The organism is Serratia nematodiphila DZ0503SBS1 (genome assembly GCF_000738675.1).
GTDB classification, from domain to species: domain Bacteria; phylum Pseudomonadota; class Gammaproteobacteria; order Enterobacterales; family Enterobacteriaceae; genus Serratia; species Serratia nematodiphila.
On sequence record NZ_JPUX01000001.1, the window covers coordinates 2,067,047 to 2,121,214 of the forward strand.

Annotated in this window: 60 protein-coding genes (2 of these 60 only partly in view); 28 read left to right on the plus strand and 32 right to left on the minus strand. The window is 60.4% G+C overall.

All coding sequences use genetic code 11. The annotated features are described in order from the left end of the window. On the plus strand, positions 1-153 hold the final stretch of the coding sequence (locus JL05_RS09425) for an MFS family transporter (RefSeq protein ID WP_033632262.1). The gene continues 1,158 nt to the left of window position 1, outside the view; 153 of the gene's 1,311 nt are visible here — the last part of the coding sequence; its start codon lies beyond the left edge, outside the window; it ends in the stop codon at positions 151-153. A 36-nt stretch (positions 154-189) separates the two neighbouring features. Here the strand turns inward: JL05_RS09425 and pssA are convergent, their stop codons facing one another. The 4 genes from pssA to trxC form a co-directional block, all read right to left on the minus strand. Then, complete coding sequence (gene pssA, locus JL05_RS09430; protein WP_033632263.1) at positions 190-1,545, minus strand: CDP-diacylglycerol--serine O-phosphatidyltransferase; 1,356 nt, start codon at positions 1,543-1,545, stop codon at positions 190-192. A gap of 152 nt (positions 1,546-1,697) precedes the next feature. Then, on the minus strand, positions 1,698-4,346 hold the full coding sequence (locus JL05_RS09435; protein WP_033632264.1) for a bifunctional acetate--CoA ligase family protein/GNAT family N-acetyltransferase: 2,649 nt from the start codon (positions 4,344-4,346) through the stop codon (positions 1,698-1,700). Positions 4,347-4,388: 42 nt separating this feature from the next. Then, positions 4,389-5,084, minus strand: a complete 696-nt coding sequence (locus tag JL05_RS09440; RefSeq protein ID WP_004928866.1) for a tRNA-uridine aminocarboxypropyltransferase — start codon at positions 5,082-5,084, stop codon at positions 4,389-4,391. Positions 5,085-5,197: 113 nt separating this feature from the next. After that, on the minus strand, positions 5,198-5,617 hold the full coding sequence (gene trxC / locus JL05_RS09445) for a thioredoxin TrxC (RefSeq protein ID WP_004928868.1): 420 nt from the start codon (positions 5,615-5,617) through the stop codon (positions 5,198-5,200). A gap of 207 nt (positions 5,618-5,824) precedes the next feature. Here trxC and JL05_RS09450 point away from each other — a divergent pair, with 207 nt between their 5' ends. Continuing rightward, complete coding sequence (locus JL05_RS09450; protein ID WP_033632265.1) at positions 5,825-6,913, plus strand: tRNA/rRNA methyltransferase; 1,089 nt, start codon at positions 5,825-5,827, stop codon at positions 6,911-6,913. A gap of 58 nt (positions 6,914-6,971) precedes the next feature. Here the strand turns inward: JL05_RS09450 and emrB are convergent, their stop codons facing one another. From emrB to JL05_RS09485, 7 genes are all read right to left on the minus strand, one after another. Next, a complete protein-coding gene (emrB, locus tag JL05_RS09455; protein WP_161800767.1) occupies positions 6,972-8,513 on the minus strand; it encodes a multidrug efflux MFS transporter permease subunit EmrB in 1,542 nt (513 codons plus the stop codon). Positions 8,514-8,527: 14 nt separating this feature from the next. Further along, entirely contained in the window at positions 8,528-9,700 is a 1,173-nt protein-coding gene (gene emrA, locus JL05_RS09460) for a multidrug efflux MFS transporter periplasmic adaptor subunit EmrA (RefSeq protein WP_015378875.1), read from the minus strand. A gap of 23 nt (positions 9,701-9,723) precedes the next feature. Next, positions 9,724-11,175: an efflux transporter outer membrane subunit gene (locus JL05_RS09465; protein ID WP_004928878.1), complete on the minus strand. Its 1,452-nt coding sequence runs from the start codon at positions 11,173-11,175 to the stop codon at positions 9,724-9,726. Positions 11,176-11,203: 28 nt separating this feature from the next. After that, positions 11,204-11,722, minus strand: coding sequence for a transcriptional repressor MprA (mprA, locus tag JL05_RS09470; protein ID WP_004928879.1), 519 nt, complete (start codon positions 11,720-11,722; stop codon positions 11,204-11,206). Between the two features lie 162 nt (positions 11,723-11,884). Beyond that, the gene (ygaH, locus tag JL05_RS09475) at positions 11,885-12,232 is read right to left on the minus strand and encodes an L-valine transporter subunit YgaH (RefSeq protein WP_004928882.1); all 348 of its coding nucleotides are present in this window, start codon (positions 12,230-12,232) and stop codon (positions 11,885-11,887) included. Further along, positions 12,222-12,968 (minus strand): AzlC family ABC transporter permease, encoded by a 747-nt coding sequence (locus JL05_RS09480; RefSeq protein ID WP_033632266.1) that lies wholly within the window; start codon positions 12,966-12,968, stop codon positions 12,222-12,224. Before JL05_RS09480 ends, ygaH begins: the two co-directional genes overlap by 11 nt. Positions 12,969-13,089: 121 nt before the next feature. After that, complete coding sequence (locus JL05_RS09485) at positions 13,090-14,289, minus strand: MFS transporter (protein ID WP_033632267.1); 1,200 nt, start codon at positions 14,287-14,289, stop codon at positions 13,090-13,092. A gap of 105 nt (positions 14,290-14,394) precedes the next feature. Here JL05_RS09485 and JL05_RS09490 point away from each other — a divergent pair, with 105 nt between their 5' ends. Continuing rightward, positions 14,395-15,273 (plus strand): LysR family transcriptional regulator, encoded by an 879-nt coding sequence (locus JL05_RS09490; protein WP_033632268.1) that lies wholly within the window; start codon positions 14,395-14,397, stop codon positions 15,271-15,273. Between the two features lie 30 nt (positions 15,274-15,303). Here JL05_RS09490 and proX read toward each other — a convergent pair whose 3' ends face one another. The 3 genes from proX to proV all read right to left on the minus strand — a co-directional run bounded on the left by proX (position 15,304) and on the right by proV (position 18,676). After that, positions 15,304-16,305: a glycine betaine/L-proline ABC transporter substrate-binding protein ProX gene (gene proX / locus JL05_RS09495; RefSeq protein ID WP_004928894.1), complete on the minus strand. Its 1,002-nt coding sequence runs from the start codon at positions 16,303-16,305 to the stop codon at positions 15,304-15,306. Positions 16,306-16,374: 69 nt separating this feature from the next. Continuing rightward, complete coding sequence (proW, locus tag JL05_RS09500) at positions 16,375-17,481, minus strand: glycine betaine/L-proline ABC transporter permease ProW (RefSeq protein WP_004928897.1); 1,107 nt, start codon at positions 17,479-17,481, stop codon at positions 16,375-16,377. Then, the gene (gene proV / locus JL05_RS09505; protein ID WP_033632269.1) at positions 17,474-18,676 is read right to left on the minus strand and encodes a glycine betaine/L-proline ABC transporter ATP-binding protein ProV; all 1,203 of its coding nucleotides are present in this window, start codon (positions 18,674-18,676) and stop codon (positions 17,474-17,476) included. Before proV ends, proW begins: the two co-directional genes overlap by 8 nt. Positions 18,677-18,802: 126 nt before the next feature. On the opposite strand from proV, the gene JL05_RS25325 reads away from it, so the two are divergent. After that, a complete protein-coding gene (locus JL05_RS25325; protein ID WP_135638569.1) occupies positions 18,803-19,060 on the plus strand; it encodes a hypothetical protein in 258 nt (85 codons plus the stop codon). Positions 19,061-19,082: 22 nt separating this feature from the next. On the opposite strand, the gene JL05_RS09510 is transcribed toward JL05_RS25325, so the two are convergent. Further along, positions 19,083-19,769, minus strand: coding sequence for a response regulator (locus JL05_RS09510; protein ID WP_033632270.1), 687 nt, complete (start codon positions 19,767-19,769; stop codon positions 19,083-19,085). 32 nt (positions 19,770-19,801) lie between these two features. Next, positions 19,802-21,394 (minus strand): ATP-binding protein, encoded by a 1,593-nt coding sequence (locus JL05_RS09515; RefSeq protein WP_033632271.1) that lies wholly within the window; start codon positions 21,392-21,394, stop codon positions 19,802-19,804. Positions 21,395-21,720: 326 nt separating this feature from the next. Here JL05_RS09515 and JL05_RS09520 point away from each other — a divergent pair, with 326 nt between their 5' ends. Then, the gene (locus JL05_RS09520) at positions 21,721-23,076 is read left to right on the plus strand and encodes a 2-hydroxycarboxylate transporter family protein (protein WP_033632272.1); all 1,356 of its coding nucleotides are present in this window, start codon (positions 21,721-21,723) and stop codon (positions 23,074-23,076) included. Between the two features lie 98 nt (positions 23,077-23,174). On the opposite strand, the gene JL05_RS09525 is transcribed toward JL05_RS09520, so the two are convergent. Further along, positions 23,175-24,146 carry a patatin-like phospholipase family protein gene (locus JL05_RS09525; RefSeq protein ID WP_033632273.1) on the minus strand — a complete coding sequence of 324 codons (972 nt, stop codon included), beginning with the start codon at positions 24,144-24,146 and terminating at the stop codon, positions 23,175-23,177. 206 nt (positions 24,147-24,352) lie between these two features. Here JL05_RS09525 and JL05_RS09530 point away from each other — a divergent pair, with 206 nt between their 5' ends. The 5 genes from JL05_RS09530 to JL05_RS09545 all read left to right on the plus strand — a co-directional run bounded on the left by JL05_RS09530 (position 24,353) and on the right by JL05_RS09545 (position 27,102). Continuing rightward, the gene (locus JL05_RS09530) at positions 24,353-25,297 is read left to right on the plus strand and encodes an MBL fold metallo-hydrolase (RefSeq protein WP_033632274.1); all 945 of its coding nucleotides are present in this window, start codon (positions 24,353-24,355) and stop codon (positions 25,295-25,297) included. Between the two features lie 153 nt (positions 25,298-25,450). Then, positions 25,451-26,191 carry an SDR family oxidoreductase gene (locus JL05_RS09535; protein ID WP_033632275.1) on the plus strand — a complete coding sequence of 247 codons (741 nt, stop codon included), beginning with the start codon at positions 25,451-25,453 and terminating at the stop codon, positions 26,189-26,191. A gap of 64 nt (positions 26,192-26,255) precedes the next feature. After that, positions 26,256-26,450, plus strand: coding sequence for a DUF1289 domain-containing protein (locus tag JL05_RS24795; RefSeq protein WP_072010089.1), 195 nt, complete (start codon positions 26,256-26,258; stop codon positions 26,448-26,450). Positions 26,451-26,527: 77 nt separating this feature from the next. Continuing rightward, entirely contained in the window at positions 26,528-26,815 is a 288-nt protein-coding gene (locus JL05_RS09540; RefSeq protein WP_033632276.1) for a CopG family ribbon-helix-helix protein, read from the plus strand. Next, entirely contained in the window at positions 26,815-27,102 is a 288-nt protein-coding gene (locus JL05_RS09545) for a type II toxin-antitoxin system RelE/ParE family toxin (RefSeq protein ID WP_033632277.1), read from the plus strand. The genes JL05_RS09540 and JL05_RS09545 overlap by 1 nt, the downstream gene beginning before the upstream one ends. Before the next feature lie 43 nt (positions 27,103-27,145). On the opposite strand, the gene nrdF is transcribed toward JL05_RS09545, so the two are convergent. The 5 genes from nrdF to JL05_RS09570 form a co-directional block, all read right to left on the minus strand. Further along, positions 27,146-28,117 (minus strand): class 1b ribonucleoside-diphosphate reductase subunit beta, encoded by a 972-nt coding sequence (nrdF, locus tag JL05_RS09550; protein ID WP_004928917.1) that lies wholly within the window; start codon positions 28,115-28,117, stop codon positions 27,146-27,148. 8 nt (positions 28,118-28,125) lie between these two features. Next, complete coding sequence (nrdE, locus tag JL05_RS09555) at positions 28,126-30,270, minus strand: class 1b ribonucleoside-diphosphate reductase subunit alpha (protein WP_072010090.1); 2,145 nt, start codon at positions 30,268-30,270, stop codon at positions 28,126-28,128. Beyond that, positions 30,252-30,656, minus strand: coding sequence for a class Ib ribonucleoside-diphosphate reductase assembly flavoprotein NrdI (gene nrdI / locus JL05_RS09560; RefSeq protein WP_015378865.1), 405 nt, complete (start codon positions 30,654-30,656; stop codon positions 30,252-30,254). The genes nrdE and nrdI overlap by 19 nt, the downstream gene beginning before the upstream one ends. Before the next feature lie 9 nt (positions 30,657-30,665). After that, positions 30,666-30,896, minus strand: coding sequence for a glutaredoxin-like protein NrdH (gene nrdH, locus JL05_RS09565; protein WP_004928934.1), 231 nt, complete (start codon positions 30,894-30,896; stop codon positions 30,666-30,668). A 274-nt stretch (positions 30,897-31,170) separates the two neighbouring features. Continuing rightward, positions 31,171-31,602 (minus strand): carboxymuconolactone decarboxylase family protein, encoded by a 432-nt coding sequence (locus JL05_RS09570; RefSeq protein WP_015378864.1) that lies wholly within the window; start codon positions 31,600-31,602, stop codon positions 31,171-31,173. A 95-nt stretch (positions 31,603-31,697) separates the two neighbouring features. Between JL05_RS09570 and pdxR the strand changes: the two genes are divergently transcribed. Continuing rightward, complete coding sequence (pdxR, locus tag JL05_RS09575; RefSeq protein WP_033632279.1) at positions 31,698-33,128, plus strand: MocR-like pyridoxine biosynthesis transcription factor PdxR; 1,431 nt, start codon at positions 31,698-31,700, stop codon at positions 33,126-33,128. 61 nt (positions 33,129-33,189) lie between these two features. On the opposite strand, the gene JL05_RS09580 is transcribed toward pdxR, so the two are convergent. Further along, positions 33,190-33,498, minus strand: a complete 309-nt coding sequence (locus JL05_RS09580; protein ID WP_004928950.1) for an ElaB/YgaM/YqjD family protein — start codon at positions 33,496-33,498, stop codon at positions 33,190-33,192. Positions 33,499-33,727: 229 nt separating this feature from the next. Here JL05_RS09580 and asr point away from each other — a divergent pair, with 229 nt between their 5' ends. Beyond that, complete coding sequence (asr, locus tag JL05_RS09585; protein ID WP_033632280.1) at positions 33,728-34,084, plus strand: acid resistance repetitive basic protein Asr; 357 nt, start codon at positions 33,728-33,730, stop codon at positions 34,082-34,084. 195 nt (positions 34,085-34,279) lie between these two features. Here the strand turns inward: asr and JL05_RS09590 are convergent, their stop codons facing one another. Beyond that, positions 34,280-34,660, minus strand: coding sequence for a DUF4440 domain-containing protein (locus JL05_RS09590; RefSeq protein ID WP_033632281.1), 381 nt, complete (start codon positions 34,658-34,660; stop codon positions 34,280-34,282). Then, positions 34,657-36,039, minus strand: coding sequence for an MFS transporter (locus JL05_RS09595; protein ID WP_033632282.1), 1,383 nt, complete (start codon positions 36,037-36,039; stop codon positions 34,657-34,659). The genes JL05_RS09590 and JL05_RS09595 overlap by 4 nt, the downstream gene beginning before the upstream one ends. Positions 36,040-36,144: 105 nt before the next feature. Between JL05_RS09595 and JL05_RS09600 the strand changes: the two genes are divergently transcribed. The 3 genes from JL05_RS09600 to JL05_RS09610 all read left to right on the plus strand — a co-directional run bounded on the left by JL05_RS09600 (position 36,145) and on the right by JL05_RS09610 (position 38,700). Continuing rightward, complete coding sequence (locus JL05_RS09600) at positions 36,145-36,996, plus strand: LysR family transcriptional regulator (protein WP_033632283.1); 852 nt, start codon at positions 36,145-36,147, stop codon at positions 36,994-36,996. Between the two features lie 90 nt (positions 36,997-37,086). Beyond that, on the plus strand, positions 37,087-38,259 hold the full coding sequence (locus JL05_RS09605; RefSeq protein ID WP_033632284.1) for an MFS transporter: 1,173 nt from the start codon (positions 37,087-37,089) through the stop codon (positions 38,257-38,259). 102 nt (positions 38,260-38,361) lie between these two features. Further along, positions 38,362-38,700: a DUF2002 family protein gene (locus JL05_RS09610; RefSeq protein WP_004928971.1), complete on the plus strand. Its 339-nt coding sequence runs from the start codon at positions 38,362-38,364 to the stop codon at positions 38,698-38,700. Positions 38,701-38,725: 25 nt separating this feature from the next. On the opposite strand, the gene JL05_RS09615 is transcribed toward JL05_RS09610, so the two are convergent. Both JL05_RS09615 and JL05_RS09620 read right to left on the minus strand, forming a co-directional pair. Next, positions 38,726-39,172 carry a DUF1198 family protein gene (locus tag JL05_RS09615; protein WP_025303978.1) on the minus strand — a complete coding sequence of 149 codons (447 nt, stop codon included), beginning with the start codon at positions 39,170-39,172 and terminating at the stop codon, positions 38,726-38,728. A gap of 64 nt (positions 39,173-39,236) precedes the next feature. After that, entirely contained in the window at positions 39,237-39,572 is a 336-nt protein-coding gene (locus JL05_RS09620; RefSeq protein WP_004928976.1) for an MbeD/MobD family mobilization/exclusion family protein, read from the minus strand. 184 nt (positions 39,573-39,756) lie between these two features. Between JL05_RS09620 and smrA the strand changes: the two genes are divergently transcribed. Then, positions 39,757-40,329 (plus strand): DNA endonuclease SmrA, encoded by a 573-nt coding sequence (smrA, locus tag JL05_RS09625; protein ID WP_033632285.1) that lies wholly within the window; start codon positions 39,757-39,759, stop codon positions 40,327-40,329. Positions 40,330-40,379: 50 nt separating this feature from the next. Here the strand turns inward: smrA and JL05_RS09630 are convergent, their stop codons facing one another. Next, the gene (locus JL05_RS09630; protein WP_033632286.1) at positions 40,380-40,793 is read right to left on the minus strand and encodes a DoxX family protein; all 414 of its coding nucleotides are present in this window, start codon (positions 40,791-40,793) and stop codon (positions 40,380-40,382) included. Positions 40,794-40,985: 192 nt separating this feature from the next. Here JL05_RS09630 and JL05_RS09635 point away from each other — a divergent pair, with 192 nt between their 5' ends. Then, positions 40,986-41,216 (plus strand): (4Fe-4S)-binding protein, encoded by a 231-nt coding sequence (locus JL05_RS09635; RefSeq protein WP_033633592.1) that lies wholly within the window; start codon positions 40,986-40,988, stop codon positions 41,214-41,216. Between the two features lies 1 nt (position 41,217). Then, complete coding sequence (locus JL05_RS09640) at positions 41,218-41,496, plus strand: GNAT family N-acetyltransferase (RefSeq protein ID WP_033632287.1); 279 nt, start codon at positions 41,218-41,220, stop codon at positions 41,494-41,496. Positions 41,497-41,530: 34 nt separating this feature from the next. Here JL05_RS09640 and JL05_RS09645 read toward each other — a convergent pair whose 3' ends face one another. Then, positions 41,531-41,713: a YodC family protein gene (locus JL05_RS09645; protein WP_015378856.1), complete on the minus strand. Its 183-nt coding sequence runs from the start codon at positions 41,711-41,713 to the stop codon at positions 41,531-41,533. 120 nt (positions 41,714-41,833) lie between these two features. Here JL05_RS09645 and JL05_RS09650 point away from each other — a divergent pair, with 120 nt between their 5' ends. Next, a complete protein-coding gene (locus tag JL05_RS09650) occupies positions 41,834-42,349 on the plus strand; it encodes a DUF1543 domain-containing protein (protein WP_033632288.1) in 516 nt (171 codons plus the stop codon). Here the strand turns inward: JL05_RS09650 and JL05_RS09655 are convergent. After that, positions 42,344-43,270, minus strand: coding sequence for a LysR substrate-binding domain-containing protein (locus JL05_RS09655; RefSeq protein WP_033632290.1), 927 nt, complete (start codon positions 43,268-43,270; stop codon positions 42,344-42,346). The genes JL05_RS09650 and JL05_RS09655 overlap by 6 nt on opposite strands. An 85-nt stretch (positions 43,271-43,355) precedes the next feature. Here JL05_RS09655 and JL05_RS09660 point away from each other — a divergent pair, with 85 nt between their 5' ends. Further along, the gene (locus JL05_RS09660) at positions 43,356-43,856 is read left to right on the plus strand and encodes a GNAT family N-acetyltransferase (RefSeq protein WP_033632291.1); all 501 of its coding nucleotides are present in this window, start codon (positions 43,356-43,358) and stop codon (positions 43,854-43,856) included. Positions 43,857-43,926: 70 nt separating this feature from the next. Here JL05_RS09660 and JL05_RS09665 read toward each other — a convergent pair whose 3' ends face one another. Next, positions 43,927-44,661, minus strand: coding sequence for a class I SAM-dependent methyltransferase (locus tag JL05_RS09665; RefSeq protein WP_033632292.1), 735 nt, complete (start codon positions 44,659-44,661; stop codon positions 43,927-43,929). Between the two features lie 100 nt (positions 44,662-44,761). On the opposite strand from JL05_RS09665, the gene JL05_RS09670 reads away from it, so the two are divergent. The 8 genes from JL05_RS09670 (at position 44,762) to JL05_RS09705 (ending at position 53,340) form a co-directional block, all read left to right on the plus strand. Continuing rightward, positions 44,762-45,214: a GNAT family N-acetyltransferase gene (locus tag JL05_RS09670; RefSeq protein WP_079007667.1), complete on the plus strand. Its 453-nt coding sequence runs from the start codon at positions 44,762-44,764 to the stop codon at positions 45,212-45,214. A gap of 557 nt (positions 45,215-45,771) precedes the next feature. Continuing rightward, entirely contained in the window at positions 45,772-46,401 is a 630-nt protein-coding gene (locus JL05_RS09675; protein WP_033632294.1) for a DUF1120 domain-containing protein, read from the plus strand. A 141-nt stretch (positions 46,402-46,542) separates the two neighbouring features. After that, complete coding sequence (locus JL05_RS09680) at positions 46,543-47,199, plus strand: DUF1120 domain-containing protein (RefSeq protein ID WP_238545839.1); 657 nt, start codon at positions 46,543-46,545, stop codon at positions 47,197-47,199. Between the two features lie 48 nt (positions 47,200-47,247). Next, on the plus strand, positions 47,248-47,886 hold the full coding sequence (locus JL05_RS09685) for a DUF1120 domain-containing protein (protein WP_021504965.1): 639 nt from the start codon (positions 47,248-47,250) through the stop codon (positions 47,884-47,886). 81 nt (positions 47,887-47,967) lie between these two features. Further along, positions 47,968-50,337: a fimbria/pilus outer membrane usher protein gene (locus tag JL05_RS09690; RefSeq protein ID WP_228392537.1), complete on the plus strand. Its 2,370-nt coding sequence runs from the start codon at positions 47,968-47,970 to the stop codon at positions 50,335-50,337. Between the two features lie 16 nt (positions 50,338-50,353). Next, positions 50,354-51,037, plus strand: coding sequence for a fimbria/pilus chaperone family protein (locus JL05_RS09695; protein WP_021504963.1), 684 nt, complete (start codon positions 50,354-50,356; stop codon positions 51,035-51,037). A gap of 153 nt (positions 51,038-51,190) precedes the next feature. Continuing rightward, positions 51,191-51,607, plus strand: coding sequence for a DUF2946 domain-containing protein (locus JL05_RS09700; protein ID WP_217904338.1), 417 nt, complete (start codon positions 51,191-51,193; stop codon positions 51,605-51,607). Between the two features lie 119 nt (positions 51,608-51,726). Further along, positions 51,727-53,340, plus strand: a complete 1,614-nt coding sequence (locus JL05_RS09705) for a DUF2534 family protein (protein WP_079007637.1) — start codon at positions 51,727-51,729, stop codon at positions 53,338-53,340. Positions 53,341-53,395: 55 nt separating this feature from the next. On the opposite strand, the gene JL05_RS09710 is transcribed toward JL05_RS09705, so the two are convergent. Continuing rightward, positions 53,396-54,168: the 3' portion of a LysR family transcriptional regulator gene (locus tag JL05_RS09710; RefSeq protein WP_033633595.1), read on the minus strand. Its footprint extends 163 nt past the window's final position; 773 of the gene's 936 nt are visible here — the last part of the coding sequence; its start codon lies beyond the right edge, outside the window; it ends in the stop codon at positions 53,396-53,398.

Here is a 54,168-nt window from a genome sequence, read left to right on the forward strand (position 1 = left end):
GCCCTGTTCGGCGGTTCGGCAGAATATGTCGCGTTGTCGCTTAAATCATTCGGCGTGGAGAATGCCTTCTTCTGGTACGTTTCCGGCATGTGCCTGCTGGCGTTGCTGGTTTCGCTTCGGTTGCATCGCAAAGGCAAGGAGATACAGCTGTAATAAAAACCCCGGCCTTGGCCGGGGTCAGAGTACCGCTTACAGGATGCGGCTAATCAGCCGATCGATGCGGATACGGCGCAGACGCCGAATCAGCTTACGCACCTTGATCGGATACTGCTGAATGCTTTGCAGTTCCTGATAATGGGCGACTACAGTGGTATGAGTACGGATGCATTCCAGCTCTTTCTGCCGTTGCTCGCGCATCTCTTGCTTGGGATCGTGGATCAGAATGGCGTTTTCCAGATCCAGCCGCCAGGCGCGTGGGTTGAGGTTGTTGCCGGTGATCAGCTGCCACTCTTCGTCTACCCACATGCCTTTCAGGTGATAGCTGTTATCGCCATCCTTCCACAAACGCACGATCAGCTGCCCGGTGTCGATGTAACGCTGCAAGCGGCTCAGGAAGCGGCGCAGGTTAATCTCATACAGGTAGGGCAGCGCGCCGATGATTTTGAACGGCTGGTCTTCAGGAATATAGAAGTCGTTGGCGGTTTTATCGCCGACAATGATCTCCACCTGTTTACCCTGGCGCAGCAGATAAATGATGTTGCGCACCAGCAGCGCCGGCAGGTTGAAGTAGGGGGTACAGAGCGTCAGTTTCTGGTCGGCGCACGACATCAGGTGATGAATGGTTTTATTCAGCACGCTTTGTTTGCCCAGCCCAACCAGCGGCGTCACCGCCAGCTCATCGTTGCCGGCCTTGCCGCGGAAGTGGTAACCGGCGCGGCGCAGGGCGAAACGGAACAGGCGGGTCTCGTTTTTGATCTCCGGGCTTTTTGGCCGATCGCTGCGATCGAGGCGCTGTACGGCGCCGGCGGTGAGCAGATGCTGCTTGATGTAATCGATCAAGGTATCGGCCAGCACGCCGTTGGTGATCAGCTGATAGCGATCGTAACGGTATTTCTCATGCTGATGCAGATAAACGTCGTTGATGCTGGCGCCGCTGTAGATCGCGGTATCGTCGACCACAAAGCCTTTCAGGTGCAGTACGCCCAGCGCTTCGCGGGTATTGACCGGCACGCCGTAGATCGGCACCGACTGTTCCGGATGTTGGCTGGCCATGGCGCAGTACCAGTCGGCGTTGGTATTGGCGGCGGCGGCGCCGATGCGCCCACGCTGTGCGCGGTGCCAGTCGACCAGTACGCAGATTTCCAGCTCGGGCCGTCGCTGTTTGGCTTGATACAACGCATTGAGGATCTCGCGCCCGGCGTCGTCATGCTCCAGATACAGGGCCACCAGATAGATGCGTTGGGTGGCGTTGGCGATGGCGTCCAGCAGCGTGGTGCGAAAATCGGACGGCGCGTACAACGTACGAACATCAGCAACCGTCTGGGGGAGTTTGGGCAGTTGTGCAAGGTGTTGTTGATGTTTGCTACGTTTAAATTTTGACAACATCACAGTGCGTTTCTTCTCTCATGATTGATGGCCAGAACGCCACAGGCATAAAAACAATAAACCGAATAATCGGGCGATAATACCATTAGTTGCCCCGATTGTGCGTATGTTTTGGCGTTAAGTGGTGGATTCGTAGCGCATTGCGACGCAGGTCACTGCGCGTCGGCGGCCTGCAGCGGCAGCGTCAGATTGACGATGCCGTCCTCAAGCTGCACCTCGATGCCAAAGCCCAGCCGCTGCGCCAGTGCGATCATGCCGCGGTTATTCGGCATGGTGATGCCGCTCAGGCGGGTCAGGCCATGCGCGCGCGCATAGGCGATCATTTTCTCCAGCAACTGACGGCCCAGGCCCAGGCCTTTCAGGTCGGAACGCACCAGCACGGCGAATTCTGCGTCGGTGTTGTCCGGATCGGACAGCGCGCGGGTCACGCCGATGATCTCGTCTGCGCGCAGCGCCACAAAGGCCATTTCTCGATCGTAGTCGATCTGCGTCATGTTGGCCAAATCGTCATGGGTAAACTCATTGATCTCGCTGAAGTAGCGATAATAGAGGTCTTCCTTGGTCACCCGGTCGATGAAATGCTTCAGCGCCGGTTCGTCTTCCGGCAGGATCGGGCGGAACAGGCACTGGCTGCCGTCTTTCAACGCGATGGTCTCTTCCAGCTCATGCGGATAAGGGCGGATCGCCAGCCGCGCCTGCGGATCGCCGCTGAACGGCGCGAGCTGCATCGAAACGTCCAGCAAGGTGAATTCGCTGCCGGAGGCCAGCACCGGATGGATATCCAGCCGGGCGATCTCCGGGCAGTCGAGGATCAGGTTGGAGACCTGCACCAGCAAACGGCTTAGTCCTGGGATATCTAAAGGCCGCAGCGCGCTGCGCCCGCGGATCTTGCCGCCTTTCACCGCCTGCAGCACCAGATAACGCGCCAGCGCCATGTTCAGCGGCGGCAGCGCGACCGCCACCTGATTTTCCTGGCGCCATTCCACACCGCCCTCACCCAGCATGATCAGCGGACCGAAAATCGCATCCTGCTCTACCGCGATGCGCAGCTCTTGGGCGCCGGCGCGGTTGGCCATGCTCTGCACCAGTAAGCCGTGGATGCGCGCCTGAGGGTAGGTGCGCTTCACGCGGTCGAGGATCGCCTCCGCCGCGCGCTGCACTTCGGTCGCGGTGCGCAGGTAGAGCATGACGCCCTGAACTTCCGACTTGTGCGGGATATCCGGCGAGCGCAGCTTCAGCGCCACCGGGTAGCCGATCTGCTCGGCGATATGTACCGCTTCGGCGCTGTCTTCGGCGATCCAGGTCGGCAGGGTGCTCAGGTCATAAGCCTGCAGAATGGATTGCACCTCGTGGGTATCCAACTGGGTGGCGCCTTCGGCCAGCGCCTGATGGATCAGGCGGTGAGCGTCGGCGGTATTGGCGGTCAGGCCGACCGGCAGCGCCGGCGTCTCTTTCAGCTGCTTTTGGTTGCGGCGGTATTCCACCATATGCATAAAAGCGGTCACAGCGCCTTCCGGCGTGCGGTAGGTGGGAATGGCGGCCTCGGTAAACAGCCGGCGCGCCTCTTGAGAAGAGTATTCGCCGCACCAGTTGGTCAGCAAGGTGATGCGTTTGCCGCGCGCATGGCGGTGCAGCGCGTCGATCAGCCGCTGCGCCGTGGCGGTGCCCGGCGCCGCCGCGCTCGGCGCATGGATCAGCAGCAGCGCGTCATAGTCGTGGCTGTCGAGCAGCGCTTCAAGAGCCGCCAGGTAGCGCTGCGGCGTGGCGTCGTCGCGCAGATCGAGCGGGTTGCCGGCGCGAATGAAATCCGGCAGCGCATCGCTCAGCTTCGCCAGGCTCTCCTCGCTCAGCGTCGCCAGCTTGCCGTTGCGCCCGAGCAGCTCGTCCAGCGCCATCGCCGCCAGCGCCGCCCCGTTGCTGACGATCATCAGCCGTTCGCCGCGCAGCGGATGCATATGGCTGAGGGTTTCCACCGCTGAGAACAGCTCATGGGTATCCTGCACGCGCAGCAGGCCGGCGCGCTGGATGGCGGCGTCGTAAGCGGCGTCCAGCCCTTGCTGGCTGTTGAGCAGTAATTGCGCCTGTTGGCTGCGGCCGCTTTTGATCACCAGAATGGGCTTATTGCGTGAGGCGCTGCGCGAGGCGGAGAGAAAGCGCCGTGCGTCGCTGATGTTTTCCAGATACAGCAGGATGGCGCTGGTCTTGCCGTCGCGCGCCAAAAAGTCGAGCAGGTCGTCGACGTCGATATCCAGGCTGTCGCCCAGCGCAATGAAATAGGAGAAGCCGACTTCGCGCTGCTGCGCCCAGTCGAGAATAGTGTTGGCGACGGCGGCGGACTGCGAGATAAACGCCAGCTTGCCTTTTTGGATCGGCACCGGCGAGAAGCTGGCGTTAATGCCCTGCCACGGCGCCAGCAATCCCAGGCTGTTGGGGCCCAGCAGCCGCATGGCGTAGCGCTGCGCGCAGGCTTTCAGCTCGGTGAACTGTTCCGGTGGCGAAGAGAGCACAATGGCGGTTTTACAGCCGCGCTGCCCCAGCGCGTCGAGCAGCGCCAGATTACGCTTGGCGTGGGTGCAGATGATCGCCAGATCCGGCGTCAGCGGCAGGCTGGCGACGTCGGGATAGGCCATGACGCCGCATACCGCCTTGTAGCGCGGCGTAACCGGCAGGATGGGGCCGCCGAAACCGCCGGCCAGCAGGTTGCTCATCATCAGGTTGCCGGCGCGGCCCGGCTGCTGCGAAGCGCCCAGCACGGCGATCGATTTGGGACGTAGTAGCGCTTCTAACCCTCGCTGGCTCATGCACGGCTCCTTTTGGCAACGTTATGCCTGATTTTAGGCGCTTTATGGCTGCATTGCTGTGACCGATGCCTCCGGCCGGGTCGGTTTTCCCGCCAGATACTGTTGACGGAAATAGCGAAAATGCTGATTCAACCCTTCGGCGGCCGGCAGATCGCCCGCCTGTTGCAGCAGGGCGGCGGCCACTTCCGCCGTGCAGTGTTGCTCGGCGCGGCTGGCTTCGCGCAGCTGGTAGTCCGATGCGGCGTCGACGTTGAGGGAAAACACCGGGAATTGATTGAGATACGGGCTTTTACGGAACATTTTTCGCGCCTCCGCCCAGGTACCGTCCAGCATGATGAACAGCGGCGGTTTGCCGCCGACGGGCAGCGCGCTGAACACCGGCCGTTCGGCGTCGGCGTAGGACGCGGGGAACACCACATAAGGCTGCCGTGTCGGATCGTTGATGGCCGCCAGCAGGGCGGGATCGACCTCGGTGCGCGACCAGAGGAACGCCTGGGTGTCCGGCAGGATATCGGCGATCAGGCGGCCGGTGTTGCTGGGCTTGAGCGGCTCGGCGCCGAACATGATCAGGCAGAAACGGCTGCCGGCCTGCTGTGGGCGAATGGTGTCGCACAGGCAGTTTTTATGCGGCAGCAGGCAACCCTGACAACGCGCCACCCGGCAACCGCGCGCCAAAAAAGGGCGGGTGGCGCGGTCTAAACGGAATTGGCGCAGGCGAAGTACGGCGTTGTCGGTCATAACGATCCTGGGGAAAAACCGCTATTGTAACGCAGAAAAAAGCCCGCCGGGAGAGGCGGGCTCGATCGGGGGCGTTCGCGCGCGATGGCGGGATACGGCCTATACTTGCCGAATCACACTAACTCGTTGAGCCAGTTGTCAAACGGCGCTTTCGGCATCGCGCCGTTGAGCATGTCGACCATCTTGCCCTGACGGAACACCATGATGGTCGGGATGCTGCGGATGCGGAAACGGGCGCTCAGCTCCGGCTCGGCTTCGGTGTTCACTTTCACGAAGCGCACTTTGCCGGCGCGCTCTTCGGCCACGTCTTCAAAGATCGGTGCAAAGCTGCGGCACGGGCCGCACCACGGCGCCCAGAAATCGACCACGACCGGCAGATCGTCCTGCAGCAACTGGTCCAGCGTGGCGGCGGTGGCGTTGATCACTTCACCGTCGAAGAGCTCATGGCCGCAGCGGCCGCATTTCGCATTGTCCGCCAGACGTTCTTCCGGCACGCGGTTGGTGGCATTGCAAGCTGCACAAACTGTATTCATGTTGACCTCGGGTACAGAGAAAGCATGGTCCCCGCAACGCGGTTGCGGAGATGTTTCTTTAATGCTGACAATTATCGGCAAAACCCGGCGCGTGAACAATGAGGTTTGTTCAATGGGTGTGATAGTTGGGAGCTTTTAGCGCAAGTTGGTGGCTTCGTGCACCAACATCAGGTAATCTTCGCGCCCTGCGCGTTGGTGGAGAAGACAATGAACGATTCATTTAGTGGCAAGAACGGTAAAGTCAAAGTGATGTACGTCCGCAGTGACGACGACAACGGCGACGACCGTAACAAGAATAAACGTCCGGCCGGCAAAGGCCGTCCGGCTGACGGTGCGCGATCGGGCCGCACCGGTCAAGACAAGGCGCGCGGCGGCAACGATCGCCGCGGCGCCGACTCCCGCCGCAGTGAAAGCGATCGTCCTCGCCGTCCGGCGCGCTCTGAAGAGCGCGGTGGCAATGAGTCGCCGTGGAGAACCGTCTCGCGCGCGCCGAATGAAGAGCCGGCGTTCGATCATGGCGGCATCAGCGGCAAAAGCTTTATCGATCCTGAGCAGCTGCGCCGCCAGCGCGCGGAAGAAACCCGCGTTTACGGTGAAAACGCCTGTCAGGCGTTGTTCGCCAGCCGTCCGGAAGCGATCGTGCGCGCCTGGTTCGTGCAGTCGGTCACCCCGCGCTTCCGCGAAGCGCTGCGCTGGATGGCGGCTAACCGCAAAGCTTACCACGTGGTGGATGAAGAAGAACTGGCCAAGGCTTCCGGCACCGAGCACCACGGCGGCGTCTGCTTCCTGATCAAAAAGCGTCAGGGCCTGGATGCGCAGACCTACCTGAAAACCGCGCCGGCGACCGACTGCGTATTGGCGCTGGAAGAAGTGGGCAACCCGCATAACCTGGGCGCCATCGTCCGTTCTTGCGCCCACTTCGGCGTCAACGGCGTGCTGCTGCAGGATCCGGCGCTGCTGGAATCCGGCGCGGCGGTGCGCACCGCAGAAGGCGGCGCGGAGCACATCAAGGCGATCAACGCCGATGATTTCCTGTCGGTGCTGGATACCTTCCGCAAGGCGGGTTACACCATCGTCACCACCTCCAGCCACAAAGGCACCGCGCTGGCGCAGGCCAAGCTGCCGGCCAAGATGGTGCTGGTGCTGGGCCAGGAACGCGACGGTCTGAGCGACAGCGCCTGGCAGCAGGGCGATATGAACGTGTCCATCGGCGGCACCGGCAAGGTGGAAAGCCTGAACGTTTCCGTGGCGACCGGCATTCTGCTGGCGGACTGGTGGCGTCAGAATCAGGCGTAATTTTCTACGTCGGATAAAAAAACGGGCGCCCCAGGGCGCCCGTTTCGTTTATTGAAGCTTAGTGAGCGCCGCCGCCCCCGCCCCCGCCGGAGCTGAATGGCGGTTTCGCCACCCACACCAGCACCAGCAACACCAGGAACACCCCGGCCGACAGCCAGAATATCTCGTTGGCGGAGATGATCAGGCCCTGCGCGGTGATCTCGTTGGCGATATACGCCGACGCCTGCTGCTTGCTCATGCCGAGCTGCTCCAGTTGCCGGTACATCTCCTGCGACTGCGGGTTGTACGGGTTGACGAACTCCGTCAGTTGCGAATGGTGCTGCGATTCGCGCTGCGTCCACAGGGTGGTGGTGATCGAGGTACCGATCGAACCCGCCAGCGTTCGCGTGAAGTTCGACAGGCTCGATGCCGCCGCCATGCGTTCCGGCGGCAGGCCGGACAGCGTGATGGTGGTCAACGGCATGAAGAAGCAGGCGATGGCGAAGCCCTGAACGAACTGTGGCCAGGCGGATGCGCCGAAGTCCATGCCCGGTTCAAACGTATAGGCGCGCCAGTAGAAGCACACGGCATACATGATGAAGCTGAAGGTCACCAGCCGGCGCATGTCGAGCCGGTTGCCGAACTTGCCGATGATCGGCGACAGCAACACCGGGATCAGCCCGACCGGCGCCGACGCCAGCCCCGCCCAGGTGGCGGTATAGCCGTACACCTCTTGCAACAGCTGCGGCAGCAGCACGATGGCGCCGAAGTACAGCATGTACGCCAGACTGATGCACAGGCAGCCGATGGTGAAGTTGCGCGACTTGAACAGCGACAGATCCACCACCGGATGGTCGTCCGTCAGCTCCCACACCACGAGGAACAGCAGCGCCACCACCGCCACGACGGTGAGCGTGATGATCTCGGTCGAGTTGAACCAGTCCAGCTCCTTGCCCTGATCGAGCATGATCTGCAGAGAACCGATGCCGACGATCAGCAATACCAGGCCGACGGTGTCGATCGGTTTGATCTCGGTTTTGGTTTCCCGCCCCTTCAACGTCGCCATCGCCGCCACGATCACGAAGACGCCGATCGGGATGTTGATGAAGAAGATCCAGCCCCAATGGTAGTTGTCGCTGATGTAGCCGCCGAGGATCGGCCCGAAGATTGGCGCGACGATAACGGTCATCGACCACAGCGCCAGGGCCATCGCTCGCTTGGCGGGCGGGTAGTTGTTCAACAACAAACTCTGCGACAGCGGGATCAGCGGCCCGGCCACCACGCCCTGGATCACGCGGAAGAAGATCAGCATGCCAAGGCTGTTGGAGATGCCGCACAGCCAGGAGGCGATGGCGAACAGCGCGGTGGACCAAAGGAACAGCCGCACTTCGCCGAAACGCTTCGCCAGCCAGCCGGTGATCGGAATCGAGATGGCGTTCGCCACGCCGAACGAGGTGATCACCCAGGTGCCCTGCGAGTTGGAAGACCCGAGGTTACCGGAAATGGTGGGGATCGCCACGTTGGCGATGGTGGAGTCCAGCACCTGCATGAAGGTCGCCATGGCGAGCGCGACCGTCATCCAGGCAAGCTGGGCACCTTCAAGCGGTTTCTGTGGCAAGATGGCCTCCCGCGCGCTTAGCCGGCGTTCGCATGGATCACGTCGGCGATCAGCTGGTTAACCGGCGCCAGATTCAACGCCAGCGCGTCGCTCTGATACAGCGGTTTGTCGCGCACCACGTCGGCCAGCACGCGGCCGTCCAGATTGGCGGTGTCGACGGTCACCAGCGTCGAAAGACCGATGCGCAGCGGATGATCGGCCACCTGCTTGGCGTCGAGCTCAATACGCACCGGCAGGCGTTGCACCACCTTGATCCAGTTGCCGGTGGCGTTCTGGGCCGGCAGCAGCGAGAAGGCGCTGCCGGTGCCCATGTCGATACCGGCCACTTTGCCCTGATACACCACGTCGTCGCCGTAGACGTCGCTGACCACCGTCGCCGGCTGGCCGATGCGCATATTGGCGATCTGCGTTTCCTTGAAGTTGGCGTCAACCCAGATGTGATCGGCCGGCACTACCGCCATCAGCGGCGAACCGGCGGCGATCTGCGCGCCGACCTGCACGCTGCGGCGCGAGACATAGCCGGTAATCGGGCTGATCACCTTGGTACGCTGCAGCGCCAGCCAGGCGTCGCGCATCTGCGCGGCGGCCTGTTGGATCGCCGGCTGCTGTTCCAGCGGGGTGTTCAGCACCATCGCCTGGTTGGCGTTGTATTGCTGTACCGCCACTTCCAGCGCGGCTTTGGCGCTGTCGACCGCATCGCGCGCGTGTTGCAGCTCTTCGCGGCCGATGGCGTCAACGCTGCCCAGCACCACGCGGCGTTTCAGATCGTTCTCGGCCTTGCTCAGATCGGTCTTGCGCAGGGCGATGTTGGCCTGATACTGCTTGCTGTTGATGATCAGCTGGTGGGTCTGACGCACGCTGTTGGCCAGGCCGGTTTTGGCGCGTTCAAACGCCTGCTCGGCATCGGTCGGGTCGAGCGTCAGCAGCACGTCGCCCTGCTTGACGTAGTCGGTGTTGTCGAAGTTGACGCTGTTCACGCTGCCGGACACCTGGGCCATGATCTGCACCTGGTTGCCGGAGACGTAGGCGTCGTCGGTTTCCTGGTGATGACGCAGCACCAGGAACCAATACACTAAATAAGCCACCCCTATAACAATGAAAATAACCGTCAGCAACAGCAGCCAAAATTTGCGCTGCTTCTTTTTGCCGCTCGGCTGCTGCGGGTTTTGGGTTTCCGCGCTTGCGCTCATGGTGTTCTCCAAGCCTTATATTATTATGCTTTCGAATCCGCTGCGGCCGGGGCCTGATAGCCACCGCCCAACGCGCGGATCAGTCCTATCTTCGCCTGCAGTAAATTGCTGCTGGCATTCAACTCCGCCTGTTGCTGCTGCAATAGCTGCGTCTGGCTGGTCAACAGATCGTCGCGCCCGATAATCCCTGCCTGGTAACGGGCGTTGGCGACCTGATACACCTGTTGCATCGACTGGGCCGCGGACGCCGCCTGCAGCTGCTGTTGTGCAGAGCTCTGCTGGATGGTGATGGCGTCGGCGGTTTCCTGTACCGCATTCAGGATGGTTTGGTTGTAGGATTCCACCGCTTCGTCATACAGCGCGGATTCCTCGCCCAGCTTGCTGCGCAGCGCCCCGGCGTGGAAGATCGGCAGCGAGATCGCCGGCATCACGTTCCAGGCCTGGCTGGCCGCTTCAAACAGATTCGGGCTGGTGCCACTGGTATTGGTGGTCATCAGGCCGGCGAAGGCTGAAATGGTCAGGCTGGGGTAAAACTCTTTACGCGCGGCGCTGACGCGCTGGCTGTAAGACTCCACCAGCTGGCGTTGCGCGGCGATGTCCGGGCGTTTGCCCAGCAGATCCGCCGTCAGTTCGCCCTGCGGCGCCATCAGGTTGTCTGCAGGCAGCGGCACCTGACGCAGGTGCTGCATGGCGTTCGGCCCCTGGCCCGCCAGCGCGGCGAGCTGGTGTCTGAGCTGTTCGATTTGCGACTGCAGCTGCAGAATCTGCTGTTTGGCGACGTCGGACTGCGCCTGGGTTTGTTGCGGCACGTCGACGCCGGTCAGGCCGGCCTGATAGCGCTGTTGGCGCAGCGCGGTCAGGCGCTCGTTGTTGTTCACTTCCTGCTGCAGCAGCTTCTCGAGCGCCAGATTGCTCTGCAGCTGGTAGTAGGCGGACGCCACCGAGCTGGTCAGCGTCAGCGCCGCCTGTTCCTGCTCGGCGCGCGCTGCGTTCACTTGCGCCTTGGCGGCGTTCACCTGGTTGCGGTATTTGCCCCACCAGTCGAACTCGTACGCCAGGTTCAACCCCAGCGAGTTGGAGCTTGAATAGATCGGCTTATGCGGATACCCCAAACCCATATTGACGTTCTGCGGCACGCGCTGGCGCTGGGTGCTGGCGTTCAGATCCAGGTTCGGCCCGTTGGCGGCGCTGGCTTCGCCCACCACGCTCTGCGCTTCGCGCACGCGGGCGGCGGCCTGACGCAGGGTCGGCGAGCTTTGCAGCGTCTGCGTCATCAAGGCGTCCAGCTGCGGATCCTTGAGGGCGCGCCACCACTGCGGGCTGACGGCCAGCGAACTGACTTTCGGCTGAGCCAACTGCAGGCTCTGCGGATCCATCAGCGTGGATTGCGGGGCAATATTATCGGTCGAAGCACACCCGGCCAGCAGCAACACGGCGAACAGCGGGGTGAATCTCCAGTGAAATGGGGATCGCATAAGTAGGTACCTGAACAGAAATTGTGAATTAGGGTAACTGTTCTGTGATTTCCATTTGATCCAGACGTGCCAGCAATTTGCGCGTCAGCTGTTCCAGCTGTTTTTGCTCATCGTCGGTCAGCGTGGACCACAGGAAATGCAGACATTGGTGCTGCGGCGGCAGCAGTTGACTGAGAAATTCTTCCCCCTGCGGCGTCAGATGCAGATGCAGGCAGCGGCGATCGTTGTCGCTTTCCCGGCGTTCGATCCAGCCGCGCTTCTCCAGCTCGTCGGCGATGCGGGTTGCATTGGTGCGCGAGGAGCCCAGGGCAGAGCTTAGCTCAGAAGGTTGGATGCTGTGGCTTTCCTGCGCATCCAGGGTAATCAGCGCCATAAACAGTGTTTCGTTAATCCCCTGCGCTTTCAGCATCTTATTGCGGTTTTCCAGCAGCTTGCCTTGCATGTGCATGCACAGGCGGGTCAGCAGGATTTCCTGATAAGGGAAATCTTTCTGCCGCGTGGCGCGGAAATTCAGCATTTGTTCTATGGGGGCAAACGAGCTTTCCATAATTTAGGGCCTCATTAATTTCGTTCGAGATAGTAACGACGGTGACAAATAATGTAAATGTTCAGCCGTGCGGATAATTTAGCAATTCGTGTCATTTGTCAGTGTTTGTAAAGATGTGGCGCCTGAAAACGCCAGTGTGAAGCCAAACGATCGGGAGCGGCGTCAGCCTGCACCGAAAAGCATTAACAGTTTTAATGTGACGCCAAAGGCCGTTGCGCCGAGCAGCGTCGACAGAATGATGCTTTTGCTGCGGTAGAAGCACAGTGCCAGCGCGGCGAACCCCACCAACGTCGGCAGCAGCTTGTCCGGCTCGCGCATCACCACCGGCGTGCTGGAGACCACCAGCAGGGCGCAGATCGAGGCGATGCCAATGCTGTCGAGCAACAGGGCGGCTTTACCGCGTTTGAGGCCGGGCTGGGCGCGCGCCGGCGCCAGCCGCAGCGGCAGATAACGGAACAGGTAATTGGCGCAGCCCACCACCAGGCCGATCACCAGCACATCAATGTTCATGGCTGGCCTCCGCCGGGGCTGGCTGGAACAGGGCGGCAATGCAGCCGGCGCCGATGCCGGCCAAAATGGCGACCGGAATGGAGAACAGCACCACGCCGAGCAGCGCGCCGGCCAGCGCGGCGGCGATAGTCAGGCTCTGCGGGCGGCGGAAGGCGGCCAGCAGGAAACTGAGAAACAGCGCCGGCAGCATGAAGGACAGCGAGGCCTCGATCACCGGGAACTGCTCCAGCGGGCCGTTGCCGAACAGCGCGCCGAGCGCGGTGCCGGCCACCCAGGAGAGCCAGGAACAGAGCGCGATGCCCAGCATCCAGTTTTCGCTCCAGCTGCGGTTATTGCGCATCAGCCTGGCGGTGGCGGCGGCGAAGACCTCATCGGTCAGGCCAAAGGCCCATATCGCCGTTTTGCCGGGCGACATGCGCGAGACGATGCGGTGACGCAGCGCCGGGCCGTACAGCAGGTGGCGCACGTCCATCGCCATCACCGTCAATGCGGAGACCCACAGCGACATCCCGGCGCTCAGCAGAGCGGTGATCACGAACTGGCTGGCGCCGGCGTAGATGATGCAGGAGAAGAAAATGCTTTCCAGCGGGGAAAAACCCAGTTTGACGGCGCTGAGGCCGAAGGCGAACGCCACCGGGACATACCCGATGACGATCGGCAAACTGTCGACGACGCCGTTGGCGAAGGTGGCGCTGACGGCGGGCGGGTTGAGGCTGTCTGCAGCTTGGCTTTGCATGGTTGTGGATCGCAGGGTAGATAGGACTTCAATAGTTTATGCCCAGAACATTACCAGAGAGTAAGTAATGTTTATACCCTGCACCGCTAATAAATTTCTTTAGTGACTATTTGCACGATAATCAGATTGTCGCCGGCCCCTGCGGATCGTGGTGCTTGCCGAGCCACCAGGTCAGCAGGTTGAGCAGGCATAACACCCCGCCGGCGGCGGCCACGCCGTACCAGCCGGCATGTTGATAGGCCGAGGCGGAGAGCAGTGAACCGAGCGCGCCGCCGATAAAGTAGCTGGTCATGTAGCCGGCGGTCAGGCGGTTGCGCGCGTCTGGCATGATGCGGTACATCACGCTCTGGTTAGTGACGTGCACCGCCTGCACCGCCAGATCGAGGATCAGGATGCCGGCGATCAGCGCCCACAGCGATTGTTTGGCGAACGCGATAGGGATCCAGGACAGCAGCAGCAACACCAGGCCGACGGTGGTGGTCAGCCCGGCCTTGCCTTTGTCCGCCAGATGCCCGGCGCGCGAAGCGGCCAGCGCGCCGGCGGCGCCCACCAGGCCGAACAGCCCAATCACCCCCTCGGAATAGTTGAACGGCGGCGCGGCGAGCAAAAAGGCCATTGAGGTCCAGAGCACGCTGAAGTTGGCGAACGACAGGGCGCCGAGGATGGCGCGGGTGCGCAGCAGCGGCGTGCGGCAGAACAGGCTGAAGATCGAGGCCAGCAGCTGCGGGTAGTTCAGCCCGGAGTGTTGCTTATAGCGCGGCAGCGCGCGCCACAGGATCAGCGCCATCAGGATCATCAGCACGCTGGCGACCCAGTAGATGGTGCGCCAGCCGCCGAACGACGCCAGTGCGCCCGCGACGGTGCGCGCCAGCAGGATGCCGAGCAGCAGGCCACTCATGATGATGCCGACGGTCTTGCCGCGCTTTTCCGGGTGGGCCAGCGTGGCGGCCAGCGGCACCAGGATCTGCGCCACCACCGAGAACAGCCCGGTGAGCGCGGTGCCGAGGATCATCATCGGCAGCGTGGCGGAAGTGGCGGTGATCAGCATGCCGCCGGCGGCCAGCAGCGTCATGAACACGATCAGTCCGCGGCGCTCGAACATATCGCCGAGCGGCACCAGCAGCAGCAGGCCGGTGGCGTAACCGAGCTGCGCGGCGGTGACGATAAAGCCGGCCTGGTTGACCGACAGGTTGAAACCGGTGGCGATGGTTTCCAGCAGCGGTTGCGCGTAATAATTGCTGGCGACCGCCAGGCCGGTGGCGATGGCGATCAGCACGGTCAGCGCCGGGCTGAGGCCCGGATGGGCGTTTTGTTGGCTCATGGTTTTTTCATCACGGAAAGAAGATGGCGCGCAGTATCCGGCAACGCGTGTCCGGAAACCAATGTATAATTTTCATTTTATTTATCTCATTTCAAGATAGATGCCATGAACCTGAAACAGATCCGCTATGCGCTGGCGGTGGCGGAAGAACAGAGTTTCACCCGGGCGGCGCAGCGCTGCCATACGGTGCAGTCGGCGCTCAGCCACCAGATCGCCAAACTGGAAGAAGAGCTGGGCTGTACGCTGTTTGAACGCACCTCGCGCCGGGTGCGGTTGACCCCCGCCGGCCAGGCTTTCATACCCTCGGCGCAGCGGCTGTTGGCGGCACAGCAGGCGCTGGTGGAGGAGGTGACCGCCGCCGGCGATGCGGTGTCCGGCACCCTGACCATCGGCACGATTTCAACCATAAACGCGATTGATCTGACTGAAAAGCTCGACAAGTTTCATCGCCACTATCCGGCGGTGAACATCCGCCTGTACGTTGGCATGAGCGAAGCCCTGCTGGAGGATGTGCGTCAGCAGAAGTGCGATATGGCGTTCGTCGGCATCTGGCCCGGCGATGTCGATCTGCTGCCGATGTCGCACCGGCAGTTGACCGATGAGCCGCTGGTGGCGCTGGTGGCGCCGCAGCACCCGCTGGCCAACCGCGAGCGGGTTAACCTGCAGGAGCTGGCGGAAGTGCCGCTGGTGGATTTCTACAGCGGCACCGGCGCGCGGCGCCAAACCGATCGCGCCTTCCTGGCGGCGGGCATCCGCCGGCACGTCAGTTTTGAGATCGATCATATCGAATGGCTGGAGAATTTGGTGCGGCGCGGGTTGGCGGCGGGTATCGTACCTGTCTCGACCGCGCAACGCTTAAGCGCGTTGGTGTCGATTCCGATTGAAGACGGGCCGCGGCGCCAGGTGTATTGCATTTGGCCGCAGCCCTTGTCGAACGCCGCCGCACGTTTTTTACAGTTCAGCGGCATCGATCTGGCGGGGTAGGGGCGCGGCAAAGGCGGCGCCCCTGAACGGTTACGGCTTCGCCGCTGCGGCGGCGGTTTTCACCCAGCCGTCGAAGGTGGCCTGATGCGCCTTGATCCAGCCGTTAACGTGGTTCTGGATATCGGCTTCCGAAGCCTGGCCTTCATGCATGCGCAGGTTTTGCGCGTTGATGTCGGCGATCGGCAGCTTCATGATGGCGAACAGCTTGGCGGCCGCCGGATTGGCTGCGGCCCACTGCTTGTTGGCGGCGATGCGCATGGTGTTGACCGGGAAGCCGTAGTTGGCGCCGTTAGGCAGTTTGGTGTCGACGTTTTTCTGCTCGCCCGGCAGGGAGGAAAACGGCACCTGCAGCCAGACCACGTCGCGGCCCGGCACCATCACATCGCTGACCCAGTACGGCGTCCAGGTGTAATACAGCACCGGTTTGCCCTCTTTGTAGCGGGTGATGGTGTCGGCGATCATCGCCGCGTAGTTGCCCTGATTGTGCTCGACGGTGTTGCTCAGGCCATAGGCCTTGATGTGGTGGTTGATCACCGCTTCGCAGCCCCAGCCCGGGGTGCAGCCGGTCAGATCGGCCTTGCCGTCGCCGTTGGTGTCGAACAGCTTGGCGATCTTGGGATCCTTGAGCTGCTCGACGTTGGTGATGTGGTACTGTTCGGCGGTTTTCTTGTCGATCAGGTAGCCCTGCGCGGCGCCGTTGACGTAGACGCCTTCGCGGTAGAACTTGGCGTCGCCGCCGGCGGCCTTGTATTGATCGGCGTGCAGCGGATCCCAGTTGACCGCGATAAAGGTCGCGTCACCGGAGGCGATCGAGGTGTAGGCGACGTTGTAATCCACTTCACGCGGTTCTTTCACGTCGTAACCCAATTTTTCCAGCGCCTTGCTGACCAGCAGCGTCTGGAAAGTCTCTTCGGAAATGGTGCTTTGCACCGGCTGTACCGCGATCCCCTTGCCGGGTAAATCTGCCGCGCTCACGCTCTGTGAGCCAATCAGCGTCGTCAGGGCGAGAGCCCAGATGCCCGTGGTGCGCATAGTGTTTCCCCTCTTTCGATGTGGTGGTGTCATAGCCCGCCGGGGCCGCAGCCGCCGGCGGGAAAAGCGTCAGGCTTGCTTGATGAACGGGCGAGTCAGTAACCCGATGGGGCCGCGGCGATACCAGCGGCCGATGCCTTTACTGCGGCGATCGCGCCCCAGCGATTGGGTGAGGCGATCGAGAATGATCGCCAGGATCACGATGCCGACCCCGCCGACGGCGGCCAGGCCCATGTCCAGCCGACCGATGCCGCGCAGCACCATCTGGCCCAAGCCGCCGACGGCGATCATCGAGGCGATGACCACCATCGACAGCGCCAACATCAGCGTCTGGTTAACGCCGGCCATGATGGTCGGCATCGCCAGCGGCAGCTGCACTTTGAACAGCAGCTGGCGCGGGCTGGCGCCAAAGGATTCGGCGGCCTCGATCAGATCCTCCGGCACCTGCTTGATGCCGAGAATGGTCAGACGCACGATCGGCGGCAGTGCGAAGATGATGGTCACTACCACGCCCGGCACGTTGCCGATGCCGAACAGCATGACGATCGGCACCAGATAGACGAAGGCCGGAGTGGTTTGCATGGCGTCGAGCAGCGGTCTAATCACCTTGGCGGCATGCTTGCTGCGCGCCAGCCAGATGCCGAGCGGCAGGCCGATAAGGATGCAGAAGAACAACGCGGTCAGCACCAGCGCCAGCGTGACCATCGCCTGCGACCAGGCGCCGATGGCGCCGATGGCGATCAGGGAGAGCAGCGTCGCGGCGCCCATGCCGAGGCCCGAGACCTGCCAGGCGAGCAGCGAGAACACCAGAATGGCGATCGGCGCCGGCATGCCCAGCAGCAGTTGTTGGAAGCCGCTCAGGATCATGTCCACCGGCACGCGGATGCCCTGGAACAGCGGGCGGAAGTGCAGCACCAGCCAGTCGATGCCTTGCGTGACCCAGGTGTCGAACGGCACCCAGGCTTTGTGGAACGGATCGAGCAGGCTGAAGTGCTCCGGCTGCGCCGGGGCGCCGCTGAGCCAATCGGCGCTTTGCCCGGCGGCGTCATGTGCGGCCGGCGGCGGCGCGCTGGACCACGCGTCACCGGCGTTGGCGGCGGCATCGCTGGCAGGTGCGGCGCCGGTATCGGCCGGTGCGGTAGCCCAGGGATCTTGGGTTTGCGTGGTATCACTCATTGGTTGAGCCCTCCTTGTCCAACGCCTGCAGCAGCATGGCCTTGGAGATGATGCCGAGATAGTTATGTTCTTCGCCCACCACCGGCACCGCGCACGGCGCCTGGGCGACCAGGGAAATCAGATCGCTGAGCGGCGTGTCGGCCGGCACGGCGGCGGGGGCCTCGAGCAGGGCATCGTCCAGCGTTTGATTGGCGGATAGCGCTTTTTTCAACGACTCTATCGACACCACGCCGATAAATTTCTTCCCGCGTTCAACAACATAACCATAATCACGGTCCTCATCGCGCAGCAGCTGCAGCGCCGAGCGGGGGCCAAAACCGGGGGTTTTGCGGATCAGCGTCACCGGGCGCCGTTGGGCGATATCCTTGGCGCTGAATACATGACTGATGTCCACGCCGCGGAAGAAGGTGCGCACATAGTCGTTGGCCGGGTTGTTCAGGATCTCGTCCGGCGTGCCGACCTGGATCACCTCACCGCCCTGCATGATGGCGATGCGATCGCCAATGCGCATCGCTTCGTCCAGATCGTGGGAAATAAACACGATGGTGCGCTGATGCTGAGCCTGTAATTTCACCAGCTCATCCTGCATTTCGGTACGAATTAACGGATCGAGCGCCGAGAAGGCTTCGTCCATCAATAATATATCCGGGTTATTGGCCAGGGCGCGGGCTAATCCCACGCGCTGGCGCATACCGCCGGATAATTCATCCGGATAAGACAGCGCATAATTCTCCAGCCCGACCTGACGCAGGGCATCCAGCGCTTTTTCCTGGCGCTCCGGCAGCGGTATGCCGGCTAATTCCATACCGAAAGCGGTGTTATTCAGCACATTCATGTGCGGCATTAGCGCGAATGACTGGAATACCATGCTGATCTTATTTCGCCGCACGGTGCGCAGTGCGGTGTCAGATATTTTGGCGATGTCCTCACCGTCGATCAGCACCTGACCGCGAGTGGGTTCTATCAGACGATTGAGAAGGCGTACCAGGGTGGACTTGCCGGAACCGGAGAGCCCCATGATGACAAATATCTCGCCTTCTTCAATGGCCAGAGTGGCGTCTTTTACGCCGAGCGATAAGCCGGTTTTTTCAAACAGCCGATCTTTTGTCAGACCTTTATCCAGCAGTTTGAATGCGCGTTCCGGGTGTTCGCCAAATATCTTATACAGGTTCTTTACTTCGAGTTTAATTGCCATGCAATTTGCTGTTTCCTCTGGTTTAATTAACGCGTTATGGGCTGTCCTTAGCAAAATAAAAGAGCTTTTTACCCTAACACAGTGAATATCTGAGACAACCCTCAATGTCATTTAAATGGGATATTAGTGGTTTACATCAAGGTTTTAATTAGTTATGGTAATTTGGCCCGTGACTCAAAATTGACGGCCATTATTCGGCATAATGGTTTGGTTTTTTGGAAAATAATACGGTGTGGCGCAGAGAGATATTTTGGCGCCGCGCCTGCCGTTCGGATAATAAAAAACCCGACCAGAGGCCGGGCAAAAGTCATCAGTATTTCATCAGTTTTAACGACAGGTGCCGATATCGAGGGGGATATCGTCGAGCGTCATGTTATCGCCTGAGTATGACAGCCAGATGGCAGCCTCAGGCCTTGCGATACAGCCGCCGCGGATGGCCTATATTGCCGTACAGCATCTCCACCCGCACGAACTGGGTGGCGACGCAATATTCCAGATACCGGCGGGCGGTGGTCTTGCTGATGCCGACTTGCTCAACCACGTCTTCCACCGCATGCGCCACCGCCGGCTGGGCGATAAACAGCGCCTGCACCAGCTCCAGCGTGTTGGTTTCGATGCCTTTGGCGCTCGGCTCGCTGGAGAACTGTTTCGACTGCAGGTTATACAGCGCATCGACGTTGTCCTGATCGATGATCTTGAAGGTGCGCTGGGTCTGCACGAACTGCATGAAGCGTTCGAGCGAATTGCGCAGCCGCTTGTAGGACACCGGTTTGATGATGTAATCGAAGGCGCCGTTGCGGATCGCCTGGCTGCAGGTATGCATGTCGCTGGCGGCGGTGATGAAGATCACCGAACAGGCGGGATTCTTCACCGCCGGTTCTTCCATCAGCTCGATGCCCTGGCCGTCCGGCAGGAAGTTATCCAGCAGGATCAGCCGAGGCTGATGCTCGTTGGCTTTGGCCCGCGCTTCGGCCAGCGTGGCGGCGTAAGCCACCACCCGCAGGTTGAAATTTTTCTCGATGAACTCCGCGTGCAGCGTCGCCAGTTGCGGCTCGTCTTCCACGATCAGAACGTCCAGTGTTAGGTGTGACATAATCGGGTGCTCAAAAAATCGGGTTATGGGTTTTATTTAGGGATAAATATAGAGAATATCGCGCCGTGCGGCTCGTTGTCCGACACTTCTATGCTGCCGTGCGCCTGTGCCACGTGGCTGGCGACCAGATGCAGGCCAATGCCGTGGTCGCTTTTATCCGCTTTGGTGGTGACGCCCTGTTCAAACAGCGTATCACGAATCTCCTCGGCGATGCCGGTGCCGCGATCCGCCACCTCGATCACCAGCTCGCCGCTGCCATCGCTGATATAGAGTTCGATCGCGTCGTGCGGCGCCGGGCAGTGCAGCGTCGCTTCCACCGCATTATCCAGCAGGTTGCCGACGATCGACATCAGTTCGGTCTCATTCAGCGCCGCCGGGATCTGCCGCAGTTGGCAGGCCGGATCGAAGCGCAGCTCGATGCCTTTTTCTCTGGCGCTGGAATATTTGCCCAGCAGCAGGCCGCACAGCGCCGCCGAACTGAAGCGCTGCGAGATGAAATCGAGGATCTCCTGCGCGCCCTCGGATTGGGCTTCCACATAGCGGATGGCCTCGTCGTAGCGCTGCATATGCAACAGACCGGCCAACGTGGCGGTCCAGTTCAGCTGCTCGTGGCGCATGATGCGCAGGTTGTCGGCATAGCGTTTCACCTGGCTGAGCTGGCTGCTCAGGGTATTGATGTCGTTTTTGTCGCGGAAGCTGATCACCCAGCCTTGCAGCTCCTGCTCCTGCATGATGCGCACCCGGCTGGCGATCACCCGCACGTGGTTGAAGCGGCACACCTCGTCGTGCGTATCCTGGCCCAGTTGCGCGGCGGCGAAGAAGTCCGGCTGCGCCTGGATCACGTCGCCGATCGGCCGGTCCAGCAAACTGGCGGCGGGCTGGTGCAGATCCAATAGCTCGCGCGCCGCATGGTTGATGGTGATGATCCGCAGCTGTGGATCGATGGCGATCACGCCCTCATAAATGGCTTCCAGCAGCGCTTTTTGCTGGCGCACCAGCAGCGCGATCTCTTTCGGTTCCAGCCAGAACATCTGGCGCTTGAGGTTTTTCGACAGCAGCCAGGAAAAGACGAACAGGGCGATCAGCAGCAGGACGATGGAGCCGATAATTTGCGTCAACGTCCTGGCATTTAAATTATCTATGTGCGATTTCAAATAGCCGACGGAAACGATACCGATCACGTGATTATTTTCATCCAGGATCGGCGCCTTGCTGCGCAATGAAACGCCAATGCCGCCCTTGCGAATGGAAATAATGCTTTTCCCTTCCAGCACCTCTTTATTATCGCCGCCGATCATCGGCGTGCCCAAGCGGCCTTCGTATTCGGAATGATAAAGGTGGCGGGCATGACTATCACCGATGACGATATAACTGGCGTCGCTGCTGGCGCGGATTTTTTTCATCAGCGCGGCAATTCTGGCTGCGTCGTGTTTTTCCACTGCGTCCACCAGCGAAGGAATGAGGGCGATTTCCCGCGCCTGCACCTGGGCGCGGGCGCCGAGATCGCGGTGCAGCTGCGCATCCAACTGGTAATAGGTGTAGGCGCCGATACAGGTCAGCAGCAGGCAGGAGAAGGCCACCAGGCACAGAAACAGCTTGATTTGAAATGAGAGTTTGAGGCGCATGGCGGAGCTTCACCGTAAAGAGATCCTGAAGCCTTACCCTATCACGAGAAGCGGGGTCTGTAATATTGCGCCCGATCAACTTGTGATCCTTCACACGGGATTAGAGTGAACCGGACGAGAATTGTTCGCCTGCGATAAAATTGATAAGCTTTAAAATAAAAACGGTATTAACACCATTAAAACCACGCCAGTTTTTACATAATCTTAATTAACCCCATAGAAACCATAACCACCATTAAAAACCCTTTTTAACTTTGAACATAATCACAGCAGATAATCCGTGCGCTTCTCTATGATGGCTGAACAAACTAATAAGAGGCCAGATTATGAGCACAACAGATGATTCTTACCTCGTAGCCAAAGACAAGACCGCCGATATTCCTCTGCGTGAGAAATGGTGGCGGATACTGGACAATTATAAAGTAGGGATTATTCCGTTACCGTTCTTTATTCTGGCCGGCGTATTGATTCTGCTCGACTGCCTGGAAGGCAAATTGCCGAGCGATATCGTGGTGATGGTGGCCACCCTGGCGTTCTTCGGTTTCGCCTGTGGCGAATTCGGCAAACGCCTGCCGTTGATCGGCAAAATGGGCGCGGCGGCGATCTGCGCCACCTTTATTCCTTCCGCGCTGGTGCACTATGGCCTGTTGCCGGAGGTGGTGGTGGAGTCGACCACCAAGTTCTACAAATCGACCAACATTCTTTATCTCTACATTTGCTGCATCATCGTCGGCAGCATCATGAGCATGAACCGCCAGGTGCTGATCCAGGGTTTCCTGCGCATCTTCATTCCGATGCTGTGCGGCGAGATCGTCGGCATGCTGGTGGGGATGGGCGTCGGCATGGCGCTGGGCCTGGAGCCGTTCCAGATCTTCTTCTTCCTGATCTTGCCGATCATGGCCGGCGGCGTGGGTGAAGGGGCGATCCCGCTGTCGATGGGCTACGCGGCGATCCTGCACATGGAGCAGGGCGTGGCGCTGGGGCGCATTCTGCCGATCGTGATGCTCGGCAGCCTGACCGCTATCGTCATCGCCGGCCTGCTCAACCAGCTGGGCAAGCGTTATCCGCACCTGACCGGCGAAGGCAACCTGATGCCGAGCAAGCAGGGCGACAGCAACATGAACGCAGTGGAAAAAATCAGCGGCAAGGTGGACGTTAGCACCATCGCCTGCGGCGCGTTGCTGGCTATCCTGCTGTATATGGTGGGCATGCTGCTGCACCGTCTGATCGGCCTGCCGGCGCCGGTGGGCATGCTGTTCGCCGCCGTAGCGGTGAAGCTGGCGCACGGGGTGTCGCCGCGCATTCAGGAAGGTTCGCAGGTGGTGTACAAATTCTTCCGCACCGCCGTGACTTATCCGATCCTGTTCGCGGTCGGGGTGGCCATCACGCCGTGGCAGGAGCTGGTGGATGCGTTCACCGTCCAGAATCTGATCGTGATCGTCACGACCGTCAGCGCGCTGGTGGCGACCGGTTTCTTCGTCGGCAAGAAAATCGGCATGCACCCTATCGACGTGGCGATCGTCTCCTGTTGCCAGAGCGGGCAGGGTGGCACCGGCGACGTCGCGATCCTCACCGCCGGCAATCGCATGTCGCTGATGCCGTTCGCCCAGATCGCAACCCGTATCGGTGGCGCTATCAACGTCTCGCTGTCGCTGCTGGTGTTGGCCAAGTTCTTCGTATAACTCCTATAAATCCTTAGCGTTACTTTGCCTTTCCCCGCCCCCGCGGGGATTTTTTTTGCCCGCGCGCCGGCCAGACGCGCGGGCAGGGGAAACGCCGGTTATGCCGCCTGTTTCATGGCGGCGTCGTACCAAGCGAAGTAGCGCTCTACGCCGCGGCGGCCGGATTCGATCAGCGCGCGTTTCTTCTCCTCGCTGATGCCGAACTCCAGCGTGCCGACGTCGAGCGTGTCGACATACACGGTGCGTTTCCAATCATCGCTGTCCAGATGCACCTTGGTTTGGATGTCCAGCATCACGTTGGCCACCGCCAGGGTGAAATCAAACAGGTTGTTGACCGGCGTGCGCGGGCCGGCCTGGCCGGCGGCCTGGGCGATTTCGCTGGCGGAGTCGAGGCGAATGCCCAGCGTGCGGGTGTTGATGCGCTGGCTGGCGCTGTCGATGTAAGGCGGCGTGGCGGAGAAGTCATAGTCGAACAGACGCACCGGATAGTTGTCGATCATGCCGCCGTCGATGCACAGATCGCCCAGGGTATTGTTCTTCGCTACGAAGGCGAACGGGAACGACATCGAAATGCGCAGGCCGTCCGCTACTTTCATGCGCGGCGTAGTGCGGTGCGAATAAACTTCGCGTTGGCCGCTGTTGAGGTTAGCGCCGATAAAGTAAATCGACTTGAACCCTTTCGCCGCCTTCATCGCTTCGAACTGCTCGAACGTAATATCCGGGTTTCCGGTATATTGCTTGATAATATCGCGCGACCATTGATAGAAATAATCGCCGGGCGCGATGCCGTATTGATTGAACAGGCGATAGGCGTCCTGGATCGTACCGAAAAAGCCGCCGTTATAATCGAGGAATTTTTTAAAATCCATCGCCGACAGAATTTTGGTGACGTCCGCCGAGCTGCAGCCCAGGCCGACCAGCAGCGCGGCGATGGCGCCCGCCGAGGCGCCGGAGGTTTGCTTGATCTGCGGCATGATGCCTTTGGCTTCCAGCAGTTCCAGCGCGCCGCCATAGGCGATGCCTTTTACGCCGCCGCCTTCAAAGACCAGGTTTTCGAATTGATAGCTCATGTTATTTCCTTACTCGTGGTTTAGGGAGTAAGGAAAATAACCAAGTGGCGAACGAGAAAATATTGATTGGGGTTGTGTGGGGCGGCAAACAAAATTATTCACAATAAATATATTATTTATATATTTATCAAAGGCATTTATTAAACAGGCGCATCGGGCTTTTTGCGTCAATACTTAGCGCTGTTCAATTCTCGCAAGGAGTCATCATGTTCTGGAAACGTTGTCTGCTGGGCGCGGCGCTGGCCGTTATGTCATTACAGGCCGGGGCCGCCGCGCCGCAGGCCAAAACCCCGACGCCGGGATTCTACCGCATCATGCTGGGCAGTTTTGAAGTGACCGCGTTGTCCGATGGCATCATTCGCCTGCCGGCGGACAAGCTGTTGCTGAACAGTACGCCGCAGCAGATCGCCGCCGGGTTGGCCGAGCGGCATCAAAGCCTGCCGGTGGTCACCTCGGTCAATGCCTATCTGATCAACACCGGCGACAAGCTGGTGATGATTGACAGCGGCGCCGGCCAACTGCTGGGCGACGGCCTGGGCAAGCTGGTGGATAACCTGCGCGCGGCGGGCTACCAGCCGGAGCAGGTGGATGAAATCTACCTGACCCACATGCACCCGGATCACCTCGGCGGCCTGACGCACGACGGCAAGGCGGCATTCCCCAATGCGGTGGTGCGCGCCGCCAGCCAGGACGCGGACTTCTGGCTGAGCGCGGACCAACTGAAACAGGCCAAAGCAGAGAGTAAAAGCAACTTCGAACGGGCCCAGGCGGCGATCAAGCCGTACCAGGCGACCGGCCACTTTAAGCCGTTCAGCGGCGACGGCGAACTGTCGCCGGGCATTGCCGCCTTCGCCGCTCACGGCCATACGCCGGGGCACAGCGTGTATCAGGTGACCAGCCAGGGCAAGAAGCTGTTGCTGTTGGGGGATCTGATCCACGTGGCGGCGGTGCAGTTGCCGCATCCTAAGGTGGCTATCAGCTTTGACAGCGACGCTAAGGCGGCGGTCGCTCAGCGGCTGCGGATATTTGGCGACAGCGCGCGGCAGAACGAGCTGGTCGGCGGCGCACACCTGTCGTTCCCGGGGTTGGGGTATCTGAACCGCCAGGGCGACGGTTACACCTGGGTGCCGCTGAATTACGGCGCGCTGTAATGGACATGGCCGCCCGTTGGGCGGCCATCGAATAGAGCCCAGCGGCATTGTTCGATAATTTGGGATTATGATGCCAGAAAAGCGGGGCTGATTCGCCGTGATAAACAGTGCATGATTAACGCTCTGCCCGTTGCTTTCTTTAAGGATCTCCCGATGAACCAGAAAACGCCTCCTGTCGCCATCGTCACCGGCGCATCCCGTGGCATCGGCGCGGCCATTGCCGAGCGTCTGGCCGCCGATGGCTTTACCGTCATCATCAACTATTCAGGCAACCCGGCGCCGGCCGATGAGCTGGTGCGCAAGATAGAACAGCGCGGCGGCCGCGCCTTGAGCGTCAAGGCCGACGTCAGCGATGCGGCTGCGGTCACCCGGCTGTTCGACAGCGCCGAACAGGCGTTTGGCGGCGTCGACGTGCTGGTCAATAACGCCGGGGTGATCGCGCTGGCGCCGATAGCGGACATGAAGGATGAAGACGCGGATCGCCTGCTCGACATCAACCTGAAAGGCAGCTTCAATGCGATGCGCGAGGCGGCGAAGCGCCTGCGCGACAACGGCCGCATCATCAACTTTTCTTCCAGCGTGGTGGGGTTGCTGCAGCCGGGTTACGGCATGTATGCCGCCAGCAAGGCGGCGATCGAAGCGCTGACCAGCGTGCTGGCGAAAGAGCTGCGCGGCCGCAATATCACGGTGAACGCCGTCGCGCCGGGGCCGACCGCCACCGGCTTGTTCCTCGACGGCAAAACCCCGGAGCTTATCGAGCGGCTGGCGAAGATGGCGCCGCTGGAGCGCCTGGGCACGCCGGAGGATATCGCCGCGGCGGTGGCTTTTCTCGCCGGGGCCGACGGCGGCTGGATCAATGGCCAAACCTTACGCGCCAACGGCGGCATCATCTGATTGGCGACGCGCCGCCGCCGGATCGGGTATCCTGTGGCGGAACATATCACATCAAGGGCAACGTATGGCGGGCCACACTCAGCAATCCTATCCTGGCGTCAGATCGCCCTGCGTCAGCCTGTGCCGGATCGACGACGAAACCCAGCAGTGCCGCGGATGCCGGCGCACGCGGGCGGAGATCGCCGCCTGGCCGACCGCCAGCGACACGGAGAAACGCGCTATTTGGCGGCGGCTAGAGTTGCGTCAATGGGTGAAATAATCCTCAGTGTTATTGCGCTGTCAGACTTCGTGTAGCACAATTGAGCTACATGTAACAGACCGACGTTGGGAGCGCTTATGTCTACGACGACCATCCGTATTCCAGATGAGCTTAAAGCCCGCGTGGCCGCCGTCGCCGAGCAGACTGGCGTGACGTCTCACAGCTTTATTTTGCAGGCAATAACGGAGAAAACGCAGCAAGAAGAGTTGCGCCGCGACTTTGAGAATGAAGCGGAAAAACGCTATGCCAAGATAATTGCGACGGGAGAGACGGTTTCTTGGAAAGAGATGCGCGGTTATTTGGAAAATTACGCTGCGGGTAACACCGCTGCGGTTAAACCTGCCGTTAAAAAACTGGGGCGCTGATGGCAAATGTCGAGTTGGCGCCAGAGGTCAGGGATGATATAGAACGTATTCTCGCTCATTTGGCTCAGTATGCTGCCGCGGATTCAGGGCGGCGCATTCAGGAAATCATCCAGGCGGTTGCGGTATTGGAACATAATCCATTGATCGGACGGTCCCTTGGCGCAGGGCTGCGTGAATTGATTATTGGGCAGCAAGCTCGCGGTTATTTGGCGCTCTACAAATATATCCCTGATATCGATACGGCATTTGTTCTGGCGATCCGCAGTCAGAAAGAACAAGGGTATTGAATGCACGATACCGGCCTGAAAGACCGGTATCGTTGTCATGTCCTCAGAAATCCCAGTCCTCATCCTCGGTGTTGACCGCCTTGCCGATGACGTAAGACGACCCTGAACCGGAGAAGAAATCGTGGTTTTCGTCGGCGTTCGGCGACAGCGCCGACAGGATCGCCGGGTTGACCTCCGCCATCGCCGGTGGGAACAGCGCTTCATACCCGAGGTTCATCAGCGCCTTGTTGGCGTTGTAGTGCAGGAAGGTCTTCACGTCTTCCGTCCAGCCGACGCCGTCGTACAGCTCCTCGGTGTAACGCACCTCGTTGTCGTACAGATCCTGCAGCAGATCGAAGGCGAAGTTTTTCACCTGCTGGCGCCGCGCGGCGTCCACCTTCTCCAGCCCTTTCTGGAACTTATAGCCGATATAGTAGCCGTGCACCGCTTCGTCGCGAATGATCAGGCGGATCAGATCGGCGGTGTTGGTCAGCTTGGCGCGGCTGGACCAGTACATCGGCAGGTAAAAGCCCGAATAGAACAGGAACGACTCGAGGAACACGCTGGCGACTTTTTTCAACAGCGGATCGTCGCTGCGGTAGTGCGCCAGAATGATGCCGGCTTTCTTCTGCAGCGCGCGGTTTTCCTCGCTCCAGCGATAGGCGTCATCCACGTCCGGCGTTTGGCACAGGGTGGAGAAGATTGAGCTGTAAGAGCGGGCGTGCACCGCCTCCATAAAACTGATGTTGGAGTACACCGCCTCTTCGTGCGGCGTCAGCGCATCGGCGATCAGGGCCGGCGCGCCGACGGTGTTCTGGATGGTGTCCAGCAGCGTCAGCCCGGTGAACACCCGAATGGTCAGCTGCTGCTCCTTCGGCGTCAGCGTGGCCCAGGAGGGGATATCGTTGGACAGCGGCACCTTCTCCGGCAGCCAGAAGTTGGAGGTCAGGCGGTTCCACACCTCCAGATCCTTGTCGTCTTCGATGATGTTCCAGTTGATGGCGCGCACCAGCGGCGCCGATGTTACGGTCGTCATAAGTTGCCTCACAGCGAGCAGGACACGCAGCCCTGCACCTCGGTGCCTTCCAGCGCCATCTGGCGCAGGCGGATGTAGTAAATGGTCTTGATGCCTTTGCGCCAGGCGTAGATCTGCGCGCGGTTGATGTCGCGGGTAGTGGCGGTATCGCGGAAGAACAACGTCAGCGACAGCCCCTGATCGACGTGTTGCGTGGCGGCGGCATAGGTATCGATGATTTTCTCCGGGCCAATCTCGTAGGCATCCTGGTAATACGCCAGGTTGTCGTTGGTCATGTAAGGCGCCGGGTAGTAAACGCGGCCGATCTTGCCTTCCTTGCGGATCTCGATGCGCGAAACGATCGGATGAATGCTGGAGGTGGCGTTGTTGATGTACGAGATGGAGCCGGTCGGCGGCACCGCCTGCAGGTTCTGGTTGTACAGCCCGTGCATCATCACCGACTGGCGCAGCGCGCGCCACTCGTCGCGCCCCGGAATGGCGATGCCGGCGGCGGCGAACAGCTCGCGCACCCGCTCGGTCTGCGGCAGCCAGTCGCGTTCGGTATATTTGTCGAAGTACTCGCCGCTGGCATAGCGTGAGTGCTCAAAGCCGTCGAACGCGCCGCCGCGTTCGATCGCCAGTCGGTTCGAGGCGCGGATGGCGTGATAGGCCACGGTATAGAAATAGAGATTGGTGAAGTCGATGCCTTCTTCCGAGCCGTAGAAGATGCGCTCGCGCGCCAGGTAACCGTGCAGGTTCATCTGGCCCAGACCGATGGCGCGGGCGCTGCGGTTGCCTTCGGCGATCGACGGCACCGAGCGGATGTCGCTCATGTCGGCCACCGCGGTCAGCGCACGGATCGCGGTCTCGATCGCTTTGCCGAAGTCTGGCGCGTCCATGGTTTTGGCGATGTTCAGCGAGCCGAGGTTGCAGGAGATGTCCTTGCCGATGCGATCGTAGCTCAGATCTTCATGATACGTACTGGCGCGGTTGACCTGCAGGATCTCCGAACACAGGTTGCTCATGTTGATGCGCCCGGCGATCGGATTCTCCCGGTTGACCGTGTCCTCGAACATCACATACGGGTAGCCGGATTCGAACTGGATCTCCGCCAGCACCTGGAAGAACTCGCGCGCGTTGATGCGCGACTTGCGGATGCGCTTGTCGTCCACCATCTCGCGGTACTTCTCGCTGACGGCAATCTCCGAAAACGGCACGCCATACACCCGCTCGACGTCGTAGGGCGAAAACAGGTACATCTCTTCGTTGTTCTTCGCCAGCTCAAAGGTGATATCCGGGATCACCACCCCCAGCGACAGCGTCTTGATACGGATCTTCTCGTCGGCGTTTTCCCGCTTGGTATCGAGAAAACGCAGGATATCCGGGTGGTGGGCGTTGAGATACACCGCGCCGGCTCCCTGGCGCGCGCCGAGCTGGTTAGCGTAGGAGAAGGCGTCTTCGAGCATTTTCATGATCGGAATGACGCCGGAAGACTGGTTCTCGATGCGCTTGATCGGCGCGCCCACCTCGCGAATATTGCTCAGCAGGAAGGCCACGCCGCCGCCGCGCTTCGACAGCTGCAGCGCGGAGTTCACCGCTCGGCCGATCGATTCCATATTGTCTTCGATGCGCAGCAGGAAGCAGGAGACCAGCTCACCGCGCTGGCGTTTGCCGCAGTTGAGGAAGGTCGGCGTGGCCGGCTGGAAGCGGCCCGAAATCATCTCCTCCACCAGATCCTGCGCCAGGGCGGTATCGCCCGCCGCCAGCGTCATCGCCACCATGCACACCCGATCTTCGTAGCGTTCCAGATAGCGCTTGCCGTCGAAGGTTTTGAGCGTATAGCTGGTGTAGTACTTGAAGGCGCCGAGGAAGGTCTCGAAGCGGAATTTCTTGGCGTAGGCCTGCTGGAACAGCTGCTTGATAAACGGGAACTCGTACTGCGCCAGCACCTGCGGCTCGTAGTAGCCTTCTTCCACCAGATAGTGCAGCTTTTCCTCCAGGTTATGGAAGAACACGGTGTTTTGGTTGACGTGCTGCAGGAAGTAGTGCCGCGCCGCCAGCCGATCCTTGTCGAACTGGATCCGGCCTTCCGCATCGTAAAGATTGAGCATCGCGTTGAGCGAATGGTAATCCAGCGCGCCCGTCTCGGGCCTGGTCAGTTCTGTCGTTGCCAAAATGCGGTTACTCCCTGTCGAACGTTTTCAACGTCTTGCGCGGTGCCGAGCAGCTCGAAGCGGTACAAAAAAGGCACCTGGCATTTTTTGGCGATGATGTCGCCGGCGATGCCGTACGCTGCGCCGAAGTTGGTGTTCCCGGCGGCGATGACGCCGCGCAGGTATGAACGGTTTTGCGGAACGTTGAGAAAGCGGATCACCTGGATCGGCACCGCGCCGACGGCGCTGCCGCCGCCATAGCTGGGCACGATCAAGATATAGGGTTGTTCCATCAGCAATTTGCTGCGGGCGCCGGCGATCGGAATGCGGATCGCCGGCAGGCCCAGTTTCTCAACGAATCGGTGGGTGTTCTCCGAACTGCTGGAGAAATAGACCAGCGGATTCATCGTCGAGCCTCAGCAGGTGAGCGCCAGCGCGCCGATTTTGTCCGGCCGGAAACCGGACCAGTGATCGTCACCGGCGATAATCACCGGAACCTGCTGATAACCTAATGATTTAACGTGGTTCAGCGCCTGCTGATCCTGGGTGAGATCGATCACCTGATAATCAATCCCCTGCTTATCAAATGCGCGATAGGTGGCGTTGCACTGGACACAGTCCGGCTTACTGTAAATAATAATGCTCATGATTCGCATTTACCTTTAGACTGAAGGAAAGGCGGACAAGTCAGATAACGGAGCATCGTTCCTGGCGTTTCTGACGGCGTTATCAACCGAACGACACTCCCTGCGGCTGACCTATAAAATACTATATGTTGATATTTGTTTTATCAACCGCGCTATATATGGTGTTTTGTGGGGTTGGGTGCGCAGACCGCGTCGGAGCTGGGAAGGCGAGGGGAAAATTTTTTTTGCGGGTGGGAAATTCCCCCCTCTCAGAGAAGAGGGGGAGGCGAACGCATTATTGGCGCATGCTGACGGCCAGCCGGTTGAAGGCGTTCATGATGCTGATGGCGAAGGTCAGATCGGCGATCTCGGTATCGCTGAAGTGCGCTTTCAGCGCCTCAAAAGCGCTGTCCGGCGCGCCGGTGGCGGCGATCAGCGTCACCGACTCGGCCCATTCCAGCGCGGCGCGTTCGCGCTCGCTGAACTCATGGCTGACGCGCCAGCCCGCCAGCGTATCGAGTTTGGCGTGGCTGAAGCCGCTTTCGCGCAGCGCTTTACCGTGCATGTCCAGGCAGTAGGCGCAGCCGTTGATCTGCGAAACGCGCATAAACATCAACTCGATGGTCGCTTTGTCCAGAGCGCCTTTCTCCAGCGCCATCAGCGCGCTCACCATATTTTTGTACGGGGCGGGCGCCAGCTCGGCGTAATTCAAACGTTGCTTAATCATGGTCAACCTCAATCGATAGTAACGAAATCATGCCGCTACTTTAGCGGCCTTATGGTCTATGCTATAGGGCCATAAAATGATTATTTAACCGGGCCATGATGCCAACTTTCCTGACCTCGCTGCGTTTGGACAGCCGGCTCGCCGAACCGCTGTACCGGCAGATTTATCTGCGAATCAAAGACGCCATCGCCCAGGGCAACCTGGCGGCGGGCAGCCGGCTGCCTTCGGTACGCGGGTTGGCGAGCGATCTTGGCGTGGCGCGCGCCACGGTGGAAAGCGCCTACGCGCAACTTATTGCCGAAGGTTTTTTGCAGAGCCGGGGGCAGGCAGGCACCTATGTCTCGCCGCAGTTGCCGCCCATGCAGGGGGCGGCGTCCGCTGCACCGCCGTTGCCGGCGGTGGCGCCCGATCCGCTGCAGCCGCAGGGCATGCTGCAGCCTTTCCAACTGGGCGTGCCGGCGCTGGATGCGTTTCCACGTGCGCTGTGGCAGCGCATTGTCGCCCGCCAGCTGCGCGGTTCTACGGTGGCTTCCCTGGCGCTGCCGCCGGCCGGCGGCCTGCCTGAACTGCGTGAGGCGATCGCCCATTATCTGCATTTGTCGCGCGGCATCAGCTGCCAGCCGGAGCAGATTTTCCTCTGCGCCGGTTACCCGGCGCTGTTGGACTGGGTGGTGGAGACGCTGTTGCACGCCGGTGACGCGGTATGGATTGAAGATCCCGGTTATCCGGTTACGCGCCCGCTGCTGCGGGCCGCCGGCGTGAGGCCGGTCGCCGTGCCGGTGGATGAACAGGGCATGGACGTGGCCGCTGGTATTCTGACGGAGCCCGAGGCGCGGCTGGCGGTGGTCACGCCGACTCATCAGAGCCCGCTCGGTGTCTCGCTCAGCCTGGCGCGGCGGATGGCGCTGCTCGACTGGGCGCAGCAGCGCGGGGCCTGGATCCTCGAGGATGACTACGACAGCGAGTTTCGCTATCACGGGCGGCCGCTGCCGCCGCTGAAAAGCCTCGACGTTCAGGGGCGGGTGCTGTACGCCGGCACTTTCAGCAAAACGCTGTTCCCGGCGCTGCGCATGGCTTATTTGGTGGTGCCCGCCGGTCTGACGGCGGCATTCGCGCGCAGCAGCCGGCTGCGCGGCTGCGGCTGCCCACCGCTGCTGCAGGCAAGCGTGGCGGATTTCATCCGCCAAGGGCATTTCTACCGCCACCTGAAACGCATGCGGCCGCTGTACCGCCAGCGGCGCGAGTGGCTGACGCAGGCGCTGGAACGGCGACTGGAGGCGTGGCTGACGGTGGTGCCGCAGCAGGGCGGCATTCAGCTGTTGGCCCGGCTGTGCGACGACATGGCGGATGCGCCCTTGGCGGCGCAGGCGTGGCAACAGGGGCTGGCGGTGCAGGCGCTCTCAGACTGGCGCATCGACAGTTCGGCGGGGCAGGGGTTACTGTTGGGGTTCGCCAATTTCAGCCGGCGAGAGGAGGCGGAGCGGGCGGTGCAGGGGCTAGCGCAGCTGTTTAAACACGCAAATTAAACGGCCCGCGATTTCCGCGGGCCAGACGCACATCTGTTTTATCTTTATGACTGCAGGGGTGTTAACGCCGGGCCAGCAGCACGCCGAGCACGATGCCGACGGCGGCACCGATCCCTACGCCCTGCCAAGGTTTGTCACGCACATAGCTGTCGGCTTGATCGACCGCGTCGCGCGCATGCTGTGTCAGACTGGTGGAGCCATTGAACCGCGCCCGGGCGTCGCGCAACACGCCTTTCGCCTTGCTGTGCAGCTCTTTCAGTTCCTCTTTGGTCTTGTCACCGGACTCGCGCAACACTTCATCCAGCGTATCGGCCAACAGAGTGACGTCCTGATCGATGTCGCGTTCTGTTCTTTCCGCTTTCTTAAACATTCAGCTCTCCATTTCGACACATGTCTTTTAAGTGTAGACCATGTCGAGATTTGCGTGGCCGATCACGGAAAAAAACCGCCGTCACGCAGGTGTTTGCCGGCGCCTGGGCTTTGTACATTTGGTTACTCGGCGAAACCAATCACTCACGGAAGCGGCGGTTTGATTCCACTAGTATCTGTTTCAACGGCTCCACCGGAGCTTACCGAAACAACACTCTGAGGATTTAAAGATGAAAAAAGTATTAGCGCTGATCGTTGCTGCCACTATGGGTCTGTCTTCTGTTGCTTTCGCTGCTGATACTGCAGCTACTGCTCCGGCTACCACCACCGCGCCAGCTGCGACCACCACCACCACTACCGCTGCGCCAGCGGCGGCTGCTGAAAAAGCGCCAGCTAAAGCGACGCACCACAAGAAAGCCAAGCACCACAAAAAAGCGCCAGCCCAGAAAGCTCAGGCCGCTAAAAAGCACCACAAAAAAGCGCCGGCTCAGAAAGCCCAGGCCGCTAAAAAGCACCACAAAAAAGCGCCAGTGCAGAAAGCTCAGGCCGCTAAAAAACACCACAAAAAAGCCGGTAAAAAAGCATAATTAAGTGATGTTTGCGGAACCGAAAGGTTCCGCACGCTCCAGTCCGTACTCCAGACACCCGGTTCTTCCGGGTGTCTTCTTTTGAGGCGACGCACGATGATCAATCGCTATCTGTTTGAAGTCATTTTCAGCGCGGTAACCCTGTGCGGGGTGATCGTCGGTTGGGAACTGTTTTTGGCCGGCAGCTTCCTGTGATCATTGCGCCGCGGCGGTTTCATGCAAATGCCGCCAGCCGAGCGCGTTGAGCTGGCGTTCAAACACCACCGTGGAGTAGCGCAGCGTAGCGCTTTGTCCCGGCAGACTCTGTTTTTCCCGGTAGCTGACTACCGCGCCCGTCGGCCATTCGGCCACCAGCTTCATCTCTTCTATCTCGATTTCCAGTCCCGGTTTGGCGGCGCGATGCGCGCGGAAAAAAGCGCACAGCGCGGTGAAATCCTGCGGGGCGCCGTTCAGCGCGATCATGCTGAAATCCGGCGTAAAGCGCGCCAGCAGCGCCTGCTCTTCTCCGGCCCCTTTGCCCAGCCAGCGTTCAATGGCGATGTGGGCGTCGATCACTTCGGTAAAATACGGGTTCATAAAGCATCCTGTTGAGCGTTGAGTTGGCGCACGATGGCGCGGTTGGCGAGGCGCAGGCACAGCAGCAGCGGGATAAGTACGCTGGCGCCCGCCAGAATGAAGCAGGTGCGGTAAGCCGCCGCGGGCGGCAACACGGCCAGCAGCAGATTCAGCAGCAGGCTGAGCAGCGCCACACCGAGGCAAAAACTGAGTTGGCGGTTGATGTTCCACAGCGCGCTGGCGTCCGCCAACTGAGCGTCGGGGATCTGCAGGAACGCGCTGCTCTGCGCGGTGCTGCTGCACAGGCTGCCGCCGAACCCCATCAGGGCGAAGGCGGCGATCTGCAACGCGTGCTGCCCGGCCTGATCGATCTGCGCCAGCGTCAGCATGCCGGCGCCTTGCAGCAGGCAGCCGACGATCAGCAGCGGCCGTGGGCCGAGGCGGTTAAAGGTTTTGCCAGTCAGCGTGATGGCCAGGAACGATGCCAGCGCCCAGGGCAGCATCAGGCCGCCAACCTGTGCGGCGGGCATCCCCAGCTGGTTTTGCAGATACAGCATTGCCACCAGGCTGACGCCGATGAACAGGCCGGGAATGCACAAATAAATCGTCATGGCGTTGCGCAGCAGCGGATCGCCGACCAGCCGCAGGTTCAGCAGCGGCTGCGGGGTGCGCAGACTATGGCGCAAATAATAGGCCAGCACCAGCAGACCGGCGGCCAGCAGCGCCGCGCCGGAAACCTGATGGCCGGCCTCGCTCAGCCGGGTCAGGCCGAGCAGCAGCAGCGTCAGCGCCGCGCAGCCGCTCAGCAGCCCCGTGGCGTCGAGCGGTTTACGCGCCGCCGTCGGCGCTTCCGCGCGCAGCCACAGCGCCGCCAGCGCCAGGGCCAGAGCCGCCAGCGGCAGGTTGGCGAAAAACACCCAGCGCCAGTCCAACCGATCGACGAGCCAGCCGCCCAGCGCCGGTGACAGCGCCGGCGCCAGCAGCCCGACTAACATGATGGCCGCAGACAGCCCGGCGCGTTCATGGCTGCGATACAGCTGATAGGTCAGCGTCTGGCCGATGGGGATCAGCAAGCCGCCGCCCATGCCCTGCAGGGTGCGCCAGCCGATCAGCGTCCCGATGCTGTCGGCGTTGCCCGCGCCGAGGGTGGCCAGCATGAACAGCGCCAGCGAGAGCAGAAACACCCGCCGTCCGCCGATACGCTGCGCCAGCCAGGCGCTGAGCGGGATCACCAGCGTCAGGCCGAGAATATAGCCGTTGCTGACCCACGCCAGCTGGCTGACCGACGCTCGCATCGCCTGGCCGATGGCGGGGTAGGCGACGTTGGCGATAAACATATTGATCAGATCGACGAAAAAGCCGAGCAGATAGACGATTGCCACTTTGCTGCGATAAGACATGGTGCCTCCGGTTGAAGGCGAGCAGTGTATCGGGGGGAAAAGTGCGGATAAATCGGCGGCTGGCGATTACACTGTCAAAATGTTTTTGACAATAAGGGCGGTGAAATGCTGAATTTGCAGCGCCTGGCGATCTTCGCGGCGGTGGTGGAGGCGGGCAGCTTTACCGCAGCGGCGGTGGCGCTGGGGCAAACCAAGGCGGTGGTGAGCTTTAACGTCAAGCAGCTGGAGAACGAACTGGGGGTTTCACTGCTGGCGCGCAGCACCCGCCGATTATCGCTGACCGATGCCGGCGAACGCTTCTACCAGCGCAGCCTGCAGCTGTTGCAGGAGGCGGAGAACGTGCTCGACGACGTGCGTCGCGATCATCAAGGGCTGAGCGGCGTGCTGCGCATCACCAGCACGCCGGAGTACGGCGCGCAGGTGGTGGCGCCGGCGCTGGCGGCGTTTTCGCGGCAGCATCCGCGCCTGCGCATCCAGCATGTCTCTTCTTCTTATCATGCCGATCTGATTTCGGAGCGCTTCGACGTGGCGATCCGCCTGGGCCAGTTGGCGGATTCCAGCCACCGCGCGGCGCTGATCGACAGCTTCGCCATTTTTCCGGTGGCGGCGCCGGATTATCTGGCCGACCGGCCGATTCATTCGCTGACGGATCTGGCGCAGGCGCAGTGGATCGCCCACAGCCGGCTCAGTTCGCCCCTCAGCTGGCAGGTGGTTACGCCGCAGCGCGAAGCGGTGCTTTTCAAGGTGGCGGACGCCGCCACGCTTACCGGCGACAGCGCCGCGGCATTGCTGGCGTTCGCCCTGCATGGCGCCGGGGTGGCGCTGCTGCCGGATCACCGTTTCCCCGAGCAGAGCATCTATGCGCTCTACCCGAACACCCGCCACGTGCCGGAGAAGGTGCGGGCGTTTATCGATTTTCTGCGCGCGCGGGTGGCGGCAAAATCGTTAGCGAAATAATAATTCGTTATTACTCTCTCATTTATCATCAAATCTCATCGGGGTATGCTGGAGGGCTTCGTCTACCCCGTCCGATGCGAGCCACCTTCGATGACTGCAGAAAATAACTTCCAGCTGAACCGACGCATTCTGTCCGTGGTGATGTTCACCTTCGTCTGCTACCTGACCATTGGCCTGCCGCTGGCGGTGCTGCCGGGATTTGTGCATGACCACCTGGGCTACAACTCGGTGCTGGCGGGCCTTATCATTAGCGCGCAGTACTTCGCCACGCTGTTCAGCCGCCCGCATGCCGGGCGCTACGCCGATCAGCTGGGGCCGAAGAAGGTGGTGCTGTTCGGCCTGGCGTGCTGCGGCGCCAGCGGGCTGTTTTACGCGCTGGCGTTTGGCGTTGACGGTTATCCGTGGCTCAGCCTGCTGCTGCTGTGCGTGGGGCGGGTGTTTCTCGGCGTCGGCGAAAGCTTCGCCAGCACCGGTTCCACGCTGTGGGGAATCGGCCGGGTCGGGGCGATGCACACCGCACGGGTGATTTCCTGGAACGGCGTCGCCACCTACGGGGCGATGGCGGCCGGCGCGCCGCTCGGCGTGTACCTGAATCAGCAGTGGGGCTTGGCCGGGGTGGCGGCGCTGATCGTGCTGGCGGTCGCGGTGGCGCTGCTGTTGGCGAGCGGCAAGCCGGACGTCTCGATCGCCGCTGGGCAACGCATCGCCTTTCGCGCGGTGTTCGGCCGCATCTGGGCCTATGGTCTCGGGCTGGCGATGGGCACCGTCGGCTTCGGCGTCATCGCCACGTTCATCACCCTTTACTACGCCGACAAGGGCTGGAGCGGCGCGGCGTTTTCGCTGACGCTGTTCAGCTGCGCCTTCGTCGGCATCCGCCTGATTTTCAGCAACGTCATCAACCGCCACGGCGGGTTGAAGGTGACGCTGGCATCGTTTCTGGTCGAGATCGTCGGGCTGCTGTTGATCTGGCAGGCGGGCGAACCCTGGATGGTGCAAACCGGCGCGTTGCTGGCCGGCGCCGGTTTTTCGCTGGTGTTCCCGGCGCTGGGCGTTGAGGCGGTAAAACAGGTGCCGCCGCAGAACCAGGGCACGGCGCTCGGCACTTATTCGGCGTTCCTCGACCTGGCGTTGGGCATCACCGGCCCGCTGGCCGGGCTGCTGATTGGGCAGGCGGGCGTGCCGTCGATCTATCTGGCGGCGGCACTGCTGGTGGCGCTCGGGGTGCTGCTCACCCTGCGCCTGCTGCAGCGCCGCCGGCGCTGATTCAGGAATAGTCCGAAACCCGGATTCCTCCCCAGAAAATCGTTGTTTCGGTGAATGATTACGGTAAGGTCGCTCAGCGGTCCAGAATGAGAGGAGGAATCGATGTATTTACGGCCGGATGAAGTGGCTAAAGTGTTGGAGAATACCGGCTTTGAGCGTGATTATGTCACCGATCAGGCCTATGGCTACCGCAAGGGTACGCATTATGTGTATGTGAATCGCGAAGCGCGGATGGGCAGAACCGCATTGGTGATCCACCCGGCGTTGAAAGAGAGAAGCGTGCATTTCGCCACGCCGACCTCCCCGGTGCGCACCAGCGAGCAGTATCTGGAGTTTCCCCTGGATTTAAGCAGCGACGCCCCGAACCTGCGTTACGGCATCGCACACGGCTTCAGCTCGCGCGAAGCGCTGTCGCGCTACCTCTACAGCATGTTTCTGTAATCGGTCCCCCGCCCGGGGGACGCGATCAGCCGTGGGCCAACGCTTCGCGGTTGAAACGCTCATTGTAGGCGCGGCGGAACTGCGCCAGTTCAAATGCATCGATATCCAGCTCGGCGAAGTAAAACAGCGCCGCTTCGGTGTGCTCGGCGTGCAGCTCCGGCGACAGCCCGGCGCGCAGCAGCACGTCGCGCCACAGGGCAATCTGTTCGTCGTCCGCCTGTTTGATGAACGTCAGATAGATGAACAGCAGGTAAGCGGCCTGGTGCATCTCTTCGGTGTAACCGTTGTTCAGCATGCGGATAAAGGTCTGGCTTTGGCGGCCGCCCATTTCCTGGATCATCGATTCGATCAGCATCGGTTTGACCCTCAGCAGATGGGCCAGCGAATCGATGGCTTTGCGGGTGTCGGACGTCAGAATGCGGTAACCGATAATAAATACGACGATCAGGGCGGCGAGGATGATCCAGGTCATTTAGGCTTTATTACACTCTCAATACGCCAGAAGAGGGAGAGGCGCTGTGCGACAGCGCCCGCTATCAATGCTGTTCACCGCTGAAATTACCGACCGCGCTCTGCTGGCGCAGATGGTGGTTAAAGGTGGCCGCGTCTTTGGCCAACGCGTCGAGATGGGCGCCAAGCATTTTGATCTGCTTCACCAGCGCATGTTGTTCCGGCACCGAACTGGCGGTGCTCAGTTTGCGCGCCAGTTGTTCATTCTGCGCCCGCAGCGCGGCTTCGCGCTGTTTGGCTTCTTCCAGCAGTTGCTGCAGCGCCTGGTAGCTCTGCTGCCATTCGCGGTGTTGCCGTTCGAAGCTGCTCTGCAACTCATTCATCGCATTTTGAAACTGGATTTCCAGCTCGCGCATTGTCATGGGCTCGATCCTTTGCGGCACTCAATGATGGCTTAGCAGTATAGCGAAAACTGTTCGCAAGCTCACCCGTTGACGACAAATGAGACACATGCCGCTGACAATTCCCGGCTTGCAACCGTGGCAAGGCGTCTTACAATCGACCCCATTCCCGGCCGTAAAGGCTGCCGTTCAAGAGAGGTGGAACATGAGCGAGCAGGAAAAAGACTTTTTTGAACAGGCGATGGCGGACGTGGTGCCGCTGGCGAGCAGGCGGCAGACGCTGTACCTCAAGCCGCAGGAGACGGTGGACAAAAGCGCGCGGCGCGAAGCACAGCGGCTGCGGCAGGAAAACTTCCTCAGCACCGATTTTCTCGAGGTGATCCCCTGCGAACAGCCGCTGGAGTTCAAAGGGGAAGGCATTCAGCAGGGCGTGCTGGACAAGCTGCGCAACGGACGTTACCCGCCGCAGGCGTCGCTGAACCTGCTGCGTCAGCCGGTTGAAGCCAGCCGGCAGGCGCTGTTTCGCTTCATCGTGCAGGCGGAGGCGCAAAACCTGCGTTCGCTGCTGATCGTGCATGGCCGCGGGCGGCAGAACGACAGCCATCCGAATATCGTGCGCAGTTACGTCGCCAAATGGCTGGCGCAGTTTGAACAGGTGCAGGCGTTTTGCCGCGCCTTACCGCGCGACGGCGGCGAGGGTGCCTGCTACGTCACGCTGCGTAAATCGGCGCAGGCCAGGGCGGAAAACTTTGAGCGCCACGCCAAGCGTAGCCGTTGAAAGGATTGCCGAAATAAAATGGCCGGCGATAGACGCCGGCCATCGATGAATTATTTATTAAATATTTTATAGTCCAGCGAATAACGGCCGGCGCCGGTCATCGCCAGCAACAGCAAACCACCAATGATGCTGATGTTTTTAAAGAAGTTGATTTCGTTGCCCATCATTTCCATACCGGTCATTTTCCAGAACGGATGGCCGATAAACGCGGTGCCCAAAACATAGAGGGCGAAAATGACCGCGATAGGGCGAGTAAACAGGCCGAGAATAAGCGCGATGCCGAAAATAAACTCCACCACCACGGCAACGATCGCCGCCAAATAAGGCATCGGCGTGCCGTAACCTTCCATCGCCGTGACGGTCGCACCGAAGTTGACCAGTTTCATCCAGCCGAAAATGATAAACAGAATCATCAGCAATATGCGGGACAGCAGAATTACGCCGTCTTTTGAGCTATCACCCATTTCGAACTCCTTAGCCACTGTCGGAATTATGTTGTCTTACTGTATAAAGATTAGAACAATTTACGTTTTTTTCTAGCGGCGACGGGCGGTTGCGCCACTTTTTTCGATGGGCGAGACGCGTGGTGAAGCCGGCGGTATTGCCTATACTTGACTCTGGAGCAAAAACAATAAAACAGGCAATGTGAGGCCATGATGGATGAGGAATTGACCGCCGCCGGTTACCGCCGTTATTCCGGTGATAAGATTGACGTTTATTTTAACAGTGCAGTTTGCCGCCATTCCGCCAACTGCGTGCATGGCAACGCGGCTATTTTTACCTTGAATCGCCGCCCGTGGATTATGCCGGACAATGCCGACGTGGCCGAAGTGAAACGCGTTATCGATACTTGCCCCAGCGGCGCACTGAAATATAGGGAGAAATAATATGGATCATAAAATACTGGCGGACGACAAGCGTTTTTATATCAATGACGAGCACGGCAAGCTGATCGCCGAGATCTCTTTCGTGCCGAGCGGTGACAAGCTGACCATTATCGATCACACCTGGGTGGATGAGTCATTGAAGGGGCAGGGCGTCGGCAAAAAGCTGGTGGCGCTGGTGGTGGAGAAAATGCGCGCGGAGCAGCGCAAAATCATTCCGCTGTGCCCGTTCGCCAAGCATGAGTTTGATACCACGCCAGCCTATCAGGACATTCGCGCCTGAGGCGATAACGGGGCGCGGGGCGCGCCCCGAGCGTTCAGCAGACGCCGAAATCGCCGTCTTCGTGGTACAGCGCCACCTCGCTGGCCTGCACCTCCGTGCGCTGCTCTTTACCCAGTTCATTCCAGCTGCAAACCAGGGTTTCGCCGTCGATCGCCACCACGGTCATCTTTGGGCCGCCGGTGGTGCGTTGTACAAAATCACCGATATTGAATGCCATGCGTTCCTCCACAACAGATTAAACCTCACCTATTGATAACACAGAATGGCGCTACCGTTGGCAGATGTTTCGTTATGTATTAACTTATACAGCGATTATCACCAGGGAGAGCAGACTAACATGCCGGGATTATTGATGTTTTATGTGGGCGGTACGGCGCCGGGCGCCAATATTGAGTTGCACGACGTGCAGTTCGCGGCGGCGGATCGGCCGGATGAGGCGTATCCACTGCTGCGCGAAAAGTGGTTCGGCGATAAGCGCAAGGTGCATGTCGACGGCTATGCGCGCATCGACTGGGCGGACGGTTACGACGTGAGCCTGGAGCCTGCGCCGTTCGCCGGTGAAGAGAAGCTGTTTTTCGTTAACGTGGGCGGTTACCGCAGCGATGAGCTGGCGGAACTGCACCAGTTCGGCCTGTTCGTGGCGCGCTCCGCCGACGAGGCGAAAGACAAAGCCAAACGGGCGCTGCTGACCGATAGCGCGAAGCAGCACAAGGATGACCTGGCCGAGGTGGACGACTGCCTGCTGCTGCAGGCGCTGCAGGGTTATCACGTTCATCTGCGGGCCAACCCGCACGGCAAACCGGCCCGGCCGCTGTGGCAGGGGTATCTGCCGATTGGCGAACCCGCGTTATAACGCCGCCAGCGCCTGCAGCTGTTGCCGCAACCAGCGGCAGGCCTCCGGCCGGCCGTTCTTGCGGTGCAGGTAGATTTTAATCTGATACGGCGGCACCGGAAACGGCAGGGGGTGGATATCCAGCGCCGCCGCCTGCCGCAATTTTTGCGCGGCGTAGCGCGGCATGCTCATCACCAGTTCGCTGTCGGCGACGATGAACGGCGCTCCCAGCAGCGAAGGCGTGCGGATGGCGATATCGCGCTGCAGCCCCAGCTTATCGAGCTGGTAGTCAATGACGCCGCGCTGTTCGTTCCACGGCGTCACCACCAGATGGCGCGCCCGCAGATAGTTTTCCAGCGTCAGTTCGCCGTATTTTACGCTGAAGGCGGGTGAACAAATCGCCACATACTCATCCTCCAGCCAGCTCACCTCGTCGATCTCCGGGTAGCTTTCGCCGTCGGTTTCGGTAAAGCCCAGCGCGAAGTCGATGCGCCCCGCCAACAGATCGTTCAATGCCACCTTGCGCTCGGAATAGCGCAGCTGGAACGACAGCCCCGGCGCCAGGCGCTGCATCTGCGCCATCAGCGCGGGAAACACCGCGAAGGCGGTGTAATCGGTAATGGCGAAGGTGAAGCTCTCCCGGCTTTCGGCGGGAACGAAGCGCGGGCGCGGATGCAGCCCTTTGGCCAGCAGCGCCAGACTTTCGCTGACGGTCGGGGCCAGGCTGTCGGCATACACCGTCGGGTGCATGTCGTTGCCGACCCGGTAGAACAGCTCGTCCGCCAGCGCCTTACGCAGCCGGATCAGCGCGTGGCTCAGCGCCGACGCGCTGAGGGCCAGCTCCGCTGCGGCGCGCGTCACCGATCGCAGGCGATAGATCGCTTCGAACACCAGCAGCAGGTTGAGATCGAGGCGCTTCAAATCCAGATGCATGATATTCATTACCTGTTGATGAAAATGCAGTTCATACAGTATTTGAGGCGCGATATGCTGGCAAGCACAGTCATCAACACACTCAGGATTTGCCATGACCATCGAGATTTACCCGGCGCAAAAAAGCGACGCCAAACTGATTCTGGATATGATTATCGAGCTGGCGGTGTACGAAAAGGCGCGCGAGCAGGTGCTGGCCAGCGTGGAAGATATCGAACGCAGCCTGTTTGGGCCTGGCGCCTGTTCCGAAGCGCTGATTTGTACGGTGAACGGCGAGCCGGCGGGTTATGCGGTGTTCTTTATGAGTTACTCAACCTGGCTGGGTAAAAACGGCATCTATCTGGAAGACCTGTACGTGGCGCCGAAGCATCGCGGCGCGGGCGCCGGTAAAAAGTTGCTGCGGCACATCGCTCAGTTGGCGTGCGAGCGGCAGTGCGGCCGCCTGGAGTGGAGCGTGCTGGACTGGAACCAGCCGGCCATCGATTTTTACCTCAGCATCGGCGCGCAGCCGCAGGGCGAGTGGGTGCGCTATCGCATGGAGGGCGAGGCGCTGACGCACTTCGCGGCGCACGGGGAGGCGCTGCCGGCGCAATAGCCGTTGGGGGGAGGCGGCCTCCCCAACTGTGGTGGTGTGAACGGTTTACTGCGGGTGAATCAGATCAGAATCAGGCGGGTTTGCGGGCGGCGAGAATAAAGATCATCGGGCGTTCCTGCTCTTCGTCCAGCGCCGGGATAGCGGCGATTTGCTGCGCGCTGGGGCCCCATTCGTTCAAATGCTGGATGATAAATCCTTGCTGCGCCAGCGGGTTGATATAGCTGCCGAGCGTGCGGTGCTGCTTGATGACGCCTTCCGCCAGCCAGTTGGAGACGCGCTGGCCTTCCCGCTGGTAGCCGTTGACCGGCCAGGATTTCTGCCCGTTGCCGTCGGTCAGCCAGCCCTGCTGCGCCGGGGCGGTGTAGATCGGGTGCTCGGCGGTGAAGATGAACTGCCCGCCGGGTTTCAGCGCGGCGTAAACCGTGGCGAACAGCGCGGCCAGATCCTCGAGGTAGTGCAGCGTCAGCGAGCTGTAGACCAGATCGTAACTTTCCGGCGGCAGCTGCAGCTGCGCCAAATCTTGCCGGCGGTACTCGATGCCCGCGTCGGCGGTCATCTCCCGCGCCTTGGCCAGCATCTTTTCCGAGACGTCCAGCCCCAGCACGCTGGCTGCGCCCTGTTCGCGCGCGCTGCGGCAAAACCAGCCGTAGCCGCAGCCGAGATCGACCACGCTTTTGCCCTGCAAGTCCGGCAGGATGCGGCGGATGGCGGGCCATTCCGGCGCGCCGTCCAGGCCATGCTGCGAGCGGCTGAGCTGCGCGTAGCCGTCGAAGAAGGCCTGATTGTCATAGATGTTTTGCGTCATGATGACTCCTTGGGATGAATGACGGCGGCGGAATGCCGCTGCCATACTCTGCATATTGCTGCATAATTCTACGCTGACAACATGAATAACGGGAATGACGATGGACATGATTTCGGTGCGGCAAGCGCCCGAGCTGGCGCCGCGCGCCATTGCATATTTTCAGCGGCACTGGGCCACGGCAGAGACGCTGATGATGTATGAAGACGCTATCAACCGCAGCCTCGGCGCCGCCAACCCGCTGCCGCAGTGGTACCTGCTGATGGAAAATGACCAGATCCTCGGCTGTGCGGGGCTGATTACCAACGACTTTATCAGCCGCGGTGAGCTGTATCCCTGGCTGTGTGCGCTCTACGTAGAGGAAACGCAGCGCGGCCGGGGCTGCGGCGCCAAGCTGATTGAGCATGTGGCGGCGGAAACTCGCCGGTTGGGCTTCCCGCAGCTGCACCTGTGCACCGATCTGGAGGGTTACTACGAGCGCAGCGGTTTCGTTTATAACGGGCTCGGCTATCACCCCTGGGGCGAGGCCTCGCGGGTCTATTCGCGGGTGCTGTAAACAGATCCGCTGTTTACCAAGATTCAGCTTATTATCTGCAACGGAAAAAACGGCACGCGGAAAAGCGAGCCGTTTTTTCTTTGAATCTGAATTGGGATCGTCTGACTGACGGTATATTATTCGCTATTGTATTGAAATTAATGAAAAGATTCATCTTGGTTATTTCATTTGAGCTTAATGCTTTGTTTATGTCATTAACTGACATCTGTGCTGGGTAATTATGCATAATTATCATGGGTGTTTGTCTGCTGTATTGTTGTTTTTTTTTCTGCTCTCATGTCTTTTTATCTATTTTTACCTATTTTTTTTACCTTATGTTCTGAATTGTTGATGGTGTTTAGGTTTATATTTTAATCCCCGCTCTGGGAAGCTAGATTAGCGCTTACTGTATCGGTGGCGAAAACGACGCGACTGAGCTGTACCTGGAAAAATAAATTGATGACTCTCTATTGAGAGAATGTTTTTCGCCTCCGCATTGGAATGAATAATTATTTATTTCGTCAATGGTTTGTGTGATTAAAAGGGTATGGACTAATGGGAACGGAAACCACACTGTGATGAAAAAGAGACTGTTGCAAAATAAATTATGGCCAATAAGCGTATTTAGCCTGTTGATGTTTTTTTCCGGTCAACTTATTGCCTCGCCTGCTGCTGAGTTGAAAGTGTCCGGGAAAATAAAGCATTCAGGATGCACCGTTATTGCCGGTAACGATGGCGTTTATGATTTTGGCACCGTGCGGGAAGGCCCCCGGGGGAAGGTACAGAGATTGCCGGCCTTGAAACAAACCTGGCAGGTGCGCTGTGAGGGCGATGCTTACCTGACGCTCATTCCGATGGATAACCGCTCTGCCAGCCGCAACGGGTCGGACCTGAGTCGTTTCGGGCTGGGTAATACGTCCGATGGGAACTCCATTGGGTATTTTATGTTGGGCCTGTCTCGTTCCACGGTGAACAGTGTTCCGGCAGCTTTGCGCGCACATAATGCGGCCGGGACTTCACCAGGTAGCGAAGTGGCGTTGATTTCCGGTGAGCGTACCGATTGGTTGCTGGCGGATTCGACGCGAGCCTTTGGTCGTACTTATACCATGGATATTTCGGTGACGCCGGTTCTGGCTGCCGACATTCCCACTGCCGATAAAGTGGAGCTGGACGGTTCGGTAACGTTGAATTTTGTTTTTGGGCTCTGAATAAAGCAATAAATGCGCAGTGTCAAATTCATACATGGTTTTTACGCCTGTGCGGGTGAAGACAACGAATTTGATTGAGCAAGAGAGGATTTATCCTCGTTTAACATCCTGCCATCTTTTTTGAACAGGATAATATTAACTATGAGTATGGATATTCATGATGAAAAAACAGTAATCTCTGCAAGCATCGCCGCAGTCTTGATGATGGCGAATCAGGTTTCTGCGGCATCTATGTCACCAGAGCTGAAGGTCAAAGGGCAAATGGCGGTACCGTCTTGTCAGGTATCCATTGTTAACGATGGCGTTTTCGATCTTGGCAAGCTGTCCAATGCGTTGGTGAGCTCCACGACAGCCACCGCGCTGGCTAAATCGCAAAAACAGTTGGTCGTTGACTGTGAAGCCGAAACCTTTCTGAATTTCACCGTGGTCGATAACCGCGAAGGCACTGCCAGCGTAACGGGCAGCGCCAACTTTGGCCTGGGTGGTGTCAATGGCTCCGGCAAACTCGGTTATTATAAAGTCAATGCCCTTAATGCCGCAGTTAACGGCGTTTCTTCAGCACTGTACAGCGTTCAGAAAGGCGCCACGACATTCTCTACCGTCAGTTCGGCCTATGTCGATAAAAACAACGTCACGGGTTGGGCAAAGTCGGGTAATGTTCAAAACAGCGGAAGACTCTTCTCCGTAATGCTGGAGGTTGAACCTTATTTGGCTTCTTCTAAAGACATGAACGGTCCTATTACCGATAGCGTAAAACTGGATGGATCTTCCACCCTTAATTTTGCGTACGGCATCTGAGTGCCTGAAAAAGTTATTTGGATTGTAGCGATATAAGGATGTCGACTAATGAATAAAATTGCGTTGCGCATGATGGTAGCTGCCACGCTGCTTGTTACCGGGGGGAGTTTGGCCGCCGGCCCGAGCGCGGAAATTAAAGTAGTGGGTGAACTGATAGCGCCGACCTGTGAGGTCAAACTCCCTAACGAGGGCATTTTCGATTATGGCAGCATCAGCCATACGAGAATCAGCAAGGACAAGCCGGTTAGCCTGGGAGTTAAAGGCGGCAGTACCATGGAGGTGAAATGCGATGCTGAAACACCGATGACTTTTAACGTTATCGACAACCGTCTGGGCAGCGCCAGTGAGACAGGAAAAACCTTTGGCCTCGGTAACGTCAATACTACCGGTAAGCTGGGGTTCTATTCGATTCAGGCCTATTTCCCTCAGATTGATGGGGTGACTGGCAGATTGTTCGTTACTTCAGACACGTCGATCACTTCACCTCAAACCGTGGTTAATCTTGAGCACGGTAAGCGTGTGGGTTGGGCCTCAGCTTCAGGCAATACGTTAGCTATCGGTAAAAACTTCACCGCTCAGCTGTTGGTTGAAGCCTTCCTGGCCAAAAGCGGCGATATGCACGGCGGGGTGAGTGAAGACGTTAGTCTGGATGGGTCTACCACGCTGGAGTTCGGCTTCGGGCTGTAATACCGGATAGATAGCGCAGGGGGAGCTCTCTCCCCCTTTTTCTGAATCTATCACTCCCTGAATTAACCCAGAGAAGATGACGTGTCTATCAGGCAAAGCGCATCGGCACTGCTGTTTCTGTTGGTCTGGCCGATGACGAAAACTGCTGCCTCCGGATTCGATGTCAAAACCCTGGCGCAACTGGGGTATAACGCGGACATCGCTGCCTTTTTCAATACCGCTCGGTTTTTGCCGGGCGTACACCGGGTGATGCTGGAGGTCAACGCGGCGCAGCGCTACCAGGAGGAGGTGCGCTTCGACTCTGAAGGTGAGTTATGCCTGGATGAACGGCTAGCACAGACGCTGCGTTTACGGGTTGCGTCGCCTCCAGGCCGCTGCGAACGTCTTGAGACGTATTGGCCGCAGGCGGTGGTGAGGGTATTTCCCGGCGCCTTTCGGGTGGAAATAACCCTGCCGGAGGTGGCGTTCGACCCGGATAAATTGCGTACCGAGCAGTCAGGTGGCCATGCGCTGCTGCTGAACTACGATCTTTACGCCAACCGCCGCCAGGGGCGCTACGGCAATCAGCAGATGCTGCAGGCGATGCTGGAGCCGGGCATCAACCTCAGCAACTGGGTACTGCGCAACCGTTCGAGCTACAGCAACGACGAGAACGGTAGCCGGCTCGAGGTGTACGAAACCTCGGCGAGCAAAGATTTTCCTGGCTGGGGTGCGTTTGTGCAGCTCGGCGAATTCAGTGCCGGCGGCGTACTAAGTGGTAACGTGCCGCTGAGCGGTGGGCAACTGGCGTCCGTGGATATCGGAGGACACAACGCTGCACTGACAGTGCCGCTGCAGGGCAGCGTTGTGAACCCGGCGACGTTAGAGGTCAAACAGCACGGACAACTGATATTCCGCACCCTGCTACCAGCCGGGCCGTTTTCGCTGAGCGAGTTGGGGCCGGTGATGGCCGGGGTGGAGGCAGAGGTCACCGTTATCGAAACCGACGGGCGGCGGCAACGCTTTACGGTCACGCCCGATACAGGCGATCCAGCGGATCGCTCGGGCGGCTATCGTTTGGCGGCAGGGCGTTATCAGCCCTACGGGGGCGACCATTATGGGACATCGCCGCCAGCGCTGCTGCTGGGGGAGAAGGCGTTCCGTCTCGGCCAGGGGCAGATAACGGTGGGCGGTTTGTTGGCTCATACCTATAAACGACTGGGCTGGCAGGGCAGTTTGGGAGACGACGGCGGCAACTGGTTATCGGGCAGTGCTATTTTCACCCGTGGCCGGCAGCCTGGCGCGCAGCTGGAGACCCAAGGGCAGGTGGCTATGGGGCGGAGTCTGGCGCTGTCTCTGTCGTCACAGTACCGCACGGAAGGCTTCCGGGAGGCGGACGAAGGGCTGCTAAACCCGTCCTCAGTAGAGGCAGAGACGGCACGGTTGCGCTACAGCGGCGGGCTGGCACTTTCCTGGCGGGCCCTGAACGCCGGCGTGCTGGCTTACTCACTGTCGCATGAACGCTATTACCGCGGCAGCCGGCGCAGCTGGACGCATGCACTGGCATATGGTGCGAGCCTGGGGCGGGCGACGTTAAGCGTTAACCTACAGTCTTCCGCTTATGATCGTGCTGCGGTCTATGCCGGGTTGAGTCTGCCTTGGGGGGCGGGCAGCGTTAGCAGCCGGTTGCAGGCGCGGCGTAACAAGCAAATGACGCTGGGCGGCAGTTGGCAGGGGCCGTTGAGCGAACGGCTCAATGGCTATCTGGACGTGACGCGGGACGCGGACGGTGACTATCAGAGCGCCGGCAACCTGAACGGCGAGACGCCCTATACCCGGCTTGGGTTGGGCGCCTCGCGCAGCGGGCAAGGTAGCACATCGCTGTCGCTGTCGTCGTCGGGAGGGCTGGGGGTGGCCAACGGCACCTGGGTGACGTCGCCGCAGCGCATCGGCGACACCTTCGCGGTGATGAAGGTGCCAGGACAGTCCGGTGTGAAAATATCGGGCAGCGGCAATGGCGTCACGGATTTCGCCGGTGACGCGCTGCTGCCGGTGCTGATGCCCTACATGCCGCTGCGTGCTCAGGTCGATACGTTGTCGCTACCGCTGAACCTACGGCTGGACAGCACGGATGCGGCGCTTGAGCTGGCGCGCGGCACTGTGGCGGAGCGGCGTTTTCGGGTGACCGAAGTGCGCCAGCTGCTGCTGACTTTGCGTGATGAAAGCGGCGCTCCGCTGCCGACTGGGGCGTCGGTGTACGATGAACAGGGCCAATTGTTGGGCACGCTGATAGGCGAAGGCAACCTGATGCTGGTGAACGACGATATCGGCAAGGCGCTGCGGGTGCGGCGTCTGAACATGAACGAATGCGTGGTGAGTTACGCGGTGCCGGCGGCGTTCGACCCGTCGGTGTTGTACGAAGAGGGCGATGGCGTCTGCCGTGCGGCGGGCGGCTCGTCCGATAATGGATGAGAAGCGAGGAGCAATCATGACGATAAAACGGAGACTGGCGCAACTGCTGGGCGGGCTGTGGTTGACGCTGGGGTTGGCGCATTCCGCCGGGGCGTCGTTTCAGCTGGAGAGCATGGGCATCGTGCTGGAGGAGAACCCGGGGCGGGTGAGCTTCAGCATCAGGAACAGCTCGTCGGAGCCGATATTGCTGGCGACGAAGGTGGAGGATTTGGATGGCAAAGGGTTCAGCAAGGCGGTGCTGCTGTCGCCGCCGATAGCGCGCATCGAGGCGGGGCAGAGCCAGCAGGTGAACTTTGTGCTGAAGCCGGGTACGGCGCTGCCGCACGAGGTGATGCTGAAGGCGTCGTTCGAGGGGATAGGGCAGGCGGTGGACAACAGCGCGCGGATGCCGGTACGGCAGAGCATCGGGCTGATTCTGCAGCCGAAAGCGGTGGCGGTGAGCAAGACGCCGTGGGACGACCTGCGGTTGAGCGCAGGAGCCGGTCGGCTGACGCTCACCAACGGCGGGTTGCACGTGGTGCGGCTGGCGCCGCAGCTGACGTTGCAGCCGTCGGGCAAGGTGGTGACGCTGGAGAACTACTACCTGATGGCGGGCGAGACGCAGACGCTGGCGGTGGAAGGGCAGCCGACGTCGGTTGTCATCACGCCGCTGAGCCGCTATGGCTTCAAGCAGGATGCGGTGACGCTGACGGTGAAGTGATTTGGATGAAAATCAGACGCCTTGCATAAGCAAGAGATGTAGTTAGGCATGGTGAATGCCGCGAGAAATGAAACGTTTTTTCGTTCACCCCGGAGGTAGAGCGGGTTACACTGGCCGCTTGTTCGCCACCGACCGGGTTAATTCGCCGCCGCGATGAGAGTGCCACGCCAGCTACCGCAACGCTTTACCGCCTGCATCGCCATTATGGCGGTGCTGTTGCTGTTTGTTGCGCCGGTGGTGTCGAAATCGCTGATGCACCATCAGATGATGGGCGGCATGGCGCAGCCGGCAGCCGCCATGCCGCATGACATGCATGGGATGGCGATGCCCGCCGCCGAGCATGCCGGCCACCATGGCATGGATCCGGCGGAGATGATTTTCTGCGGCTATTGTGAGCTGCTGATCCACGTGCCGCTGCTGTTGTGGGTATTCGTCCCGCTGCTGTGGCTGATGGCGCGTATTGCGCGCCTGCCTTGCGCGCCACGCATCGTCCCCCCGCCCATTCGGCGCCTTGCTCTGCGGCCAAGCCCGCGCGGGCCGCCCGGCCAGCCGTTTTTCCTTATTGCTTGATCATGGGTAACGCCGTCCGTATCGCTGCGGACGGTTTGCCTGCGTGCACAGTTTGAAAAACGATAAAGGCCATGTCTTCAATAACCAAAACTCCACCTGCCGCATCGCCGCGAGGCGCGATGCTGAACCTGATCAGACGGCTGCATTTTTATATCGGCCTGCTGGTTGCCCCTTTTATTCTGGTCGCCGCACTGACCGGCACGCTGTATGTGCTAACCCCGCAGCTTGAAGAGGCGCTGTATCGCGATGCGCTTTTCACCGAACCGCACGGACAGGCGAGATCGTTGGCCGACCAAATCGCCGCCGCCCGCCGTGTGGCGGGTGCCGAGACGCGCATTTACGCCGTGCGCCCGGCGCCCGGCGCGACGGATACCACGCGCGTACAGTTCGTGGGAGCCGATCTGGGCGCTTCCGAGTCGCGCGCGCTGTTTGTCGATCCTTACACGCTGGCGATCAAGGGCGACATGACGGTGTACGGCACCTCCGGCGTACTGCCGCTGCGCACCTGGCTGGATAAGCTGCACAGCAGCCTGCTGCTCGGCGATATGGGCCGCAATTACAGTGAGCTGGCGGCATCCTGGCTGTGGGTGGCCGCGCTGGGCGGCGTGGCGCTGTGGCTGGCGACGCGGCCGAAGCGCAAGCTGAAAAGGGCAAAAGGGCGTTTCGCCGCTAACCGCCATTGGCATATCACGCTGGGCGTAGCGCTGCTGGCCGGGCTGCTGTTCTTCTCGGCTACCGGGTTGACCTGGTCGCAGTGGGCCGGCGGCAACATCGACGCGCTGCGGGCCAACCTGGGCTGGCTGACGCCGCAGGTCAACGCCAGCCTGCAGGCCGATGCGCCGCAGACGCCGGCCGATCCGCACGCCGAGCACCGCGGTATGATGCCGGGCATGAAGATGAACCCTGCCGCACAGGCCAATGCGCTGAACGGTGATTGGGATCGGGCGCTGCATGCCGCGCGCGCCGCCGGGATCGATGCCGCCAAGATAGAGCTGCGCCAGCCGAAGGGCGAGGGTAAAGCCTGGACGGTGACCGAAGTGGATCGCAGCTGGCCAACGCAGGTGGACGCGGTCGCCATCGCGCCGCAGAGCTTCGCCGTCGTCGACCAGGTGCGGTTCGGCACCTTCCCGCTCATCGCCAAGCTGACCCGCTGGGGTATCGACGCCCACATGGGCATTCTGTTCGGCTTGCCGAATCAGCTGCTGCTGGCGGCGTTTGGCCTTGGGCTGTGCCTGACGATCGTGTTGGGTTACCGCATGTGGTGGCTGCGTCGCCCGGCGGCGGGGGCGCAGCATCCGGTGCATACGCTGATTGCCGCCTGGCTGGCGCTTTCCCTGCCGGCGCGTGCCGTCTCGCTGCTGGTGGCTTCCGCACTGGGGTATTGCCTGCCGGTGATGGGCGTGAGCCTCGCGGCGTTGCTGCTGGTGGACGTGTGGCGCTGGCGCGGCCAACGGCAAAGCCACCGGGACGAAGCGCCGGAAGCGGCTGCCCGCCGCGCCGAGGTGCGTAAGTTCCGCGCGGCGGTGGCGACTGTGGCGGTAGCGGTCGGCTGCGTGATGGGCCGAGCGATCCTCGGCGGCACCGTTGAGCAATTCCAACTGCCGATCGGCGCCTGGAGTGCCCAGATGGTGATCATGCAGAGCCTGATGGTGCTGCTGTATACGCTGGTGTTCACCCTGCTGCTTTCCATTCCGCTGTGGTATTTCTTCCTGGGGGAGAAAGAGGGGCGGTGAGGTATTTTGCGCCGACATGAAGCGTTCAACCCCGCTGCGGCGGGGTTTTTCTTGGTTATATCAGCCGGTGGGCGTGCAGCTTAACGCTCTCCATGATGCTGTCCATCGTCACCTGCACGCGGTGCGGCAACACGCCGCGCCGGCGGTAGATCAGGTAGGCCTGCATATCGATGCCGCGCTCGCGCGCCAGGCAGGGCTGTAGGGTGCCGGCATCCAGCTCGGCGGCGACGGAATAGTACGGGGCGTAGACGATGCCCAGGCCCTGTTTGGCCAGCTCGATCGCCGGCAGAATGTTATCGCAGACGCTGGCGCCGTTGATCTCGACCTGCACCAACTCCCCCTGCGCATTGTAGCCGCTCCAGGTATTGCGGATGCCGCCCAGCATGCGCAAGGTAATGCAGCGATGCTGCGACAGTTCATCCAGCTCCTTCAGCGGCGTGCGGGCGATGTAATCCGGCGCGGCGAACAGCCCAACGCGAAAACGGGTAAAGGGCCTAGCGATCAGGCTTTCGTTTTGCGGCTGGAAAAAGCTGATCAGCAAATCGCAGTCGCTGTCGAATACTGCGCCATATTTTTTCTCACGTTCGTCGGGGTTGCGGGTCACCAGATCGACAGTCAGCGCCGGCGCAGCGTGCAGCAGTGGCGGCAGCAAATAGCTGGCCAGGAAAGCGTGGATGCCTATCGGCGCGCCGAGCGTGACCACGCCGCTCATACTGCGCTTATAGGTGCCGGCCATATCGAGCAGATCGCTATGCTCGTTCAGCAACTGCGAGGCGCGGCGCAAGAATTGTTCGCCGAACTCGGTCAGTGACAACGTGCGCGGGCCGC

Coding starts and splice junctions, on each gene's coding strand:
- proX (WP_004928894.1), bottom strand. CDS start 16,305: ATGCGCACCACGGGCATCTGGGCTCTCGCCCTGACGACGCTGATTGGC.
- JL05_RS09605 (WP_033632284.1), top strand. CDS start 37,087: ATGACTGCAGAAAATAACTTCCAGCTGAACCGACGCATTCTGTCCGTG.
- mprA (WP_004928879.1), bottom strand. CDS start 11,722: ATGGAAAGCTCGTTTGCCCCCATAGAACAAATGCTGAATTTCCGCGCC.
- JL05_RS09530 (WP_033632274.1), top strand. CDS start 24,353: ATGTTCTGGAAACGTTGTCTGCTGGGCGCGGCGCTGGCCGTTATGTCA.
- JL05_RS09630 (WP_033632286.1), bottom strand. CDS start 40,793: ATGGGTGATAGCTCAAAAGACGGCGTAATTCTGCTGTCCCGCATATTG.
- pssA (WP_033632263.1), bottom strand. CDS start 1,545: ATGTTGTCAAAATTTAAACGTAGCAAACATCAACAACACCTTGCACAA.
- pdxR (WP_033632279.1), top strand. CDS start 31,698: ATGATGCCAACTTTCCTGACCTCGCTGCGTTTGGACAGCCGGCTCGCC.
- JL05_RS09545 (WP_033632277.1), top strand. CDS start 26,815: ATGGCAAATGTCGAGTTGGCGCCAGAGGTCAGGGATGATATAGAACGT.
- JL05_RS09620 (WP_004928976.1), bottom strand. CDS start 39,572: ATGACAATGCGCGAGCTGGAAATCCAGTTTCAAAATGCGATGAATGAG.
- JL05_RS09675 (WP_033632294.1), top strand. CDS start 45,772: ATGAAAAAGAGACTGTTGCAAAATAAATTATGGCCAATAAGCGTATTT.
- JL05_RS09685 (WP_021504965.1), top strand. CDS start 47,248: ATGAATAAAATTGCGTTGCGCATGATGGTAGCTGCCACGCTGCTTGTT.
- JL05_RS09480 (WP_033632266.1), bottom strand. CDS start 12,968: ATGCAAAGCCAAGCTGCAGACAGCCTCAACCCGCCCGCCGTCAGCGCC.
- JL05_RS09695 (WP_021504963.1), top strand. CDS start 50,354: ATGACGATAAAACGGAGACTGGCGCAACTGCTGGGCGGGCTGTGGTTG.
- JL05_RS09610 (WP_004928971.1), top strand. CDS start 38,362: ATGTATTTACGGCCGGATGAAGTGGCTAAAGTGTTGGAGAATACCGGC.
- smrA (WP_033632285.1), top strand. CDS start 39,757: ATGAGCGAGCAGGAAAAAGACTTTTTTGAACAGGCGATGGCGGACGTG.
- JL05_RS09485 (WP_033632267.1), bottom strand. CDS start 14,289: ATGAGCCAACAAAACGCCCATCCGGGCCTCAGCCCGGCGCTGACCGTG.
- JL05_RS09515 (WP_033632271.1), bottom strand. CDS start 21,394: ATGCGCCTCAAACTCTCATTTCAAATCAAGCTGTTTCTGTGCCTGGTG.
- JL05_RS09615 (WP_025303978.1), bottom strand. CDS start 39,172: ATGACCTGGATCATCCTCGCCGCCCTGATCGTCGTATTTATTATCGGT.
- JL05_RS09635 (WP_033633592.1), top strand. CDS start 40,986: ATGGATGAGGAATTGACCGCCGCCGGTTACCGCCGTTATTCCGGTGAT.
- JL05_RS09660 (WP_033632291.1), top strand. CDS start 43,356: ATGACCATCGAGATTTACCCGGCGCAAAAAAGCGACGCCAAACTGATT.
- JL05_RS09595 (WP_033632282.1), bottom strand. CDS start 36,039: ATGTCTTATCGCAGCAAAGTGGCAATCGTCTATCTGCTCGGCTTTTTC.
- JL05_RS09510 (WP_033632270.1), bottom strand. CDS start 19,769: ATGTCACACCTAACACTGGACGTTCTGATCGTGGAAGACGAGCCGCAA.
- JL05_RS09655 (WP_033632290.1), bottom strand. CDS start 43,270: ATGAATATCATGCATCTGGATTTGAAGCGCCTCGATCTCAACCTGCTG.
- JL05_RS09700 (WP_217904338.1), top strand. CDS start 51,191: ATGAGAGTGCCACGCCAGCTACCGCAACGCTTTACCGCCTGCATCGCC.
- JL05_RS09490 (WP_033632268.1), top strand. CDS start 14,395: ATGAACCTGAAACAGATCCGCTATGCGCTGGCGGTGGCGGAAGAACAG.
- JL05_RS09570 (WP_015378864.1), bottom strand. CDS start 31,602: ATGATTAAGCAACGTTTGAATTACGCCGAGCTGGCGCCCGCCCCGTAC.
- JL05_RS09665 (WP_033632292.1), bottom strand. CDS start 44,661: ATGACGCAAAACATCTATGACAATCAGGCCTTCTTCGACGGCTACGCG.
- trxC (WP_004928868.1), bottom strand. CDS start 5,617: ATGAATACAGTTTGTGCAGCTTGCAATGCCACCAACCGCGTGCCGGAA.
- JL05_RS09650 (WP_033632288.1), top strand. CDS start 41,834: ATGCCGGGATTATTGATGTTTTATGTGGGCGGTACGGCGCCGGGCGCC.
- emrA (WP_015378875.1), bottom strand. CDS start 9,700: ATGAGCGCAAGCGCGGAAACCCAAAACCCGCAGCAGCCGAGCGGCAAA.
- ygaH (WP_004928882.1), bottom strand. CDS start 12,232: ATGAACATTGATGTGCTGGTGATCGGCCTGGTGGTGGGCTGCGCCAAT.
- JL05_RS09580 (WP_004928950.1), bottom strand. CDS start 33,498: ATGTTTAAGAAAGCGGAAAGAACAGAACGCGACATCGATCAGGACGTC.
- JL05_RS09435 (WP_033632264.1), bottom strand. CDS start 4,346: ATGAGCCAGCGAGGGTTAGAAGCGCTACTACGTCCCAAATCGATCGCC.
- JL05_RS09680 (WP_238545839.1), top strand. CDS start 46,543: ATGAGTATGGATATTCATGATGAAAAAACAGTAATCTCTGCAAGCATC.
- JL05_RS09540 (WP_033632276.1), top strand. CDS start 26,528: ATGTCTACGACGACCATCCGTATTCCAGATGAGCTTAAAGCCCGCGTG.
- JL05_RS09520 (WP_033632272.1), top strand. CDS start 21,721: ATGAGCACAACAGATGATTCTTACCTCGTAGCCAAAGACAAGACCGCC.
- nrdF (WP_004928917.1), bottom strand. CDS start 28,117: ATGACGACCGTAACATCGGCGCCGCTGGTGCGCGCCATCAACTGGAAC.
- JL05_RS09525 (WP_033632273.1), bottom strand. CDS start 24,146: ATGAGCTATCAATTCGAAAACCTGGTCTTTGAAGGCGGCGGCGTAAAA.
- JL05_RS09590 (WP_033632281.1), bottom strand. CDS start 34,660: ATGAACCCGTATTTTACCGAAGTGATCGACGCCCACATCGCCATTGAA.
- JL05_RS09465 (WP_004928878.1), bottom strand. CDS start 11,175: ATGCGATCCCCATTTCACTGGAGATTCACCCCGCTGTTCGCCGTGTTG.
- JL05_RS09645 (WP_015378856.1), bottom strand. CDS start 41,713: ATGGCATTCAATATCGGTGATTTTGTACAACGCACCACCGGCGGCCCA.
- JL05_RS09705 (WP_079007637.1), top strand. CDS start 51,727: ATGCTGAACCTGATCAGACGGCTGCATTTTTATATCGGCCTGCTGGTT.
- asr (WP_033632280.1), top strand. CDS start 33,728: ATGAAAAAAGTATTAGCGCTGATCGTTGCTGCCACTATGGGTCTGTCT.
- JL05_RS09535 (WP_033632275.1), top strand. CDS start 25,451: ATGAACCAGAAAACGCCTCCTGTCGCCATCGTCACCGGCGCATCCCGT.
- nrdI (WP_015378865.1), bottom strand. CDS start 30,656: ATGAATCCGCTGGTCTATTTCTCCAGCAGTTCGGAGAACACCCACCGA.
- JL05_RS09440 (WP_004928866.1), bottom strand. CDS start 5,084: ATGACCGACAACGCCGTACTTCGCCTGCGCCAATTCCGTTTAGACCGC.
- nrdH (WP_004928934.1), bottom strand. CDS start 30,896: ATGAGCATTATTATTTACAGTAAGCCGGACTGTGTCCAGTGCAACGCC.
- proW (WP_004928897.1), bottom strand. CDS start 17,481: ATGAGTGATACCACGCAAACCCAAGATCCCTGGGCTACCGCACCGGCC.
- JL05_RS24795 (WP_072010089.1), top strand. CDS start 26,256: ATGGCGGGCCACACTCAGCAATCCTATCCTGGCGTCAGATCGCCCTGC.
- proV (WP_033632269.1), bottom strand. CDS start 18,676: ATGGCAATTAAACTCGAAGTAAAGAACCTGTATAAGATATTTGGCGAA.
- JL05_RS09640 (WP_033632287.1), top strand. CDS start 41,218: ATGGATCATAAAATACTGGCGGACGACAAGCGTTTTTATATCAATGAC.
- JL05_RS09450 (WP_033632265.1), top strand. CDS start 5,825: ATGAACGATTCATTTAGTGGCAAGAACGGTAAAGTCAAAGTGATGTAC.
- JL05_RS09670 (WP_079007667.1), top strand. CDS start 44,762: ATGGACATGATTTCGGTGCGGCAAGCGCCCGAGCTGGCGCCGCGCGCC.
- JL05_RS09600 (WP_033632283.1), top strand. CDS start 36,145: ATGCTGAATTTGCAGCGCCTGGCGATCTTCGCGGCGGTGGTGGAGGCG.